39 protein-coding genes and 2 pseudogenes (1 of these 41 cut by a window edge) are annotated in these 42,318 nt (G+C 54.2%); 18 read left to right on the top strand and 23 right to left on the bottom strand.

Going from position 1 to position 42,318, the window contains the following annotated elements:
• Positions 1-467: 467 nt before the first annotated feature.
• The 6 genes from IB234_RS11935 (at position 468) to IB234_RS11910 (ending at position 14,832) form a co-directional block, all read left to right on the top strand.
• Positions 468-821, top strand: coding sequence for a restriction endonuclease (locus IB234_RS11935; RefSeq protein ID WP_192317736.1), 354 nt, complete (start codon positions 468-470; stop codon positions 819-821).
• 442 nt (positions 822-1,263) lie between these two features.
• Positions 1,264-2,652 carry a tyrosine-type recombinase/integrase gene (locus IB234_RS11930; RefSeq protein ID WP_192317734.1) on the top strand — a complete coding sequence of 463 codons (1,389 nt, stop codon included), beginning with the start codon at positions 1,264-1,266 and terminating at the stop codon, positions 2,650-2,652.
• A gap of 378 nt (positions 2,653-3,030) precedes the next feature.
• The gene (locus IB234_RS11925) at positions 3,031-4,224 is read left to right on the top strand and encodes a DNA cytosine methyltransferase (protein ID WP_192317732.1); all 1,194 of its coding nucleotides are present in this window, start codon (positions 3,031-3,033) and stop codon (positions 4,222-4,224) included.
• A gap of 79 nt (positions 4,225-4,303) precedes the next feature.
• A complete protein-coding gene (locus IB234_RS11920; protein ID WP_192317730.1) occupies positions 4,304-6,844 on the top strand; it encodes a hypothetical protein in 2,541 nt (846 codons plus the stop codon).
• Positions 6,845-6,924: 80 nt separating this feature from the next.
• The gene (locus IB234_RS11915) at positions 6,925-8,949 is read left to right on the top strand and encodes a hypothetical protein (RefSeq protein WP_225580476.1); all 2,025 of its coding nucleotides are present in this window, start codon (positions 6,925-6,927) and stop codon (positions 8,947-8,949) included.
• Between the two features lie 12 nt (positions 8,950-8,961).
• Positions 8,962-14,832 (top strand): DEAD/DEAH box helicase, encoded by a 5,871-nt coding sequence (locus IB234_RS11910; protein WP_192317726.1) that lies wholly within the window; start codon positions 8,962-8,964, stop codon positions 14,830-14,832.
• A gap of 811 nt (positions 14,833-15,643) precedes the next feature.
• Here IB234_RS11910 and IB234_RS11905 read toward each other — a convergent pair.
• The gene (locus IB234_RS11905; protein ID WP_192317724.1) at positions 15,644-16,747 is read right to left on the bottom strand and encodes an XRE family transcriptional regulator; all 1,104 of its coding nucleotides are present in this window, start codon (positions 16,745-16,747) and stop codon (positions 15,644-15,646) included.
• Between the two features lie 266 nt (positions 16,748-17,013).
• On the opposite strand from IB234_RS11905, the gene IB234_RS11900 reads away from it, so the two are divergent.
• Positions 17,014-17,274, top strand: a complete 261-nt coding sequence (locus IB234_RS11900; protein ID WP_192317722.1) for a hypothetical protein — start codon at positions 17,014-17,016, stop codon at positions 17,272-17,274.
• 72 nt (positions 17,275-17,346) lie between these two features.
• Here the strand turns inward: IB234_RS11900 and IB234_RS24145 are convergent, their stop codons facing one another.
• Together IB234_RS24145 and IB234_RS24140 are read right to left on the bottom strand one after the other, a co-directional pair.
• Positions 17,347-17,646 carry a phage late control D family protein gene (locus IB234_RS24145; protein ID WP_318652004.1) on the bottom strand — a complete coding sequence of 100 codons (300 nt, stop codon included), beginning with the start codon at positions 17,644-17,646 and terminating at the stop codon, positions 17,347-17,349.
• Positions 17,613-18,080, bottom strand: coding sequence for a contractile injection system protein, VgrG/Pvc8 family (locus tag IB234_RS24140; protein ID WP_192317717.1), 468 nt, complete (start codon positions 18,078-18,080; stop codon positions 17,613-17,615). Before IB234_RS24140 ends, IB234_RS24145 begins: the two co-directional genes overlap by 34 nt.
• A 332-nt stretch (positions 18,081-18,412) precedes the next feature.
• On the opposite strand from IB234_RS24140, the gene IB234_RS23950 reads away from it, so the two are divergent.
• Together IB234_RS23950 and IB234_RS11885 are read left to right on the top strand one after the other, a co-directional pair.
• Complete coding sequence (locus IB234_RS23950; RefSeq protein WP_225580475.1) at positions 18,413-18,685, top strand: hypothetical protein; 273 nt, start codon at positions 18,413-18,415, stop codon at positions 18,683-18,685.
• A gap of 108 nt (positions 18,686-18,793) precedes the next feature.
• Positions 18,794-19,762, top strand: coding sequence for a DUF932 domain-containing protein (locus IB234_RS11885; RefSeq protein WP_192317715.1), 969 nt, complete (start codon positions 18,794-18,796; stop codon positions 19,760-19,762).
• Between the two features lie 70 nt (positions 19,763-19,832).
• Here IB234_RS11885 and vapC read toward each other — a convergent pair whose 3' ends face one another.
• Together vapC and vapB are read right to left on the bottom strand one after the other, a co-directional pair.
• Positions 19,833-20,237 (bottom strand): type II toxin-antitoxin system tRNA(fMet)-specific endonuclease VapC, encoded by a 405-nt coding sequence (gene vapC, locus IB234_RS11880; RefSeq protein WP_192317713.1) that lies wholly within the window; start codon positions 20,235-20,237, stop codon positions 19,833-19,835.
• Positions 20,237-20,467, bottom strand: coding sequence for a type II toxin-antitoxin system VapB family antitoxin (vapB, locus tag IB234_RS11875; protein WP_192317711.1), 231 nt, complete (start codon positions 20,465-20,467; stop codon positions 20,237-20,239). Before vapB ends, vapC begins: the two co-directional genes overlap by 1 nt.
• A 156-nt stretch (positions 20,468-20,623) precedes the next feature.
• Between vapB and IB234_RS11870 the strand changes: the two genes are divergently transcribed.
• The 4 genes from IB234_RS11870 (at position 20,624) to IB234_RS11855 (ending at position 23,487) form a co-directional block, all read left to right on the top strand.
• Positions 20,624-21,628 carry a YqaJ viral recombinase family protein gene (locus IB234_RS11870; protein ID WP_192317710.1) on the top strand — a complete coding sequence of 335 codons (1,005 nt, stop codon included), beginning with the start codon at positions 20,624-20,626 and terminating at the stop codon, positions 21,626-21,628.
• 117 nt (positions 21,629-21,745) lie between these two features.
• On the top strand, positions 21,746-22,681 hold the full coding sequence (locus IB234_RS11865) for a hydrolase or metal-binding protein (protein WP_192317708.1): 936 nt from the start codon (positions 21,746-21,748) through the stop codon (positions 22,679-22,681).
• Positions 22,653-23,150, top strand: coding sequence for a RadC family protein (gene radC, locus IB234_RS11860; protein ID WP_192317706.1), 498 nt, complete (start codon positions 22,653-22,655; stop codon positions 23,148-23,150). The genes IB234_RS11865 and radC overlap by 29 nt, the downstream gene beginning before the upstream one ends.
• 40 nt (positions 23,151-23,190) lie before the next feature.
• Complete coding sequence (locus IB234_RS11855; protein ID WP_192317705.1) at positions 23,191-23,487, top strand: hypothetical protein; 297 nt, start codon at positions 23,191-23,193, stop codon at positions 23,485-23,487.
• Between the two features lie 5 nt (positions 23,488-23,492).
• Here the strand turns inward: IB234_RS11855 and IB234_RS11850 are convergent, their stop codons facing one another.
• On the bottom strand, positions 23,493-23,840 hold the full coding sequence (locus IB234_RS11850; RefSeq protein WP_192317703.1) for a helix-turn-helix domain-containing protein: 348 nt from the start codon (positions 23,838-23,840) through the stop codon (positions 23,493-23,495).
• Between the two features lie 235 nt (positions 23,841-24,075).
• Here IB234_RS11850 and IB234_RS11845 point away from each other — a divergent pair, with 235 nt between their 5' ends.
• The 4 genes from IB234_RS11845 to IB234_RS11830 all read left to right on the top strand — a co-directional run bounded on the left by IB234_RS11845 (position 24,076) and on the right by IB234_RS11830 (position 26,133).
• The gene (locus IB234_RS11845) at positions 24,076-24,438 is read left to right on the top strand and encodes a hypothetical protein (protein WP_225580474.1); all 363 of its coding nucleotides are present in this window, start codon (positions 24,076-24,078) and stop codon (positions 24,436-24,438) included.
• A gap of 10 nt (positions 24,439-24,448) precedes the next feature.
• Positions 24,449-24,712, top strand: coding sequence for a hypothetical protein (locus IB234_RS11840; protein WP_192317702.1), 264 nt, complete (start codon positions 24,449-24,451; stop codon positions 24,710-24,712).
• A gap of 125 nt (positions 24,713-24,837) precedes the next feature.
• The gene (locus tag IB234_RS11835; RefSeq protein ID WP_192317700.1) at positions 24,838-25,488 is read left to right on the top strand and encodes a DUF4339 domain-containing protein; all 651 of its coding nucleotides are present in this window, start codon (positions 24,838-24,840) and stop codon (positions 25,486-25,488) included.
• Between the two features lie 132 nt (positions 25,489-25,620).
• Complete coding sequence (locus IB234_RS11830; RefSeq protein WP_192317698.1) at positions 25,621-26,133, top strand: hypothetical protein; 513 nt, start codon at positions 25,621-25,623, stop codon at positions 26,131-26,133.
• 313 nt (positions 26,134-26,446) lie between these two features.
• On the opposite strand, the gene IB234_RS11825 is transcribed toward IB234_RS11830, so the two are convergent.
• The 5 genes and pseudogenes from IB234_RS11825 to IB234_RS23945 form a co-directional block, all read right to left on the bottom strand.
• Complete coding sequence (locus tag IB234_RS11825; protein WP_225580473.1) at positions 26,447-28,864, bottom strand: TonB-dependent siderophore receptor; 2,418 nt, start codon at positions 28,862-28,864, stop codon at positions 26,447-26,449.
• An 81-nt stretch (positions 28,865-28,945) separates the two neighbouring features.
• Positions 28,946-29,908: a FecR domain-containing protein gene (locus IB234_RS11820; protein WP_192317696.1), complete on the bottom strand. Its 963-nt coding sequence runs from the start codon at positions 29,906-29,908 to the stop codon at positions 28,946-28,948.
• Positions 29,908-30,411, bottom strand: coding sequence for a sigma-70 family RNA polymerase sigma factor (locus tag IB234_RS11815; protein WP_412547909.1), 504 nt, complete (start codon positions 30,409-30,411; stop codon positions 29,908-29,910). Before IB234_RS11815 ends, IB234_RS11820 begins: the two co-directional genes overlap by 1 nt.
• 570 nt (positions 30,412-30,981) lie before the next feature.
• Positions 30,982-31,329, bottom strand: coding sequence for a hypothetical protein (locus tag IB234_RS11810; protein WP_192317693.1), 348 nt, complete (start codon positions 31,327-31,329; stop codon positions 30,982-30,984).
• 407 nt (positions 31,330-31,736) lie between these two features.
• Positions 31,737-32,090 (bottom strand): annotated as a pseudogene (locus IB234_RS23945) (RHS repeat-associated core domain-containing protein); the annotation flags it as partial.
• 225 nt (positions 32,091-32,315) lie between these two features.
• Here IB234_RS23945 and IB234_RS11800 point away from each other — a divergent pair.
• A complete protein-coding gene (locus IB234_RS11800) occupies positions 32,316-32,531 on the top strand; it encodes a hypothetical protein (RefSeq protein WP_192317689.1) in 216 nt (71 codons plus the stop codon).
• A gap of 325 nt (positions 32,532-32,856) precedes the next feature.
• Here IB234_RS11800 and IB234_RS11795 read toward each other — a convergent pair.
• From IB234_RS11795 to IB234_RS11740, 12 genes and pseudogenes are all read right to left on the bottom strand, one after another.
• A pseudogene (locus tag IB234_RS11795) lies at positions 32,857-34,213 on the bottom strand (transposase).
• A 220-nt stretch (positions 34,214-34,433) separates the two neighbouring features.
• Positions 34,434-35,951, bottom strand: coding sequence for a WD40/YVTN/BNR-like repeat-containing protein (locus IB234_RS11790; protein WP_192317687.1), 1,518 nt, complete (start codon positions 35,949-35,951; stop codon positions 34,434-34,436).
• 808 nt (positions 35,952-36,759) lie between these two features.
• Positions 36,760-37,077: an SMI1/KNR4 family protein gene (locus IB234_RS11785; protein WP_192317685.1), complete on the bottom strand. Its 318-nt coding sequence runs from the start codon at positions 37,075-37,077 to the stop codon at positions 36,760-36,762.
• 71 nt (positions 37,078-37,148) lie between these two features.
• Complete coding sequence (locus IB234_RS11780) at positions 37,149-37,658, bottom strand: hypothetical protein (protein WP_192317683.1); 510 nt, start codon at positions 37,656-37,658, stop codon at positions 37,149-37,151.
• 87 nt (positions 37,659-37,745) lie between these two features.
• Positions 37,746-38,093 carry a ribonuclease E inhibitor RraB gene (locus IB234_RS11775; protein WP_192317681.1) on the bottom strand — a complete coding sequence of 116 codons (348 nt, stop codon included), beginning with the start codon at positions 38,091-38,093 and terminating at the stop codon, positions 37,746-37,748.
• Between the two features lie 59 nt (positions 38,094-38,152).
• On the bottom strand, positions 38,153-38,644 hold the full coding sequence (locus IB234_RS11770) for a hypothetical protein (protein WP_192317679.1): 492 nt from the start codon (positions 38,642-38,644) through the stop codon (positions 38,153-38,155).
• A 330-nt stretch (positions 38,645-38,974) separates the two neighbouring features.
• A complete protein-coding gene (locus IB234_RS11765; protein WP_192317677.1) occupies positions 38,975-39,301 on the bottom strand; it encodes a hypothetical protein in 327 nt (108 codons plus the stop codon).
• A 97-nt stretch (positions 39,302-39,398) separates the two neighbouring features.
• A complete protein-coding gene (locus tag IB234_RS11760; protein ID WP_192317675.1) occupies positions 39,399-40,256 on the bottom strand; it encodes a hypothetical protein in 858 nt (285 codons plus the stop codon).
• A gap of 118 nt (positions 40,257-40,374) precedes the next feature.
• The gene (locus IB234_RS11755; RefSeq protein WP_192317673.1) at positions 40,375-40,764 is read right to left on the bottom strand and encodes a hypothetical protein; all 390 of its coding nucleotides are present in this window, start codon (positions 40,762-40,764) and stop codon (positions 40,375-40,377) included.
• A 427-nt stretch (positions 40,765-41,191) separates the two neighbouring features.
• Entirely contained in the window at positions 41,192-41,461 is a 270-nt protein-coding gene (locus tag IB234_RS11750) for a hypothetical protein (RefSeq protein WP_192317670.1), read from the bottom strand.
• Positions 41,462-41,539: 78 nt separating this feature from the next.
• Positions 41,540-41,947 (bottom strand): hypothetical protein, encoded by a 408-nt coding sequence (locus tag IB234_RS11745; protein ID WP_192317668.1) that lies wholly within the window; start codon positions 41,945-41,947, stop codon positions 41,540-41,542.
• Positions 41,948-42,027: 80 nt separating this feature from the next.
• Positions 42,028-42,318, bottom strand: partial view of a hypothetical protein gene (locus tag IB234_RS11740; protein ID WP_192317666.1) — the 3' portion only. The gene runs 78 nt beyond the window's last position; the window shows 291 of its 369 coding nt (coding positions 79-369); its start codon lies off the right edge, out of view — the gene reads right to left on this strand; its stop codon occupies positions 42,028-42,030.

Below are 42,318 nucleotides of genomic sequence, written 5' to 3'. Positions count from 1 at the left end.
CATTCTACTCGAATTCGCCGCCAACGCAACCCTTAATTTCGTATAACTTCTTGTTTATAAAGGAGTTTTCAGATCAGGCCGCGCCGGAACAGGTGCGCATTATAGGGAGACAAATCTAACCGTCAACACCTTTCTGAAAAGACTCTGAAGCTATCTGCCCCTTCAATATTATAGAAGGGGTTACGCCTGCATGGGCACACGACCGACTCAAGTGCGCAGGGCTATCCAGCAGCGCCAAACGAGGACGATGGAGGCTCACCGACTTTTGCTCAGGGGTACCCAGCCGAGCAAATCGAATATCTTGCTCTAGCGCTTATTGACGTGAAGCTGAAACTGCCAGCGATGCCGTAGCGCTAGACTCCGAGTCTCGACACGCCCCCGCCAACGAGCGCCGCCAGCACTAGCCCCGAAGAACGTCTGGAGCAGGCTCAGAAGGAGCTGAGCGCCACAGTGTCGCCGACGACCTAATGGACAGTCTGCTACAGGTCAGCCCAGCACACTTCGAAGTCATCGCACTGGATGTACTGCACCGTCTCGGCTACGGCGCCAGGCGCGAAGACCTACAGCAGGTCGGTGGTAGCGGAGATGGCCTGATCTCGCTGGATGCTCTGGGCCTGGAAAAGGTCTATGTGCAGAACACTGTCGGCCACCCGGAACTACAAGCCTTCTGCCGGTCAGAAGGCCAAGCGCGGCGTATTCATCACCACCTCTGGCTTTCCGCCCAGGCCGTGGATTTCGCCCGCTCGGTCGAAGGCATGGTTCTTGTTGATGGCCGACGCCCGGTCAACCTGATGATGGACCACGAAGTCGACGTGACCTAGCGCCTGCTCAAGCTGCCACGTTTGGACAGCGTGGTGTGGGTACATGATCGGCGGCCGCTGCTTTTGGTGCGGGGTACATGAAGGGCACAAGAAAATGAACCCTCAAAGGCGTTGTGCCCTATGTGCGCCCTAAATAAGAGGGCACATAAAATCAACGCCCATAAAAAAATCCAGTGACCGCTAAGTTACTGGATTTTCTAGATTTTTTTGTCAGGACGGAGTGATTCGGACACTCTACCCCTTGCACCCCATGCGATTATTTTATAAATGTACCTGGACGCTCATAGACGCTGACGGAACGCATAAAACCTAGAAAATACGGGGAATACAGGCTAGATTAGCGTCCATCACGCTCCACGACGATCCACCGAAAGCCAAGCAATTCGGTGGGGCAAAAGTGGGGCAAAATTCCAAGGCGACCGAGTCGAGCAAGGGGTAGAGAGTGGCGAAACTGACGGCAAAGCAATTGGAAGCGCTCAGCTCGGCCGATGACGGCAAGACGCTTCGTGAAGACGGCGGACTGGTCGCCAAGGTTCGCGCGGGTGTGCGCGGCGTTACTGTCCTGTTTCGCTATGAATTCAAACTGGATGGAGCCAAACGCGATCATCGCCTAGGCAGTTGGCCCAAGAAGTCGCTTGCACAGATCAGAGCCGAGCGCGACGAAGTGAAAGCGACAGTTACCAAAGGGGTCGACCCCACTGCCGCTCGCAAGGCCGCCAAGATCGAAGCCCAGGCCGCCATCGCCGCCACCATTGCCGAAGCCGAACGCCAGGCCGCAGAGAACAAGACAGTCGCCGACCTCTTCGAGGAGTGGATGCACGATGGCGTATCACGCCAGGACGGCAACACCGAACTGCGTCGCAGCTTCACCAAGGACGTGCTGCCGCTCATTGGCAAGAAGCCTTTGCGCACCCTAACGGAGAAGGATCTGCTCAACGTCTTACGCTCGATAAGAGCCCGCGGCTTGAACCGCACCGTCGTGATCCGCAGCAAGGACATCGGCCAAATGCTGCGCTGGGCCGAGAAACGCAAGCCATGGCGCGCCCTGATGGCCGACGGGAACCCGGCTGACCTAATAGACGTCAACAAACTGCTCGATCACGACTACCAGGAACAACGCGACCGCCTCCTCGCCCCTGACGAAGTCCGCGAGCTACGAGATATCTTCGCCCGCCTGGAGCACGACTACGACGCCCTCCCCGCCGGCCAAAAATACTCGGGCATCCGCCCGGTCAATCCGCGCGTGCAATGCGCCGTCTGGATCTGCTTGAGCACTCTCTGCCGCATCGGCGAGCTGCTCAAGTCCGAATGGCGCCATGTCGATCTGGAGAAAGGCACCTGGTTCATCCCCGCCGAGGCCACCAAAGGGCACAAGGGCAAGCGTCAGGATCACCATGTGTTTCTGTCGGCCTTTGCCTTGGAACAGTTCAAGCGCCTCAAAAATGATACTGGGCATACGCCGTTTTGCTTTCCCAGCAAGGGCGAGGAAAGCCACGTCGACACCAAAACAGTCAGCAAACTAATCGGCGACCGTCAGTGTCGGTTCAAAAACCGCAGTAAACCACTGAAAGGCCGTCATCACGACGATTCACTGGTGTTGAATAAAGGCACTAAAGGGGAATGGACGCCGCACGACTTACGCCGAACCGGCGCCACCATGATGCAAGAGCTCGGGGTAGCATTGGAGATAATCGACCGCTGCCAGAACCACCTACTGGGTGGATCCAAGGTGCGCCGACATTACCTCCATCACGACTATGCGAAGGAAAAAACCGAGGCCTGGCGACGCCTGGGAGAGAAGCTTGAAACGCTTACGACACGACCTGATTAACCTCATCATAAGCCCCAGGGACATCTACGAAACTAGGGGCGATTCGAGTATTCTGTCGACGGACTCGACTGACAAGCTTCTCGCACGACATCATGCCAACAAAAAGACTCATAGATGAGTATTGACGTGCAGCGCACATGAATTCTGGGCTAGGCTCCCCCATAAAATCTCAACCGATAATTGAGAACGCAAGAGAGCCTTCACACTATAAACTTAGGGACAGCCCCTAGCCTTGACGCTCGCTATCTCTACGCCCCACACTCCTGAGATCAAGATCAAAATTTAGATAAATATAAATCTTACGCAGTGCATACTTACCCTGACACAAATTAAAAGGCACGCTGAATCTCGCTTTTTATCGTTGGATTGCAAGCATAGATGGAAAATAACTATAGCTTTTTTGAGTTTTTCGCTGGCGGGGGCATGGCCAGGGCTGGATTGGGTGAGCAATGGCAATGTTTATTTGCCAATGACATGGACACCATTAAAGCTTCTACATATATCAAAAATTGGGGTCCAGGCCATTTTGATGGACGCGATATCAGAGAAGTAAAAACCGCAGACCTTAAAGGTATTGGTGACTTAGCCTGGGCATCATTCCCATGCCAAGATTTGTCAGTTGCTGGAAATGGCTTAGGAATAGGCGGCAGCAGTTGCGAAGAATTTACAAGATCAGGGGCCCTTTGGCCTTTTCTTGACTTGATCGACGAGCTGCGCCAAGAGTCGAAGCAGCCACCTCTTTTAGTTTTGGAAAATGTAGTTGGATTGCTCACTCTTGAGCAAGGTCGTGACTTTGCAGCAATATGTTCAAGACTTGGAGAGATGAAGTATCGTTACGGCGCCGTCATTATCGACACTAAGATATTTCTGCCTCAATCTCGCCCACGGGTATTTATTATAGCCATACGGAACGATATCGAAGTCCCCCACAGGCTTTCGTGTGGAATGGCAACAGAACTGTGGCACACCCCAACTCTGCTTCGCGCATACAAGTCTTTACCCCGAAATTTGCATGATGATTGGATTTGGTGGAACTTGGGGGAAGCACCTGTACTTAAAAAAAATGCTTTAGAGGACCTGATTCAACTTGATGGCGTTGAATGGCACACCCCCGAAGAAACTCAACGACTCATCAATATGATGACACCTCTCCACTTAGCTCGCCTTGAAGAGGCGAAAACTGCAGAAAGCACCACTTATGGCAGTCTTTATTTACGAATGCGCCGACAGGATGGCACCAACAAACAACGTGCGGAAGTAACTTTTTCCTCTATTCTGGGTTGTTTGAGAACACCAAGAGGGGGGGCTTCCCGCCCTAGAATCATAGCCGCGGGAAAAGGCCAAGTCAGAACTCGCTTGCTTTCTGTGCAAGAAGCAGCGGCACTGATGGGACTGGCAGAAACTTACAAACTACCTGAAATCTATCAGCATGCCTTCAAGGTAATAGGAGACGGTGTAGCAATTCCTCCTGTACGCTTCCTTGCTGACCGTATTCTTGAGCCACTCATTATCACTGCTCGGGAGCAAATAGCAGCTGCTAGTAGTGAGAGGAAATTTATCGCGCTAGCTTGATCGATTCCTTTGCCCATTTTAGCTGATTTTGGATATAAACGACTAACAGGCATTGCATTACCATCAAGGATCGATAACTGTGAATTATCCGCAAACTTTTGATGCATGGGAAAGACGACTCGTCGACTATTTCCTGCTCATCGGCCCGGATGGAGACGCCAGCCCAATTCGAGCCTTCGAAGTCACCCCTCGCACCTTAGCGCTTACTTGTAACGCTCCCCCCGAAAGTGAGCCCAACGTCGAAGAAGCCTTCCGCCTCATGCTATCGCGCGACCCACTCCTAGCGGATTCGCTGCGGTTGGGCTCTCAGCGTTATGAGAAACCTGATGCTCCCAACTGCTTTTCCTATCTCGTATTTACCTTGCTGATCGATAGCCTGCTAGAGGGTAATACAACGCAAAGTGGTGAATTTCGCAATAAACTAATGAAGTGGCTAAAGATTAAGACCCCTTTCTCCGACCTCAGCGGAGTTGCGCTGATGTGGGAGAGTTTGGTGCGGTGGCTCGACAAGCGCATTCAGGCGGGCGAGCCATTTCGACACCTAATTTTGCCAGATCCTGGCCATTGGTCGCAGATCGGATATACACGCCGCCTGTCATTTCCTAGCAAACCTGACCTGCGGCTATTGGCTAACTTCTGCCAGGAGTGCCCAGATGCTCTACGTAATCCGCGTGTCACCATTGCAGCGTTTGAACGAGAGCTGACGGACAGCCGCGCTTCCTGGGGCCTTCACCGCGCGTTTGAAGAGTTTCGAAGCGCTTACTACATGCAGCGCCGTGCGCTGGGCAGCCTCCCTTTCTGGCGCCTGCTGGAGCAGGCCTCAACACTAACAGGGCGCCCAATACGCCAAAACGCTACCGTCGAAATGCTGTTCGATGCAGACAAGCGCGCTCTCTTCTTCGCCAGTCGTCATGAAGGCGAAGAAGCTGAGCCGTTCGCATCACTCAGTGAGGCTCTGGTGTCCGCGGGAGCGGATCGCAGTGAGAATCTGTCTACTGCCGCAGCGTTAGGCATCATATTCTTCCGTTTGGCCAGTGCAGGCCGATGGCGGGCCGAGCCTGACGCCAATGACTCCGCTTTTGGCATACATGTGGCCGTGGCAGAACGGCACAGGCGGAGAATTGGCGATAAGCTCGGTGAGCTAACTGACGGCAATGCCTGGGCAATCACAACTCGGCCTTTGCCCTTTGAAGCTATCAATTGTGCGCTCAAATCCGCCAACATGCTTAGCCCCAAACAGGAAAGAATCGTGCGCCCTTGCCTGTCCAGCGGCGTGCGTAGCAATGGGGTTTGGTTGGGCCGTCCGAGCTTCCTGCCAACTCTCGAATCTGACACCTCTGACTATGTCATCCGCAGTGCATTGCCGTGCGTAACGGATGTTCCGCTGAAGATCGATCATGGACAACTCAAAGCCTCCCGACCAGTAGAGGGCTGCTTCATCATTCATCCAGCGCTATTACGTGATGAGGAGCACGCGCCTTGGAGCATTCGCCTACAGCTCGTCAGTAACGCCTTCGTATACACAACGTTTGAAGGCGCACGCTATAAGCTGCCGCCACTGCACGATTGGACGCCAGGCACGTCTGCCCCAATTGAGGTCAGCACGCAAGCCGCGCTGGTATGGGAGCCAGACGAACCCGCCTGCACGGATCTTCTCGAAGCGGTTTACGCGAGCGGTCGAAGCGGATGGGAGGAAGCACAGATTATCGCCCTTTTGGAGTGTGCCGACGTAACCATGAACCCCTGGCACCTGCTGCGCGGCCTGAGAGATGCAGGCATCGTCGAGCCGCGGCTGCGCGCTGGCTGGAAAGGCCGAGTTTGGACCCTAAAGGAGCCAAGCATTGTCGAAGCCCACCAGGGAGGGCAAACCCTAGCGGTGGTCGAAGGCGCGCTCTGCGCGCGAATGATCGATACTTTTAAGCTGGCTACTGAAGGCTTGGGTGGGATCCCTTTCCGGCGTTTGGGAGTTACACCTTGGGCCGCCCCCCTGCTCGGGGCGAAGGGTGTTCCAGCCAAAGTACTCGCCGAAGCTCTGGGCTGGCGTTTCGTAGCCGAACCTGCAACGCCAAACGAGAAGCCTTTGGCATTTGCCGAAACCCGACATCAAGCCCTGCACTATAAGCCAGCAGATTCTTGGTCCTGGCCCGCAGGACGCTTTCTGCCTGGGGGGGGTATCAAAGAGGGCGTTCGACTGGTGCGCCTGACCCATATTGGAGAACGCGACCACGATGTCTACAGCGTAGAGCACAACAATTGCGTACACCGCTATCTTTCGCGTACCGCTGCCATCACCTCGGCCCACTCGCTGGCCCGATCGCCGCTGTTTGAATGGCATCCTGAGGAGGGGGAAATTGCCGTTCGGGGGCACGAAGGCGGACTTCCTGATGCCCTGGCCACAGAAACGCGCCGACGCATGTTGCGCAACGGCGGACCACGTGGAGCGGAATATTTCTATCCTGCGAACAATGACGTAGTGCGTTGGCTAGCCGGGCGGTTGCCCGGCTGTATCGTCGGCCTGGCTCAAAACGAGCCGCAGGATGCGCCAATGCTGGTCAGCCGCTCCCGCCGCTCTACTGGTCGGCTACGCCTGCAATGGCGCAACGGGGCACCCATTCTTTAGTTTTTATTCATACGGAATTAACTATGGCGGCAAATTTGGCGTGGTATGCCGGGCAATGCGTGAGAAAGCACGACCTCATTATGACAGTCAAAGTCATTGCCATTCGGTCGCAAGACGGATGGTCGCCGCTCGAGAAACCACAGAAGCTCTTTCCTAAGGCAGGGGAGGTAGAAGTCCATTTACAGAAAGCTTCTGGATATCACCAGAACGATTGGTTCATTATCCAGATTGCTCGTAAAGAGTTCCGGGGAAAATGGAAAGCTTCCACCCATCGTAACCTCACGCCCTTCCTGGATCTTCAGGACATAGGAAGTCTTGATGCACTGCGCAGTCTCTTAACTGAAGAGGGCGTAGACGGACCGAGTTATAACGCCACTTGGGTGATCCGGTATAGCAAAGATCACATCATCCTACTCGACTTAATCCTTTCACCGGACAACCGATATCGGTTGGCTACTGGGGGAAACTTTTATGTGTATGCATACGAGTCTGAGTTCTTGCATCTCATACCATCGGACGCGGGCGAGGTGCTCCTTTACGAGTGCAAACGAGCTGGCGAACATTTGCAAGTGCTCGACTGGTCACCAGATGATGGGTACGTCAAGCGGATCGTGCGCGCCATGGCAGGGGCTCACGACCCAAGCGTTGAATCTGTCATCGATTGGTTGAAACGCCACGCGGACGAGGCCACGGGCCAAGTTGGCACCAGCCCTGAAGATAGGTTAGCGGTGCAGCAATCAGCGCGCTCAGGGGAATTGATTAAACGCTTGCTGGCTGACAAGGGGCTCCTCGGGGAGTTAACCGAGTTGCTGCTAGACGACCCAAAGCTGCACTCCCATCTTCAAAGTAAAACCCAAGCGATAGCTGAGCAAGAGCGCGAGGCCATCCGCGCCTCGCTCATGGATGAGCTGGAGCTTGAGGTCGTAGCGCTACGTGAGGAGCGATTGCTAGCTTTCGACGCCCAGCTGCGCTCGCTGAAAACTGAACGGAATGAAGCGTTGAAAAAGCAGTTTGAGCAGGATACCAAGTCCAATATCCTGGCCATGGAAGAGCGTGTGGCAGCTCGCCAAACGGAATTGGAAACCCAGCTTGAAACTCGACGTACCGAGCTACAGCAAGGTGTCGATGTGCTCACCGCACAGCGTGAAGCGCTACGGGGAACGCTGGAGACGATCAATGGACAGATTAAAGCAGGTGAGCAATCCCTGGCAGAGCTCAAGGCATGTGAAACCCTGACCGTCAAGGAAATCGAGCGACTCAAAGAGGATGCCGCCTCGATCCACGTGCCGAAGAGCGTCAAGCTTGAGTCGGTACTCCGCTTCAGTCTACCGCAGCACGCCCCTACCCTTGGCGTCAGGGACATGCACCAAGCAATCAAGACTTGCATCTTACTAACGTCCGAGGGCAAAGAGCGGATGACACTGTTTTTCGCGCTGCTGCTGGCAGGTGAAACGCCTGTGCTACACGGCTCGGAAGCGCAGGACTTCCTTCTGGCAGCCGAGGCGCTGTTGTCATCTGGGCGATCGGTGCGCCTGGAGGCTGACCCAACTGTCATTACCTTCGAAGATCTCTGGTTGCGTGCAGGTACCCAATTGCCGACCACGTTAACCCATGGACTAGAGCTCTCCAGCGGACAAACGCCGACCACAGTGCTGGCGGTTATCGAGCGAGCCGAGCGATCAGGCGCCAGGTTCTGGCTTCCAGCGCTTGTGGACCGCACGCGCCGCGGCGAGTTTCCGAGGCGTTTCTTAGTCTGTGCGACGGTCGAAGACGAAGATTGTGATGAGGCTCAGTCGATTTGCAGCCAAGTCCCATGGCTTCAGGTTAGCGGGACTATAGCTCCGTCGGCACCCGCCTTAGCCCCCATGGCCCTCGCTCCGACCAATGTTCGACAACTTGATCCGGGCGAGCGCCCGCAGGACATCACGCCAGCCATGACGGCTGTGGCACCACTGGTGAGTCAACTCACGCTGATGAATGCGCTGCGACTGGCCCGCGTAGCGACTGAATGGATCCGCTTGAATCAGGGAACTAGTTACGAGCAAATCCCAACGGTGCTCACCGAATTTTTCTTAACTCAGCGCAGCACGCAATCACAGTCATAAGGAGATGAGTCCGTGCTAGACCCAATAGGCGGTTTCCGCCGCATCCAAGATTTCGTCATCAACTATGTTGAGACCAGTTTTCGCATTTCGGATGCGGTAGCTGCCGAGGCACGACGCAACCTCCTGCAGGCAGTCGGAGTGTTTGCCACCGAGCCGTTTATTGAGCCTGTGCTGCGCTACGAATCTCATAAAGAAAACCTCGAGCAACTAGCCCAACGCAATGACGGTCCGCTCGCGCCTATGTCCTGGGAGGGAAAGCGCTCCTTTGTCGAATTGGCGCTTTCTGGGCTATTCGATGGCGAGCGCTGCGAGGGCGATATTCGTCGACAATCCCGCTATGCCCCCTATAACCATCAGGTTGAAATGCTCAAGCGCGGCCTGCTGCCAGGTATGCCTGGCATCGTCACGTCGCGTACCGGCAGCGGTAAAACCGAAAGCTTCATGTTGCCCGTGCTGGCTGCAATCTCCAATGAAGCAGTGACGTGGACTGCACCTGACAGTGACTACCTGAAGAAAGATTGGTGGCGGGAGGATAAGGCGCGATGGGTGGCGCAGCGGAAGGGTGAAAACCGGCCAAGCGCGGTCAGGACTTTAGTAATTTACCCGATGAACGCCCTAGTCGAAGATCAGATGCAGCGCCTGCGCAAATCACTTGACTCCGAAGATGCACGTGACGTGATGCAAGAGCGCTTCAAAGGAAACCGAATTTTCTTCGGTCAGTACACCAGCACCACCCCTGTCACCGGATTCGAGCGACACCCGCGCATTGCCGAGAACAAAGACGAAAAGCAGCGTCGTTCCCGGCGTATCGCACGTCTCCGCGAAGCAATGCGGAGGTTTAAGCGCGACCAGGATGCGGCGCTCGCCTTCGACAGCCAAACAGAGGCTTCCGCTCGCCCCGAAGGACAGAAAACACCGGACAAGACCCGCTACATCTTCCCTACTGTAGATGGCGGCGAAATGGTTTCTCGCTGGGACATGCAGGAGAGCCCACCGGACATTCTGGTTACTAACGCCTCGATGCTTGGGACCATGCTCTCGCGGGAGGTCGAGGAGCCAATCTTTACGCAGACGCGTGATTGGTTGTTAAGCAACGATGATGCTTATTTTTATCTGGTCTTTGACGAGCTGCATCTAATTCGAGGATCGGCTGGTACGGAAACAGCCTTCTTAGTAAAAACACTCATACAGCGACTCGGACTCGACCAGCCAGAGCACCGTTACAAACTACGCTTGTTAGCTTCTTCAGCTTCGTTACCGATCGATGGAGAACAAGGCTTACAGTCATTGGCATACCTGCGCGATCTGTTTGCCCCTTATGGCACGAGCCGCCATGCTACCGATCCAGGAGTGGACGACCCCAGTTTCTGGTATGACTGCATTGTGGCAGGTAGCCCACATATCCCAACCTATTGCACGAAGTTGATCGAACCGCAGCCCTTTATCGACCTGCTCGAAACGGCGCTGGAATACAAAGAAGGTTTTGTTTCTAGGATCTCGAGCCCCGAGGCGATGAATCCGGCGATAGAGCAAGCAGCCAATGCTCTAGGCGTCTCCGCAGAAAATGCTGGGGATCGGGTCAAAGCGCTAGCTGAAGCAGCTGCGGCTGTGCTGACTAAGGCCTGCTTCGATGGAGACGAAGTGCGCGCTACGTCCATGTCGGATATGGCTGCGAGCATCTTTCGGGCTGGTGGCGGCGATTTGGATAAGGCTCTACGCGGCCTGCTGCTGTCGCGCGCACTACCTGAGTCGGGGGAGTGGCCAGCGAGCGTTTCACTTATCACGCCTGCCTTTCGTGTCCATACCTTCATCCGCAATATCGAGGGACTATTTGCCTCGGTTACTGCCGATGGAGGTATCCCAGTATTCGGTGATTTCACAGTAGAGCGTGGCGTGACCTACGCGATGCCAAAAGTTGCAGGCGGGCGAGGCCGTCGACTTTTTGAATTGCTCTATTGCGAGGCTTGCGGCGACCTGCTGATTGGAGGCCAGCGCGGGCAGAATATTGCGGAAAGTAGCGTAACCGAACTGTTGCCATCGGTAGCCGATCTCGAGAATCTGCCCGAAAAAACCGGCTCCGAATACTACGACAAGATGACTCTAGACGAGTTTGCAGTCTTCTGGCCGCGGCGAACACAACCCTCTCTGTCCGAACGGGACTACGACGCCTGGGACGCTGCTAGCTTAAACCCTGAAACAGGTCTGGTGTCGGCTGGCTCTGTTGTGCCGCCAGGACATATCGACGGTTACCTTTATCGTCAGACAGAGGCAGCGGTAAAAGGTCGCAATGGTAAGGCGACAGGCCCCTTGATGGCGCAGCCCTTCTGTTGCCCAAAGTGCGGTACAGACTACTCGAATAGACCGGTTTCCAGTCGTTCGCGTTCACCAATTCGTGCATTTCGTACCGGTGTTACCAAGACTTCGCAGCTAGTAGCAACGGAACTATTCGAACTGCTGCATGCGATCGGGGCCGAGCGGAAGGGGATTGTCTTCTCGGACAGTCGGCAGGACGCTGCTAATCAGGCGCTAGAGATCGAAACGCTGCATCTGAGAGATCTCAGACGTGAAGTACTAGTAATTGCCGCACGCGAATTAGTCAAACAGGCAAATGCGGACTGGATTGATCCGGCACAATTCCCGTCGCTAGTAGCCGCAGCAGCTGGCAACAATGTGGAGATGGAGAAGCTTGTAGAAAGATACAACAAGCAAATGACGTCGGGCGGACAGAAGAACAGCGGAAAAATTCCGCTTGGCAAATTACTGCAATGTGCTGGTATGGACATTAGTGCACTCACAGCAGAGTTCGCCTCGTTGGGTGTACATCCATTCGATCGCGTTGGCAAGAAAACCTATGAAGGAAGACGCTGGCACGATCTCTTCGCCGAGCAAGGGAATCATATCGTTTACTCTCCAAAGCTTAATGACGTACAGAAAGCAGGCCTCAATAAGGAAATTCTCGACGGTCAGTATGAGCTGATCGATGACGTCCTTTTCGCCAATACATTTTTTGCGTTGGAAGAGACTGGCCTAGCCTATCCGTCCATTATGGATGGGGATGAAGCAAAAGCAGATCGTTTAGACGCCTGGCTCCGTGTGTTCGCTGGCGCCTATCGCGTCCTGGATAACAAATATGTCAATGGCGATAGTTTGAATGAATGGGTTACGGGATCGGACGTCAAGCACAAACGAGTACTGCGCTTTGCCCAAGCAGTGTTCGGAGCGAGCTCTGCAGCCGATAGTCTAAGCGGTATTTTGGACGAGCTCTCAGCGCTGGCGCATCCGAGTGGCATGATTCATATCGGTAAACTGTACCTCAAGATCGCAGAGGAGAATGATCCCTACTGGCGTTGCAGCAACTGTGAACGAGTGCATCTGCATTGGGGACCAGGCAAGTGCACTCGCTGTGGGGAAGTCCTGGCCGAACAACCAACAGGCCGAGCGGTAGAGTTGTGGCGCAACAACTTCCTAGGCAGCCGCATCGTGCGCGGACAAGATGAAGGCGTTGGCCGATTCCGGTTACGCGTAGAAGAGTTGACTGGACAGACAGATGATTTTTCGGATCGACTGCGCAAGTTCAAGGGTATTTTCGTCGACGGCGAGAACAAAATTCAGAAGAGTGCCCAGGAAATTGACATGTTGTCGGTCACTACCACTATGGAAGTGGGGATTGACATCGGAGCTTTGCAAACTGTTTACCAGGCCAACATGCCGCCACAGCGATTCAACTACCAACAGCGAGTGGGACGCGCTGGTCGCCGAGGTCAAGCCTTCTCAATGGTTGTAACCTTTTGCCGGGGGCGTAGTCACGACGCCTACTACTTCGCGCATCCGCACGCAATTACCGGCGACCCACCTCCCCCCCCCTTCTTAGCCATTAATCATGACCCCATTCCTTTGCGACTGGTGCGTAAGAACTGGCTGCGCGCTGCGTTCAAGCATTTGCGAGACGAGTGTGTTACGGCCGGCTACGAGTATCCAGGGGATCTACTAATCCCGCCCGACGTGCACGGTGAGTATGTCTCTACCCATGACTACTATCATAATGCACAAGCGAACTGGCCGAAGCGTTTGCGCGAAGCGCTGAACAAAACAATTTGTGAACGCGACAACTTTATTGATGCGGCCTCCCTCGCTCCGGATCAGTGTGTCCGGCTTGCCGAGCAGGTGGGTACTGATCTTCTGATACAAGAGATCGAAGATCTTAGGCCTTACGCGCCCGATTCGGAGATGGGGCTCGCCCGCTTCTTTGCAGAATGGGGCTTATTGCCAATGTATGGCATGCCCACTCGCGTTCGAAATCTATATCTTGGCCTTCGCTCGGTGGAGGTTGGCAAAGAGGAGAATTATGAATGGTCCATCATGGACCGTGACTTAGATTTAGCTGTTTTCGAGTACGCGCCAGGCGCGGTTCTAGTGAAAGACAAGCAAAAGCATCGTGTAGTCGGATTTACCGGCAGCCTTTCGACCCCGCAAGTTTTCAAAAAGGATGATCTTTCAATCAAGGCATTGTCTCGCTGGTACGAATCAGAAATGCACGTGGCGCTTTGCCCAGCCTGTGGCTCGGCGACTCGCAGAGATGCCTTACCGCAGGAGGCCGTTCCATGCGACGACTGCCATGAGGTAATCCAGCTAAGTGACTTCAAGCCCTATATCGTGCCAGCAGGTTTCCGAACCGATTTCAATCCAAAGAGTGACGAAGAAGACGTTGGTCGTATGTCCGTACGCAGCATGGCGACTTTGGTGCATGAAGGCGAGCGCCTGAAACACGGAAACGTAACGGTGCTACACGGTGCCAACATCACCATCATGCAAATGAACGATGGTGTCGCAAACATAGAGGGCGAAGGCGAAGGTTTCCTTGTTGAAGAGGCCCTCGATCTAAGAGTTCCAATACCATCAGGCTCCAAGAAGCACCCGCAAATAGAAGGGATGCCTCAAGCATTCGAGGCTGGCTGGCTCAAAAGTGCGCGCAGCGGCAGCTGGGGGCAGACGCGCTGGGGTAAAGTCGGAGATCCGCAGCCACGGTTTGGCCTGATTTCCTGCAAGCAAACGGAATCGGTTCATCTGGAACTTAGCCAGATTTATCCACAGCTAGATCTGGCGCACGTGGCGCGACGCGGTAAGTACAATCGCTTGTCGGTACGCGCCGCCGCAATCAGTGCGACACAAATCTTGGTACAGAGGGCAGCCCTTGAGCTGGACGTGTCTGCCGATGAGTTCGAGGCGCTTGAACCGAGGGTGCGCTCTGGTAAGCCCATGCTCCAGATCGCCGATGCATTGATCAACGGATCTGGCCTTTGCCGACGCTTGGGAGAAACCGTTCCTGGAGGCACCCGGCCGCAAATTCTAGAGACCTTAGATGCCATTCTGGCAAATTACGATCAGTGGCCCCTGATCGATTTTCTCAGTGCATCGGCAGAGGGGGAGCACGCCACGCAATGCCATACCTCCTGTTACCGCTGCATTCAGCGCTATGGCAACCGTCGCTATCACGGCCTTCTAGACTGGCGCCTCGGCTTGGCTTATCTGCGATCTATGACCACACCTGACTATGCGTGTGGATTGAATCCGAACGATGCGTCTTATCCTGAAATCAGCGATTGGCATACACGGGCCGAATGGTTGGCGGAAAATGTCTCTCAGATGCGCCCTGGTACCTTGAGCACTGAGCGCTTGCCGCATTCAGGATTGTCTTGCCTGGTCGAGCGAGTGGGCGGGAACGAAACACGCTATGTGATCATTCACCCGCTCTGGAGTCTTGAATCGAACGTGCTTTCCGACATTCTGGGAGCCGACTGGTCATCTGAATTGCGTTTCCTGGACACATTCAACTTGGAGCGTCGCCCACTCAAGTCGATGACGTCTCCCTTGTCGGCTCGCTAAGTCGCACAGGTGGCCCTGGTTTGATAACCAGGCCACCTGGGAACTGGACAGCTTATCCACCGGATCAGTGAGCTAAATACGCCATGTTCAATACACCAACTAGGATGAGCGCATGAGCGTAGCCCCTGGGCTACTTGAGTACTTGAATAAATAATCAAGCAGCGGAATAACCTATCCGACCCTGCAAAAAACCCCACAGATAAATTTAGATGCGCGAATCATGCGCAGGAAAAAATTGAACCACAAATAGCCCGCACCTTAATCGATCTTTAGTAGACAGATGAAACAAACTTCATACCCTCCCCATCCGATAATCTAACTTTGCATTATTTAGCCAAGACTTTGTGTAATTTTTGCCATATCCGCAATTAGCTCTATAACCGACAAAGTCAGCCATCTCCTGGAGGGAAACCACTCTATCAAGCCAATTTTGACTGCTAGCAAAATTTATAGATGCTCGGTCTGGGCTATTGAGATACCAGACAGGTACAACTGGAAGCCTGAGTGCATAGATGACCAAATCTCGCTCTCCATCATCTAAATGGACCCCCCTGTAGCTCAAGATGAAACCAGCGCGTTCGAGCTCTGTTATAGGCTCAATGTGGTGAAAAGACGCCCTCAATTTTGAGAGATCGATAGTCCGCTCGGGAGAGCGATTTTGGTAGCCCGTTTGTGTTTCCTCGATGACTTTCTCGACGGTAACCAATTTGAATCGACCAGCCAGAGTATTCCAGCAGCCAACTCGGTGTGCTTCCAAAATCACGTTAGTATCAATCAGGACAATATCGTCTCTTCCAAACATCGCCCTGCCTCAAAGATCGTACGGAACACGCAACCCATTGCCCTCGAAAATAGTTGATAGCTCATCAACCGTTATATCGAGAAGCTTCGCCGCGCGGCGCACTGAAACCTGACCATTATCAATAGCCCAGCCAATCACCTCCATGAATTGCTTGCCAAATTTCGGTGGCACAGCATCCTTTGGGCTCGATCCATTGTGACGTAGGAGCTCATCTGCCACTCGATCTTTCATCGAAATAGCTTTTATATTTACAAGCCGCCACTGCAAAGCTACAGCGCTCACTCCCAGCCGTTGAGCGGTAGTATTAAGCCAGGAAACTAATTCCCCACCTCTAGGGAGCCCCCCAGCCTCTTGAATGTAGCGCTCCATCACATCGCCAGGCATTAAAAGTCCAGCTGCGAAGTTCTCTGCCAGTTGCTCGACCCGTTTATTTTCCCTGGCTGGTACAATATCGTCGAATCGCGGTGGCGGCATAGTCGACCAAGTCATAAGATGAAATAGCTCATGAGCAAGATCGTAGTTTCGACGTGACTGTGGCTCATTGCGATTAACAACTATCGCATTCATTTGAGTGAGCTGGCAGGCAGCCCCCGATATACCTGGAGCCGTATCCACCTCTAGAACTAAAGTGTCCAGCTCTTTTTGCAGCGACTCTGCAAGCCTTTCACTTGGCACTTCACCAAGGCCAAGAAGCCTGCCTATCGCTTCACCCTCCTCAACAGCCTCTTCGAAAGAAGATCTTCGGTCGAGAGCTAAACGGCGGATGCTTGAATTAATAGCTTTACCTTTGAGCTTTGAAAGGTGCCGGTAGGTCGCGATCCAGCGACCTGCTTTCAGCTCGAATGCATCTAGAATCTCGGGAGGCGTGCCACTCTGGCGCCAAGAGAACCTTCCCTCTCCTGCCAGCTCGAAGGGGTCTGTAAAAAAGTCGAGCTCGACAGAGAAAATATGGGCAGCTAGCACCAACTCACTTGAGCTCAGCTTTCGTTCGCCATTCTCGATCTGGGAGAGTGTTTGACGATCCTTAAAGCCCAATTTTTGAGCCAGCTCTTCCTGAGTGAAGTGGTGCGCCTCACGTAGGTAGTGAAGACGATGTTTAATGAGGTTGTGCATGTTCCCTCCGTTCGGTGGCGGAGCATAGTTATCAGCATGAGCTGACGCAAGAAAATCTTGCAATCCTTTACTTCGCAAGATTTGAATGAAGCAGCCATACCATGGGGGCTCTACTGCTACGCGCAGCAGAGCCCCCATGTTGCGATGCTGATTGTCGAGTGCATCTCTACCAAGTCCGAATAAAAAACTCAGACCTGAATCATCAAAGGAAGACGGGCAGGCATCGCCCTCTTCAGCCCCCTTCCCTTGGTACAGGAGCCTGAACCATGTCGATCTGTTGTCCTGCGTGTAACTCCAAGCACATCACCACCCGCAATCTCGCTCGCAAGCTGGGCGGAACCGTCGGCACCGTCGGTGGCGCTGCTACAGGAGCGGCCGGTGCCGTAAGTGGTGCACAAAGTGGCGCCGCGTTAGGCGCCGTCGCTGGCCCCTTGGGAGCCGCCCTAGGTGGTCAAATCGATGCTCGCGTGCTCGACAACTTCGAGTGCCAAGCCTGCGGCCACGTGTTTTCGGCTATCGACAGCTAGATCTCTCTGGTCTGTCCCGGAACTGGTGGGCAGGTAGTTAAGATCTACTGCTCGTATTTTGCCGCTCAAACTCTATCGGACTGAGATAGCCCAGCGTCGAGTGGCGACGGCGAAGTTGTAGTCGTGAGACATGTACTGCCCGGGCTTGACGGCTCCGCCCGATGACCAGGTATCGAGGTGGTCCTCGTCCGGGTAGGTCACGTCCGGGTCGAAGTAGGGAATGCTGGCGTAGCCCGGATAGGAATTGCACAGCCCGATATCGTCGCAGATGACCATTACGTGCTCGCCGGCGCTGTGCTCGAACCAGAACCAGATGCCCTCGTTCTCCAGCATGCGCATCACGAACTGGGTGTCGCTCTCGCGGTACTGCACGCAGTATTCCCACACGCGGTAGCTGCGGGTGAGCATGAAACGGGTCGGGAACGGGTCGGGAACGGGTAGTTGCCCAGTACCTGCTTGACCATGTCCGGTGCGGTCATGTTCTGGAAGATGCGGTAGTCGCTGCGGCGCGTGCCGTACCACAGCCAGGGCTTGAGGCGGGCCTGGTAGAGGTAGTGGCGGCCCTCCTTGCCGACCAGGGCGAATTGCTCGCACTGGCCCTTCAGATGACGCCGCGCGCCACCGGGCAACTCGATCTCCACCGTCACCGGGGTGCCCAGAATGGCCTGGGGGTCCAGGCCCTTCTGTTCACTCTTCATGACCAGTGCCATGTCGAACAGCCGGGAAATCTCCTCGCGGCCATCGAGTGTCGAGAAGCGCAGCGCATCGCCACCAAACACCGTGGTGACGTTAAGTACTCGGTTCATCAGCCCGCCTCCATGCAAGCTTCAAACAGAACGCCGCACTCCAGCGACGATCAGTGCGCGGATTTCACCCGAACCGACCCTCCACAACAATTCGAGACTGTCGTAAACGACGAACAGGTCTCAATTTGCTCCTCTGTGGCAGAGGATCGGACGGGATTGATAAACCATCCACAAGAACAACAATAACTAGCCCGTTGAATCGTCCAAACTCATTCGAACCAAAAAAAAATCAATCACACATTACTGCGATGACATCACCATCACGGAGCCTCTCCATGTCATTGCAGTGCCCTCGCTGTAGCTCTTCCAAGATCCAATCGACCCATTGCGCCATGACGATCGGAGCCACCATCGGCACTGTCGGCGGTGTCGCTCGCGGCGTTAGCTCAGCCCTCGCAGGCAGCCAGACTGGCGCGACCATTGGCTCGATGGCTGGCCCTGTCGGTACTACCCTCGGCGCAGTCTCGGGAGCAATCCTAGGTGGCCTCGTTGGCGGTGCTGGTGGCTGTGTCCTGGGCGCTCAGCTCGGTGACCAGTTGGATCGTCACGTCCTCGCCCACAATCTCTGCTCGACCTGCGGCCACCGCTTCAACCTACCAGCCTGATCCGATCCTCTAGATCCGCTTCTCCCCGCCCGTCACTCACTTATCCACTTTGCCGGTGCTGCGCCTTGCGCAGCGCTTTATGCCGGCTCGCACCCAAAGGAAATCCACATGGCACATCTCGTCGAAGCCATGGCCTATGCCGGCGCCGCTCCTTGGCATGGTCTGGGCAATCAGCTCACTCAGAAACAGCCCATCGAGGTCTGGCAAAACGAAGCCGGTATGAACTGGCAGATCCAGGAAAGCCCCGTTCACTTCAAGTCGGAGTCGCTGGGTCATCTGGGCAGCATCCACTCCTTCCCCGAGCAGAAGGTGCTCTTCCGCTCCGACACAAAAGCACCGCTATCGGTAGTCTCTAACCGCTACCAGGTCGTGCAACCTCGGGAGGTTTTGGAGTTCTACCGGGATCTCACCGAGGTCTCTGGCTACGAGCTGGAAACCGCTGGCGTACTCAAGGGCGGTCGTAAGTTCTGGGCGCTGGCCCGTACTGGTCAGGGCACTGCGATCAAGGGCAACGACCAGGTGAATGGTTACCTGCTGCTCGCCACTTCCTGCGACGGCACCCTGGCCACCACTGCCACACCGACCACGGTGCGTGTGGTCTGCAACAACACCCTGACCATCGCCCTCGATGGCACCAGTCGCGCGATCAAGGTGCCGCACAGCACTCGCTTCGATCATGCCGCCGTGAAGAAGAATCTGGGCATCGCCGTCTCGCAATGGGACGAGTTCATGTACCGCATGCGCATGCTGGCCGACCGCAAAGTCTCCCCTCGAAAAGCCACCAGCTTCTTCATGAGTGTGCTCTGCGATGTGCAGGCCAATCAGGAGATCCCGGAGAAGCTCGTCAACGAGCGCGCGCTGCGCAAGGTACATGAGCTGTATGAAGGCGGAGGACGTGGCGCAAAGCTGGTGTCGGCCAACGGCACTGCCTGGGGGCTGCTCAATGCTGTCACCGAGTACGTTGATCACGAACGCCGAGCACGCAGCAACGAGTACCGCATGGACTCGGCGTGGTTCGGCCAGGGAGCGCTGATCAAACAGCGCGCCCTGGATGCGGCGTTACTGCTCGTTGCTTGATATCGGTTAAGGATAAACGCCCAGTCAGTTGCTGCTGGCTGGACGTCATCCAGCAAGATGTACATCTCGCTTAGGGGCTAACCCAATCCTCAAGCCGTAAACCTGGTACCCGCTCAAACTCCCGAAGATTGTTGGTCACCATAATCAGCCCCTGGGAACGTGCATGCCCTGCAATCATCTGATCGTACGGGCCGATCGGCTTACCGAGCCTTGCAAGCTCGGCACGCAACTGCCCCGAATGAGCGGCTGCATGCCCGTCATAGGGAAGTACCTCCAACCGCGCGGCAAAGCCTTCCACATCGGCCAGGTTGCGCTCTGGATTCGAGGACTTCTCCGCTCCGTAGATGAGCTCCATCAGCGTGATCGTGCTGATGCTCAGTTGACCGTGGTGGCGCTTGAACGCTGCTCGGACCTGTTCGGGTCGATTCTTGATGGTGAAGATGCAGATGTTGGTATCGAGCATGAACTTCAGCATCAGAAGGCTTCTCGCTCCTGATCGGCTGGCTGCTCACGGTCCGCCATGTAATCAGCTGTCACCCCTTCTCCATCGAACCAGCTATCCCACGACTCGCCAGCGGGCGTGATGATTCTGGTCCGACCAACCGCAACCACATCCACGCGCTTCACATCCTCAGGCAGCGCCACGGCCTTGGGCAAACGCACCGCTTGACTGCGGTTGCTCTGAAAAACAGCACCTTGCTCCATGGAACACCTCAACGGGATATGTCTTACGTATATCCCACGATAACAACCGCCCGTGATATGTCAATGGCATATCTCCGTGCCCTTTACTCCCATCAATCAAACACCCGGACAGCCCTTGTGCTGCCCGGGTGTTTTGCTATCTGGAAGGAACAGAACATGGCCACGCCATCGACCGAACTACCGCACCCTAAACCGCGCCCTGCCCTGCGTCTGGTCGCCACCAAATCCATGCCACGCGAGGAGTGGCTCGATGTCCGCAAGCGTGGCATCGGCAGCTCCGATGCTGCAGCTGCAGTAGGGCTCAATCAGTACAAATCTCAGCTGGAGCTGTGGCTGGAAAAGACCGGTCGTGACGCGGGTCTGTCCAAGCCAGATCCGAATAGCGAGGAAGAGGCTAGCTACTGGGGCAATGTACTGGAGCCCATCGTGGCCTCGCACTACAGCAAGCGCACGGGGCGGCGAGTACGCCGACTCAATGCCGTGCTGCAGCATCCGGATCCTGGCTTGCCCTGGATGTTGGCCAACATCGACCGTGAGGTGATCGGCGCCGAGGATGTACAGATTCTCGAGTGCAAGACTGCCGGCATAAACGGCGCACGCCTCTGGAGAGAAGGCGTGCCGGAGTACGTGCAGTTGCAGGTCATGCATCAGCTAGCCGTCACCGGTAAACAGGCTGCCGATGTGGCGGTACTGATCGGTGGCCAGGAGCTGGAGATCCACCGCATCGAGCGCGATGAGCTGCTGATCAGTCGGCTGATCGAGCTGGAGCGGCGTTTTTGGCAATACGTGATCACAGACACCCCGCCACCCGCCGATGGTTCGGACTCGGCCGACCAGGCTCTACGTTGTCTCTACCCGCAGGACACCGGCAAGACCGTGGACTTCAGCCACAACCCGGTACTGACCCTGGCCTATGTGGAGCTCAAGGCATTGCGCAACAGCATCGCCCAGCAGGAGAAGCGCGAGTCGCTGCTCAAGCAAACCCTGCAGCAAGCGATGGGTGATGCGAGCAAGGCCAAGTTCGGCAGCGGCCAGATCACCTGGAAGAAGGCCAAGGACAGCGTGGTGTTCGATCAGGAGCGTCTGCTCCAGGAAAAACCCTACCTGCAAGCCAAGTATCCGCTGACCAAACCGGGTAGCCGGCGCTTCCTGATCACTTGATCGGTAGGCGTTGGCGAGTCACTCGCTTCTCTCTCGTTTCCCCCTTCGACATTTCCCCCTTGGCCATCCGGGCAGTCCTGCTGCCTGGGTGGCCCTTTTTCATTCAGGAGAACCACCATGCTGAGAGGCCTGGCGATCACACCGCCCGTGCTCGGGCGGATTTCCATCGGCAAGGTTGTCGAGAAGCAAGGCCGGCGTCTGCCGGAGAAGGATGACCAGTTCACCATCACCTCCCAGGTTCAGGGTAAGGATGGCTGGTTGCTGCACCCACTCAATGAAGAGTTGCGTAAAGCACCTGAGGACAAGCTGCGCTGTATCCCGATTCGGTTGCTGTTCAACGAGCCGGAGCTCAACTTCCGGGCCGAGTACAGTTTGTTCGATCGCCAGACCGGACGTCCTGTCTGTGTCGGTAATGGCGAGACCTGCAAGCGCCGCAGTAGCGATGGCATTGAGTCACTGCCCTGCCCTTCGCCGGATGGCTGCTCGCTCGCCCAAGGTGGTGCCTGCAAGCCCTATGGGCGACTGAATGTCGTCATCGGCGATGAGGATGCCCTGGGCAGCTTCGTGTTCCGCACCACGGGTTTTAACAGCATCCGCACCCTCACCGCTCGGCTGCATTACCTGCAGGCTATCTCGGGTAACCGGTTGGCCTGTCTGCCCCTGGAACTGCGCCTGCGTGGCAAGTCCACTCGCCAGAGCCATGGCACGCCCATCTTCTACGTCGATATCACGCTGCGTGGGGGTGTGGAGGAAGCGCTGTTGGCAGCCAGGCAGTTGGACGAACTCCGGCAGGCGGCCGGCTTCGATCAAGCGTCACTGGATGAGGCAGCACGTCTGGGGTTTGCCAATGGCGCCTTCGAAGACAGTGAGGAGGAAGGTCGCGCCGTCGTCGAGGAGTTCTTTCCCAATGACAGCACCACCACCCCATCGTCGCCCAAGCCAACCCGAATCCCGGTGAGCCACAAGCTCGCCGAGAAGCTGGAGGCTCAATCCAATACTCAACCACCGGCCTCTGGAGGCGATCATGAGACTGCACAAGCTGAAAGCCGGTGAAGCCACCGGTACGTACCTCGTCGACTCCCCTGTCACCGAAGCCGACATCCTGCTGATGGCCAAACAGTTAGCGAATCTGCGTCTGCGCAAAGGTCGAGCACTCACCTCACCGGCTGAAGTCTTCACGCATCTGCAGACGCTGCTGGAGCACTACGAGCACGAGGTGTTTGCCCTGCTCATGCTCGACAGCAAGCACCGCGTCATCGCCTTTCACGAGCTGTTTCGCGGCACGCTGGATGGGGCAAGCGTGTATCCCCGGGAAGTGGTGAAGGTCTGCCTGGAGCACAACGCTGCTGCCCTGATCCTGGTGCACAACCACCCTTCCGGTGATCCGGAGCCGAGCCAGGCGGACAGAAACCTCACCACCAAGCTCAAGGCTGCGCTGGATCTGGTTGGGGTAAGAACGCTGGACCACGTCGTGGTGGGGCGTGATGGCTGCGTGTCGCTGGCTGAGCAGGGGCACCTATAGCCCCTGCTCCCCCTCTACCAAACCTCTAGGAGTTACCACCATGAGCAAGCAATGCTTGATCTGCGATTCCCCTGTCATCCTGAACCGGCAGGCTGCCGTTGGCATTTTTCTGCTGATTGGGCTGGCCAACAGCGCGCTGAAAGCCGCACAGAACACTAACGAAACAAGACGAGGCCTGATCTGGCTTCTGGGTGCGGCGGCAGGTATCGCACCTGCCTATCCCGAGGCGCTTCGAAACGCGGAGCGGGTGACGAAAGCTCACCTCTCCAGGTTCGGGTACGTGTGCTTGGAGTGTGGGGCGCTATTCGGCAGCGCCGAGGAAAAGCCACCGTCGTAAATCGATCAGGCGCGTCCGAGCCTTTCGACCAGACGCTCCATCATATCGACTACGAGTGCGCGATCTTCGGTACTGAGCGTGGAGAGCAAATCGTACAGCCTGCGTGCCTGGTCCTCAGGGCGGGAGCTGCCTCCCGTCAGCAGGTCCGCGGTCTCGCAATCGAAGATCTCGGCCAACTGCACCAGGCGCTCGATGTTGGGCATGACGACGCCACGCTCGATGCGGGACACCGCCTCATTACCCACACCGAGGCGAGCAGCCACCTCCTCCTGAGTCAGCTTGCTGCGCTGGCGCTGTCTGGCGATCGCTCGCCCTACTGCCTCCGACAAAGTCTTCTGGTTTGCAACGGACATGATGTCTCCAACCGATCAACCCAGATGGTTGAGCATCGACCTGTTGACATGAAGTGCGTCACAAGATGAATATCAACCTTAAAGGTTGTTTTTCAGAAGAAAACTCAACCTCCCAAGTAGTTCGGATAAGGAATCGTCCAGTGCCCCGCTGCCTCCCTCCCAGTACCACCTCCTCTTAAGCACAAGACCCCGGCATCTATCCGGGGCCTTCAACACGTCTCGACAGGTATTCCACATGGAAGAAAACAACGACACGGTTAACGCCACATCCCCAGTTCCACCCTTCGCCCCAGCAGTTGTTGGCTGGGGTATTGCCGCGATTGTCATGTCGATCCTGATGGTCACCTTCAACCACTCTGCCATGGTGCTCGGCGCGGGAATCTTCCTGAAGGTGATCGCAGCAGTGGCTGGAGCCGTACTGGGTTTAGTCGGCGCGCTGATAGGCGATGCCATACGCCGGTTCGCCCAACCTGATGCGGTCTACACCACTGGCGGCGCCTTGCACCTCATCTGGCTAAAGCTCTTTTGGCTGTTAGGCCCACAAGTTATCGGCCTGATCATTGGCGTCGCCTTGGGCTGCTCTTTGGTTCTTCGTTAAGGGAATTACAGTGAAATCAAAATCTGCCTTTCTCGTCATCTCTCTATCGCTCGTTCTTGCAGCTTGCTCCGATGAAAACTCTAAAGTGCGCGGCGAGTTTCTTGCCGGATGCGTACAAGGAGGAGCGCCTAAATCAACATGCTCTTGCGTCTTTGAAAAGCTGCAAGATGTTTATACCACTGCAGAACTGCAACAAATGAACCGGGCATACCCGCCCGATCAGCGCGTCATTAAAGACGCCTTGAAGTTCGCACTCGAATGCAGGAGTGAATAGTCCTGCGGACAATCAATCTGCCGAGCTGCGAACACTCCACTTTAAACCATCCGACAATTGCTCAAAAAACAGCAGATAGCCAATTAGGTTTGGCTGGCTCCTGACTGACACTGGAATCTAAAGACATGTCCGAAACATCCACAGAGAACAAATGGTTCTACGAGGAAAAAGGAGAGCGCTTAGGCGGCATCGATGAAGCTACGATAATTTCGATGATTCAGTCAAAGAGACTCGGGTATGGCAGTCTTGTTTGGCAGAAGGGATTTAGCGGCTGGGTGAAATTGGAGGAAACCTCGCTCCGGAATCACCTTGAGTCGATATCGCCACCCCCACTCACCGGCAAGCACATCAGCAACGCTGTTATCTGGGTACTGGCCTTTGCTCCAATACTTGGTTATTTCCTGGAATGTTTCGTGGCAGGGTTCGTCTACAACGGTAACGAGAACCGCGTGCTCAGAGCGGTTGACAGCGGACACTTCATCTACATAACCATCGGACTTCACATTCTCTTGTCCGTCTGGGATGAGAATCGCCTACAAAAAGCCGGAATCAACACTGACCGATTCAAAGTGTGGATTTGGCTCGCACCCGTCTACATTTATCAAAGAACGCGGATCCTGCAGCACAATCTAGCCTATTTCATAACCTGGATGATCTGCTTCGCTTTCATGATCATCACCAACATAGGAACGGATAGCGCTACTGTAGTAGACAGCCCCAATAGAGAATGGTCACCACAAAGCGTTGAGGAAGCGCTAGGGGGCCCTTCCAACTAAATAAATAATTATCACACTGGAGCTTCGAAGCCCGACTTTTTGCCGACCGCCAAAATATAAACGAGCGCCATATCCAAACAGAGAAGCTCCTGCCTTACAGCATCGCCAACCAATAAACCAGAGCCATCCCCAATGAAAAAGCTACTATCCATTACCGCCTGCATATTAATATTACTAGCGGGTTGCAACCAAGAAAACACACCCAAAGAGCCTGGCAAGATCGAGGCCCCAGCCGCGCCAATGACTTCATATGTACCGATATTCGTCTCGGGCAACGAGGCAGGACCATTCTCTATTATTCGCCTGGATACAACGAACCTTCTTGGCTATCAGGCACGCAGTGGAACAATGAATCTCATGGAGGCTGTGACCGACCACCCTGATCTGATGGGGTACATTGTAATAAACAAGGTTTACTCGTTTGGACCGGATAGATACGTGCTTATCGTATCTACTGGCGAAAACGGCCGAAGCTGCCCAGCGACTACCTACGCCATTAGTTTCGATACGAAGAATGAGTATGTCGATGGGGCAACCGGAATCGATGGCTGTGCAGAGGCCCTAGATAGCCTTGCAGAAGGGAACAAGCTAACGATCAAGAAAGATGGCGCGGCTACAGTAATCTACAACGGCGTGATCAAGTAGCCACCACCAAAGAGGCTCAGTATTCTGAGCTTCTTTTTTTGCTCATATCTCAACACTCTATGGCAGCGAAGGTTTGTACGTAAGCTGTCGTGCAGAATCCCCATGGTAGTGGAGCAACTACCGCATATGCTTATTCAACTATTGCACATCCGGTTTCTCTTCTAACCGGTGGCTATTGTCCACGAGAGGCAGCTGCCGGCCAGAAGCGGCCCCTAGAGGCATCCTCTTTCGAGCAAGAGCAAGCGGTTGTGCAAGGTGTGCTCTTAGCCCAAAAGAGGCTAGCTCTGCTCGGCGGCTAACGATTCATAGTTTGTTAGAACTTTGCACGTAGCGTCAGTGATACCGCCCGCGGATCGCCGTAGATGTTGCCATCCTGGAATGTATTGATGCGCTGGAAGTACTTTTTGTTACCTAGGTTGGTACCCAGCAGATCGGCTGACAGCTCTTCGGTAATTTGATAGCCAACACCCACGTCGTACAAGGCATATCCGCTTTGGCGCAACTTGGTACCGTTCATGTCAATCGAAGGTACGTTGAGCTTGTTGTAGTTCTCGCTGACGGCGCTCACCCCTGCTTGAACGTTCCAGTTTTCCAGTACTCCCGGCAACTTGTAGAGCGTCCACACGCGCAGCATGTTCTTCGGCAAATAGGTTTGCACTTGCTCGTTCGGGCTGTCGTAGCGCTTGTAAGTATGAGTGAAATTGGCGCTGAGGAACCAATCCTCGGTCATCTGACCGCTTACTTCAGCTTCGAACCCTCTGCTGCGTGCTTTACCGCCCGCAGTCACAGCCCGCGAGTTCGGATCGTTCAAATCAGGGATTGCCCGATTCTCCTCTTCGATTTGGAACGCAGCCAGCGTAGCGTTTACCGCGCCGTCGAGGAATTCGCCCTTGATACCCAGCTCGTGCTGCTTACCCTCCAAGGGCTTGATAATACGATTGTCGATGTCTAGGTTGCTGACGGCCTGTGGCTGGAACACGCCGGCATAGTTGCCATACAAGGACCAAGTATCGTCAACCTCATAGATCAGGCCATAGAACGGCGTGAACTTTCGGTTGACCGTATCACTGGCTTTCTCAGAAGGTGAGCCGGCTTCTGGCTGGTGCTGGCTTCGGTGCATGTCCAGCCAAGTGACTCGCCCCCCCAGAACCAGGGTCAATGGGTCGGCCAGGCTCAGGCGTAAATTGCCGTAAATAGCTTTAGCCCGGCTGTTGGCGACATTGGTAGGTAGCCGGTCGGCCTCAGGGAATGAGGGGTACGGGAAGTCCGGCCGCGGATCGTGAAGATCGACATCACCCAGAAAGCTGGAGAAATAGCCGCCGTTGGAGGAGAACTCGGAATGTGAGTAGTTGGTGCCAACCAACAGTTTGTGTTCGCGGTCGAGCAAGCGGAACGGACCATCGACATAGGCGTCGACTTCGTCCTGCCTCTCTCGATAGTCGAACATGATCGAGTTCATAGAAACTAGGTTGTCTGCAGGATCAATGCCGCCACCATTGCGGGCGTAGGCTTGGGTCAGATCATAATTATTGTCTGCATGACGCACTGCCAGTTTGCTCGTCCAGCCATCACCAAAGTGATGTTCCAGTTCGGTGAATACACTGGTACTCCAGAAGTAGTCGCGATTCCAATCTTCGCCGTAGAAGTTCTTGCGCGAGACATTTGGCAACGACATCGCCGCCTCACCTTCGGCATTGACATAACGAAACGCCGGTAGCGAGCGTTGTGCACCGCGGATATGGGTGTCTTGGTGGGCCGCTCCGATTGTCCAGACGGTATCAGGAGTCAGGTCGATATCGACGATGCCGTAGACCTGTGAAGACTCGCGTTTTCCGCTGCCATCGTAATAGAAGCCCTGCTGACGCTCGCTCAGTACCATGCGCCCGCGAATGTTGCCGTTAGCGTTGAGCGGCCCAGTGACATCGACCATGCCGCGATAGGTGTCTTCGCTACCAGCACTGACCTCTGCCGATACTGCAGCTGTGGACATAGGGCGTTTGCGGATCAGGTTGATACTACCCCCAGGGCCGCCAGCGCCATTCAAACTTCCGGCCGGGCCTTTAACAACCTCGGCACTTTCATACATAGACATGTCAGGCGAAAGGAAGACGCGGTTGTCCATGGTGGTTGGGGTGCCGTCGAGTTGCAGCGAGGTAATCTCGAATCCGCGAGAGAAGAAGCTCAATCGGCTCGCATCGATGCGTTGCACGGTCACGCCGCCTACTTTCCCGAGTGCGTCCTCAAGGGTGTAGAGATTTTGCTTCTGGATTCGCTCCTGGCCGATGACGTTGATCGTCTGCGGTACCTCACGTAGACGCAGAGGAACCTTAGTGCCCACGGAAAATGTTGGCGCACTGGTCTGCATACCCACGATCGACGTAGTTGGCAGCTCTAGTTGCCCGCTCTCCGTGCTTGCTGTCACTAGATTCCAGTTACCACTCGCGGAAACTTCGAGGCGTAGCCCAGTTCCCCGCAGCGCTTGCTCCATGGCTTGTTGTGCGGTCATGTGCCCAGACACCGGTTGGGCGCTCTTGCCTTCGATCAAGGCTGGGGAGATCGACAGCACGTTACCGGTTTCCCGGGCAATACGGCTCAGGGTTTCACCCAGTGGTGCCGCAGGAATGTCGAATGACTGGCTGGCATGGACGTTCTGTGCAGCGGCGTACGGGGTAAGACTGCTAAGCGCAATTGCAGCAGCCAATAGACCAAGGCGGATCGATGGGAGTGGCATAGAAGGGGCTCGTTAGGGTTGTCTTTCATAGTCAGGACACCCGAGACGCCGAACCCCCTCACTGTCAGGCCAAAATCGTCCCTACCTCACATCGATCTGGGTTAACCAAGGACCGTGAGAATTGATCCGGATGGGGAGTGTTTCGCTGAGCAAAGACAGAGTTCGCTCAATATCGTCCACCAGGAAAGTGCCGAAAACACGAATTTCCGAGGCTTTCGGGCTGATACGCAGCAGGCCACTGCGGTAGGGACGCAGCGCGTCTATGAGGTGACCCAGTGGCTCGTTACGCACTTCAATGCGTCCATGCATCCAGTCCGTACGTGTGGCCAGAGACGGTGCTACTTCCATGCTGTGGCTCATGTCAAAGCGGAATGCTTCGCCCGCATCTATCCGCTGAGTTGTACCCTTTCTCGTGGTCAAGAATACGCTGTGCTGTTGGACCGAGACCAAGCTTCGGCCGTCTTCCTGTCGGACCATGAATTGCGTGCCAAGCGATCGTACGAGCCCTTCGGTCGTGGCGACGATTAACGGGCGAGTTGGGTCATCAGCCACCTCCACCTGCAACTCGCCTAACCGAAGTTCGATTAGGCGGTATTGCGCATCGAAGTGGATATCGGCTGCGCTGCGGGCATTCAGGCTCAATCGGCTCCCATCTGCCAGCACCAGGGTTTTACGCTCGCCCGTGGCGGTATGTACATCAGCACGCATCCCTGACAGTGGAGTCATTCGGTTGATTAGGCTCGCTGCTCCGGTGCCAACCAACAATACCGCCATGCCTTTGCCAAGCAACTGTCGGCGCGAGGGGTTTGGCAAAGAGCGCAATGCACGGCTAGCAATCTGAACTTGACCGGGCACAGCCTGGAGGTTGGTGAGTGCGGAGTCGACCAGGGTGCTCACTCGAACCCAGGCAGCCTGGTGTTCGGCAGAGCGTTGCCACCATTGCTCAAACTCATGATGGGCCGGATCGGTAGTGGGCACCTGCTCCAGTCGCAGCAGCCAGTCGATAGCCTCCTGGGTTACCTGATCGGGAACGCCGCTATTCATTACGTAGAAACACTTAAGCAGTGCATGAAAGCACGGCGCAGGTCTCGTTCCACGGTGGCGAGAGAAACACCCATATGTTTCGCGATCTGGGGCTGCGGTAGGCCGTCGAGGCGACTGAGGATGAAAACGTGGCGGACACGTTGCGGCAGCCCGTGGAGCATGAGATCGATCTGCACCAGCGCCTCATGCACGAGTGCGATTTCCTCTTCTGAAGGCGCGCAGATATTTGTCATCTGCGCCAGCTCCTCCAGGTATGCCCTTTCCAGCACTCGCCTACGGAAAAGATTACTAAGCAAGCGTCTGGCGATGGTGGCGAGAAACGCCCGAGGCTCATCTACCACCACCTGTTGCGGCGCCCTCATTACACGGACGAATGTATCCTGCGCCAAATCAGCAGCATCATGCGGGCACTGCAGCCGGCGATAGAGCCAAGCCCTGAGCCATCGATAATTGGCACCGTAGAGCTGGGTGAAAGAAGCGTTGATGGGATGATGATCTGACACGGAACACCGCGCTAATGATAGTCCATCTCATTATCGTCTTGGGCGCCATGTAGTTCAATGGCCTCTCGCCACTGTGAGACTAGCCGTTGGGCACAACACCTCTACCAAATCAGCCGAGTGTCGAGCTACGGATGGACGATCTAGGGCCGAGAGGAATGACAGATATTAGTTAGACAATGCCCGTTACCGGCCGATTCCGTTGAAAAAGCCTTGTCGGTTTTTTTGCTAATGAAAGAGCGTTAGCGACGTTGAAATCTGGTTCGTTCAGAAGACGGAGTTGTCTTGGATTTTACGTAGCAACGCCGAAATCGGGCGATTTCTGAGCTACCGAAAAGCAGCTCTCTCAGAAACCGACTTTTCAACAGAATCGGCCAGAAGCGGTCACTCATGAGGGGCCTATACTGGACAAAGTCACTCCATAGACACGCTGTTATCACATCAGTAATTTGGATGCTTCACCGCTATGGCCATTCGGTGCACATAAGCTATGCTGTTATGCCGTATAAAATTTCTGACTCACACTGGCACCTCACCCTACTGAGTACAATTACGAGAAGCTCGCACTTATTCTCACAGCGCTCTCGGTAGCCTCCACTGAAGAGCAGTGATGTTATTCGTAATATTTTGCCCCGCCTTTTTTATTAATTCAATTTGACGTTGAAGGCCAGAATAATCAAAGACGTTCTCCAAGAAGTCCTCTTTCATGCAGAGAATCTTGAATTCCAGAGTATCCAGACCTGGCAGCCACTTACCATTATCGTGGTAGGTTTCTGCATCCTGAAAGTAGTACGAGCCATCGACTTGAAGTATATCCATTCCCAGATACATGCATGTATCTATCTTTGGCACTAGTAATTCCCTATCAAGATATGTGACCAAGAAATATACGCCCTCAATTGATAGATCTTGTTTGTTCATGCTCTAAGAACCCTTGCCCACTGGACAGTAATCTTTATTGTCTACACAGGAGCAGCTAACGTTACCCCCGGCTAATGCACCTATTTCGGTTATCGCCTGTTCGCCTTTAACTCCAGCCCCCTCTTGGATACTCTTTGGCACGACTCCATCTCTCTTCCTGTACTGGCGCTGTACTCTCTACATTGGTTTGTTTCTTCCAATGTGCAGCGTTGATATCTATACGATTTTTTTGGCTAGCTCAACAGTGGGATAGTTGTTGTCGACTCTGGGGGATTAGAGTACCAAGGAGGTATGACCCCGTGGCTATCTGGGCCATTTTCAGAGTTGGGCTGATTTAGGCTGTTTACGATGGCAATTACTGTTATCGCAATCAGCCAAACCGTTACCACTTCCGCGAGTGCGGTCTCGCCCGTAGGGTCTATGTATACCATCGGGCTCCCCTCGACGTAACCGAATGTGTTCAGTCCGCCCGCCAACCCAATAGGATCACTCTCAACGTAGCGCCCGGTCTGCGGGTCGTAATCGCGGAAGTAGTTGTAGTGCAGGCCGCTCTCAAAGTCGTAGTACTGCCCGGGGAAGCGCAGGCTGATGACATCGAGGCCGCTGCCGGCAACAACTGTTGCGACCCCATCACCGAAGGCATCAGACTTCCAGCACCACACTTCCTGGCCACTTTGGTTGGTGGCAAGTCGAGGACTGTTCAGGTGATCCGCGTGCAGATAGAAGGTGGTGCGACCACTCAGGTTGCCATTTGCGCCGTAGGTCAAGGACCGAACATACTCCCAACTGGTCCAACCGGCCATGGGGACCCTTCCCAAATCCTGATGCAGATAGAGACCCGATTGCCGACCTGGGCGCCTCCGGGAACTCTCGAACGGCACAGAACTGCAGAAAGGTATGCTCGGAGAAGGCACTGCCCGGCACAGACCGCTACAGGGGGGGCGCCACTGCATGCGCAATCCTGACGACTACGGATGCAAAATCTGATGAAAATCGAAACAGCCACACTAATAAATGATCTGATGCTGACCTTTTTAAAGGAGCTGTCGAAAACCTGCGCCATCGTGAGAGATGAATGCTCTCCAGAAGAAACTAGTAATTACTTTAAGCCGGCAGCGCACATATCTGCGCTGACCTTCGATATACTTGATCAGATACATGCCCAGTATCCTGAGTTGAAACCTCCGGAATTTATGGATTGAAGATTTAATCCGTGTTAACACAAAAGGCCCGCCTTGTGCGGGCTTTCAGCATTAGAGCATTACCTCTTCCTCTATCGCACCATCTTCAACACGTTTGGCCAAGAGCAGTTTCGCTTGATCGCCAATCGTGATAAGCGGCTATTTCTCAGTTTAGAGCAACGTCTCTTCAGCTTTTTAGTTGCTCGATTACCGCTTTTGGCCTATTCCGTTGAAAAACTCGCCTCGTAACTGATTGGTGGTCGGTCAGGCACCAGGCCGCTCCGGGCGAGCAGTGATCTTTCGGAATATCGACCTGGGTTTCTGACGGCGAAAGCCCCTGTTTCGATCAAACCGCCAGGCCATTTACCCCTTTTGGCATCTTCGGCATCAGCCACAGGGCCATTCGCCTCAAATTCTGGGCAGTGGCGGCCAGCAAAAACTCATCCTGCGCACCACTCAGGCCACGAAGTCGAAGCCGGTCTAGGCGCAGGATGCGCTTGAGGTGGGCGAACAGCATTTCCACTTTCTTGCGATCCTTGCGCGACTGAAGATACTCCGGCGTTGTAGCGACCTGGCGTGCCGCATCTCGGGCTGCCTCGTTGAGATGGCGGGTGATTTTCCTAGTCGGTGTATTTGGGGCAGCAACGGGACTTCAGCTCACAACCCTGGCAGTCGTAAAGGCTACTGCGATAAATCAGCGTGCCAGCGGCAGTAGCTCGCCCGGTTGTGCAGAGAGACTTTCCGTTGGGGCAGCGGTACTCGTTGGCTTGCGCATCCCACTCGAAGTCCCAGCGACTCAGCGTGTCGTCCTGGCGCTGGCTCTTATCCCAAACCGGCACATGCGGCTCGATGGCCTTTTCCTCAACCATCCAGCCAAGCATCTCGCCGGTGCCGTAGGCGGTATCGCCAATCGGTCGCTCGGGCTTGAGACCAAAGCGCTTTTCGACACGCTCGATCATGGTCTTGGTCGAGTTAACTTCCTCGATCCGGATCGCTCGGGTGGCCTCCACATCGACGATGACGCCGGCTTCGATATCGATCAGATAGTTGGTCGAGTAGGCGTAGAACGCTGGGCCTCCAGGAGCTGCTGTCCACTGGGAACCTGGATCGGTCAGAGAAATATTCTTCGGGGCTTTGCGCTCTGGGTCCGCGTCATCGAGAGCATCCAGATATTCACGAACTGGATGACTGATCGAAGTGCGCGACCAGTCTGCCTCGGAGCCCGGAACTCCACGCTGCCGATTGGCATCGGCCTTGATCACACTGCATCGACGGCGAAGCCTTCTCCGCCGACCAGACGTTCGCTGATGCAGCGCGCCAGCACCTTCTCGAATACGAAGCGCAACGTATCGTTGTCACGGAAGCGTCCATGACGGTTCTTCGAGAAGGTTGAGTGATCGGGCACTGGATCTTCCAGGCCAAGGCGGCAGAACCAGCGATAAGCCAGATTCAAATGCACCTCTTCACACAGGCGTCGCTCCGAGCTAATGCCAAAGCAGTAGCCCACGATCAGCATGCGAATGATCAGGGCTGGATCAATCGAGGGCCGGCCTGTGTGGCTGTAATGTGGAGCCAGGTGCTGATGCAATTCGCTCAGGTCGGAACTGATCGATGCCACATAACAGATGATTGGCGGGGACGTGATCGTCCAGATTGAACGTGTAGAACAGAGGGGCCTGAGCGGCTTGCTGACGTCCCATCATCGTGGAGAACTCCACTGTGCTGATGGAGGTTTAGTGAACCAGCTCCGGCCAGCTCACTCAACCGAGTTTTTCAACGGAATAGGCCGATAGTTGCCTATCGTGAACATCGTCAATCAGTCAGAGGTAGCAATAGACCGGCAACGTTTCGTTGCGCACAGGACACTGTAATCGCGGCGCGGCCGCGATTTGTGTATTACGTCTGCCCACCTCTGGAGCACATTCAATTGGCCGGATCTGGAGTCTTCCTAGTCACCCGGTGCCAACTTCTACCATCGTCAGTAGACGTCCAGAACGCGCCCTCAGCCGAGCCGGCGTACGCTGTTTTACCGTCTCGGCTATAGAACAACTGGTTGAAAAATATCGGCGCTTCGGTGGTTTCGATCCAGGTGTTGCCCCCGTCGGCGGTGTAGGCCATGCGGCTGGGGGAGAAGAAACCGCCCTGGAAGGCGATGCCGTTTTTCTCGTCGCGAAAGGTGGGCATCAGCATGAAGCGCGAGTTGGTGGAGTCTTGCCAGGTTTTACCCATGTCATGACTCTCGTAGGGGTTGACCGCAATGCTCGCGGCACACCGGCAGCGCAACACGCGGTCTTTTGATACGGAGAACATCTGGATGGAGCCGGGAAGCTCGCGGATGTCTGATTTGCCGCTGAGCAAATCCATTACGGCCACCTTGCGGCCGGGCAAGGTGGTAACGAGCGTGTTCTGAACGAGATAGGACTGCGCACGTACGCCGGGGATGTCCCAGAACAACGAGATGTCCATCTTGTAATGGGCCAGCGGGTTCCAGCTGTCGCTGCCTTCAGGCGCTGCGGACACCTGCACGTCGTTGCCATGTAGCGTGGTGGCAATCACCTGTTTGTTCCAATAGCTGAGGTCCACCACAACGCCGAATGGCAGGTTGCCGCGGATAGACCGCCATGTCGCTCCGAAATCGTCAGATTGCCGGATCACCCCCAATTCACCTCCAGCCAACCAGCTTCCCGATGGCGTAACCAGCACAGACTCCACCGACACCCGACTGTTGATGTCATGAGCGATCGGCTTCAAACCGGGATACCAGCTGAACACCACGCCGTTCGCACTGCCGTACACGAAGTCGCCTTGATCTGTATCTTTTACCGATACAAATCCATAGCTCATTTCTTTCGCCAATTCGAAGGCTGAGTCCATTTTTTCCGGCACGCTCTCGCTGGTCCACGACAAGACTGGCTCGGCAAGCAGCGGTTTTAAACTGGGCAAGGCATGTTCGATGAGTTCGGCGGAAATGCCTGCGTCCGGTTCACGCTGGTGGGCAAACAGCACCTTGTTGCCAAAGCCTAACTGAATGAGTTCACCGAGATCTGTCAGCTGCCTGCTCTGTACTTCAAAGCGACTGAAGTTTGGATTCACGGTTACCAGCGAGCTAATACACATGTACCCGCACTGCTGCGCGGAAAACTCTACGAATCGATAGGTGCCTGGTGGCAGGGAAGCGGCGTAGATAGCGGTTCTGGAGGTGGAGTCCAAGGTAGGCGTAAGGGCAAACTGTTTGCTCGACTCGGCGCCTCTGGGCAGGCGCTCGACAACGATACTGTTCCAGTTTTTGAAGAACTGGCTGGCGCTGGCCATGTTGGGCAACACCCGAACAATTACCGCGCCATCGGTGGGCGACTCGATTTCGGCGGTGCGCATTTCCACATGAGCGCAACCCGACAACAGCATCAGCAGAACAGCAGACATCACCAACGGTAAACGCATGGCATCCCTCCCAATAAACGAATTCCCTGCGCGCGCGATAGTAGCTGGGCGGATATAAAATGTCTGCGCATGAAGTCATTGAATATTCAACAGGGAGCAAGCGTTCGAGCGCTATGTTGGGAATGATGGCGAGGACGCATATCGATGAGTTGCTGCCCCATCCGGTAGGCTGGTTTCAGTGAGCATTGCTTCGACCTTTTCGCCACAGACAGCTTCCGGCTGTAGATTCAACCGGTCCACGCAATCAGGGACAACCCATGCCATTCGGAGTGAAGCCAGCATCCCCGCTCACTGACCTGAAAACACCTTGAAAGCCATTCGCACCTGGAGTACTAGCTGGACACTAAATCACGCAAATTACTGATGATCTGGGTAGCTGCTTTCTCTGGCGATTGCTCTCGAAGTATTGCCAAAGCTTGTACAGTTTTCGGAATGTCTGTGGCAGGCCTGGTTGACCGTCCCTCGCTCTGCACAAACGGGCCATCGGTGTTCAGGAAGCCGATCGCAACCCCGCGACTTTCACCAAGTGCAACCTCATACCAAGGAAGTAACTGAATCTGGCCTACGTAGAAGGCATGATCGTTAGGCGAACCAAGGTTGTGATTAGGGCGGTACTTAGTGCCACTGGGCATGTCTTGCCACCCTCAGCACTGGAGAGAAACCGAGCATCAGCGACCACGTCGATTGGCGGGCCATCATCCCAAAGGTCAATAAACCACGTCGCATTCATGTAAAGCCTCTAGCGTTTGGTTAAGGGGCCGGTTCTATCCGGTCCCAAGTGAGCGAAGCGAGCCACTTGAACTACTAGCTAGCTGGGTAACTCGATGGACTCGGAAAACTCACTCCAGTTGTTCGCAATTTTTTGTGCGTACCGAGCTTCCATGCCTATGAGCGGTAGCATGAACACCTCGCCCTTTGAGTTGAAAGCCAGTATTTCTCCGCCTCCGTCACCTGCAAAAGCAAGGTAACCGGGAGCAAGCTCTGCAATCTGTATGTCCTTATTATTTCCAGCAACATCCTGCGGAAGCCAGAGCGCAACATAGCCGGGCTCGCCCTCTGTAAAGGATTCTACGGCGCCGTGTAGGGCAATAAACTCCAGGTACTCAGGCGGAATGCTAATTTCCATATTCACCTAACGTCAGAATTAAGCCGAACTGCAAAACGGCCTCGGCTTGAATGAATTATTAGGCCCCCACTCTACTGCTCCGAGAGCCACTGCAGAAACTCTCCCGCGTTCTCAGGGGTGAGCTCCATGGCCGCCTCAGCAACTTTGGCGCTCCCTTTTGCGGCAGCAATCGCCGACAGAGCACAGGCTAAGAAATCGGCATCCCAGGGGCGTGCCGCAGCAGCAGAAACCAGGCCGGGTAATTCGGCCAATGCCGAAAAGTAGGCCGACTCTAGGTCTGGAGGAATAACGGTACCCTGATTCTGCCGGCAGATCTCGACCCATGCTGGAAATTGAAAATATGTGGAATGAGCCGACACCGGCGCAGCGGTCAAAGCCCGAACAACATGAGGCACAGCGGCAAAGGTAGCCGGGTAAACGTCTCCCTGATGTGCCAAGGAGCTCCAGAGAGTGAACCAAGGCTCGCTCTGGCCAATAGCATCAGGTAGCGATTGAAGTTGCCGCAAGAGGTCGGGGGTATCCGAAGCGGTGCCGTATGCATGCTGCAACTCGCTCCAACGTGGACTATCTAGACTCAGCATATGTGATTTTCTCTTTGGGGCCTAAACGCTTGGTTAAGTGACCGGCTTGAGTCGATCCCAAGTGAGTGAAGTGAACGACTTGAACCACTAGTTAGGCGCCGTTTGCGCAATACAACCCCAGCCGTCGTACTCCAAGCCATATAGCTCGGCAATGCACTGCATAAAGCCGGAAACGGAGAGGATCACGTTTTGCTCTACCGGCATATTTATGATGACCTGTACGCTATGGCCACTTTCGTCCTCATTGGCCTTTGCAGCGCCAAACTGATAGTCATTGATGAACCCTGCTACCAAAGCTGCTTTCTCTTGCGATTCAGATCTAAGAAGAAAGTCCACCGGTCTGGCGATAGAAAATCTATCTCCTTGCCTGTCTAGGGCATGGAGAGCGTCTATATCAGCTTCTGCTGAATTCATAATCTTATCGATAACAGACATAAGCTCTCCTAACATCGGACATAAGCGGCCCGTTTTGTCAGATTCGTTTGATGAAATTGCTAAGAGGCTCGACGTAGAGCACTTCTAAGCCTCCGAAGACACTTTGAAACCTGGGGCCAATCCCAAGCACTAACCGGTCCAAGATCAGGGTATTTTGACTCCCATGCTAATGCTCTTTTTTCTGAGTTTGCAGAAACAAATGAAGCCATGCTTGCAGGAGCTCCAACAGAAAGACTAACGTGAATTAAGCCCCATCCCTCACTACTGAAACGAAATGTTGCGCCGCCGCATTTCTCTGGAACCAAATCGATTTTTCGTATTTTTAGCTCGCCGCCGAATTCAGGAAAGTAAATGGCTAAGCTAACAATTCCATTTTTCTTTGCCAATTCTTCGCGGGCATAGTTAATGACATCTTCTTGCCCTTGGAAGTATCGAATATCCTTATCAAAAGCAGAGTATGCCTCTACAACAATCGGATTTCCCTTTTCAAAAATAGCGCCAACTATTTTTTCGACAGAAGAGAGAGATATTTGATTCGGAGAAACCGCCATCACAGCCTCCTAACGTTTTGCCAAAGGGCCGACTCTAGCCGGCCCCGAGTGATGAAGCACAGGGCGTGTCGGCTTTGGCCCCGTAGGTTATTTGTGATGTGCACATTCTTTGAAAGCAACTCCTTTGCTGAACACCACTAACGGTATTTACTGCTAGGGGACCACTCGATTCAAGAGCGCCGTGATGCGGTAGCTTTGCTTCCTTGCACGGACATCGACCGTGACTTTTGCTCTTAGCGCCTAACGCAGCGTACAGGGACCGTCAAAAAGCTACGCTTTGGGCAGCCCCTGGAGCCGAAGTCTGCGTTTGCTGTGGATTGTTATGTGTTTTCACTGCGTTACAACCGCGACAAATTTCCCAGCAGCATCAAACTTAAGTCCCAGTTCGCCAACCCAGAGATAGCCCTCTTTTTCAAAAGGCTCAATGTCGAGTTCTGAGGCGGTTTTAGCCGCATTGACAATTTCTTGCTGGCTTGCCTGCTGTGCAACAAGTGGAATAATTGCAATTGCTTGGTTAAAACCGCGCGCTGTGTGTTCCAAAGAGTCTTCGATGTATGTGAGTGTGACGCCATTGTCAAGCGTCCGGTACGCCCACCAAAGGTTGGAACCGACAAGCATCGTAATGAGTGCAAGAATTTTTGTCTTTGACGTGTTCATGCAGATTTACACATAATATTTGGTTAAGGGGCGGGCCTTAGCCCGCCCCAGTGAGCGAAGCGAACGATTTAAACCAGTTGTTAGGTATCACCGCGCTCTACTTGTGTAGCTGGCGATCAATCCAGCAGTCCCAATTTGTATGTCCGTCATCAAAGCCAATAGCCTTCATAATTGCAAGCGACACCAGCATTGAAAGACTAAACAGATATTCAGTGCAGTTTAAAGTTACCGTGTCATTGTTTATTTGAACTGTTTTCGAAAAATCACCTTGATGGAACAGAGCATTCCGAATGTGTAGATAGGTTGAAACTGAACGAGCCAGATCTTTCGGGTTGTCTTGATGAATGGCAAAGCCATAATTTTGAAGCGTTTTAGTTATTGGTACGGCTGCATTTTTACTCTGATAATCGTTCTGGGTTGCCCGTGCGAATGCCTCAAGCCCGGAAATCAAGAGAAAATATGAGATCTCTAGAAATGGCTGTCGTTGCCTAAATGTTTCGACGCACTTAAATAGGAGGGATTTGAAGCGCGTACTCTGGCAGAACTGCTCGTCAGCCAAATGATTCAATGCGAGCTCTATAAATAGCTGGCGTGAGTTTCGCCATGGATTGAAGGCATCTGAACCAAGTACGGCTCCTCCACCGTTGTTGCGTGGCCTCACGATGAGCTCTGATTCAAAGTAGTTCCTTGGGTTATCAGCGGCATCTTCAGCGTTTTCAGGCTCAGATGCTAGAACATCAAGATGCTCGATAAACGACAACACACATTCAAGTTGAAATAGCATTTCCTTGGTAAGTTCTGGCCCCGACACAGTTCCAGTGAGCTTGTGCGCGTTAAGGGTGCGTGCTAGTTTCTTCGCAGCGGTGTGGTCAGATTCGACTGGCTGAAATAGAAGGCCTGCCGCTGAAAAACATCTGGTAAATTCGAAACCATACAGTGCGGATGTCTGGGGCATTTAGTGTCAGAGCCTAACGTTTGGTTAAGGGGCCGGCTTTAGCCGGTTCAGAATGAGCGAAGCGAACGACTTGAGACAATTGTTAGGCTTTTGTCATTTGTGCATGTTTGAGTGCATGCTAAATGACCCCGTTCTTTTTTAGAATTTCTATTGCTGCTATTTCTTTCTCCGACAGGCCTTTTGCTTCTTTAAGGTAGAGTTGAATCATTTCTTCTGCTTTGGCTTTAATTTCTTGCTCTGTAGCCTCTGGCCCGAGCTCTCTTTTGGCTGATGAGGTGAGTAGCTCTTTCGAGGGAATTATTGCAAGAGGTGCCACAAACTCATTTTCCATTTCGTTCAGAAAAAAGCCTCTGACGCCAAATACTCTGTGGAAGTGAGTATGTTCCTTGATATTTAATCGAATGAAGTCGGCGTACTCTGCAATCAGATTTTTGCGTGCCATTGATGAGCCGGTATAAAAACCGGCGGCCATTCCTGCGACAAATATTATTACTGTCAGTATGTCCATGGTTCCTCGCCTAACGTTTGGTTAAAGGGCCGGCTTTAGCCGGTCCCGAGTTAGCAAAGTGAACGGCCTTGAACCAGTTGTTAGGCAGAGATGCCTGAGCCGACACGTTGCTGATTGCGGCACCATGACCGAGCCGCTGCGGAGATTCAAGTGCGAACAACCAAGCAGGAAAACACCTGTGCACGGCGATTGAGCGCCAGCCAGGGCGGCAACTAGGCGGGAGCCTGCACGATGATCACGGCGAGTTTGCAAGCCGCGAAGAAGTTGCGAAGAAAATGCTGAATGTGCGGCGGCTAAACAAACTTCCATGTGTTGCACCGAGTTTAAAAATTAATAATACCTAACGATTAAGCTAAGGGGCGGCGGAACGCCGTCCCAGCGAACGAAGTGAGCGCTTTGTTAGGCAGCGAAACAGTATGTGGAGAAATCATTTCTTTTTCCCTCCTCCAAATGAACCAGCCACGCAATATGTCATTAAGTCATTTGCTTTGTTTTTACCATGTGCTGGCAGCGGATCGTTCTTTCCCTCACTGATACCAACAGCCATGCAGCCACTACAGATGTGTAGATAGCCTTGGTTCGTGATTGCACCATATAGCTCGCCCAGGCGGCTGCAGCGTCGGCAGCTTCCTTGAGCGTTTAGCTTTTCTGGCTTTCCTTCGATTCGAAAGAGCTTCTGACGTTTACGCTTGGCCATTTTTAGCTGCCTAACGTTTGGTTAAGGGGCGGGCTTTAGCCCGTCCCAGTGAGCGTAGCGAACGATTTGAGCCATTTGTTAGGCTTCTGACGTGGTAGTAGGCAAAGGGTCGAATGACATTTTACTAAATGAAGGTGAACCATTTTTCAATTTGCTACGCCATTGAGTAACGAGCTCTTCTGTAGTCGAGACATCTGCGCCACCATTAACGCTGTTTTTGCAAGTTACTATGCCTTTGGATGTAAGCCTTACAAGTTGTACTTTCCCGACCTTACGGGTCTTCTCTAACCAGCCTTGGCTATTAAGCCAATAACTAACGGCTGATGGGCTCATTAATTTATTGAGTATGTCACGGCGCATTTCCCCTTTGGACAAAGTGTCGGCATCTCCTTGTGCTAGGTAAAAAGCTGCGATGGTTCGCCCACGACCACTGGGTGTTAACGGGTTTTCATAGGTTCCTGGAAGGTAAAACTCAATAGGCGACATATGTTCTCCGTGATGCCTAACGCTTGAGTTAAGCCGTGCCGCGAAGCGGCGTCGGCTTGAATGAATTGTTAGGGGGCAGACTATAGCCAATCATGGGCGATCGCCATGCCAGCCAAAAAGAAAGTAAGAGCTGCACTGGCCATTGTTACGATATGAACGACGGCGAACCATTTGCGCCGAAGCGCAAGTACCGAAGGAACCAGTAGGACCGTAGTCAAAGTCAAACCTACAATAGGTACGTAATCAGCTAGCTGCCACTTCTCAACGCCTGGAGTGGCCGACAAACAGCAAGCGAGGCTGAACGCCACAAGAGCGAAGAGATTTGGTAAGCAAGCCATCAGCCTGCGACCAGGCAGAGCATTGAATGCTAG

This window comes from Pseudomonas sp. PDM16 (assembly GCF_014851865.1).
Taxonomy (GTDB): domain Bacteria; phylum Pseudomonadota; class Gammaproteobacteria; order Pseudomonadales; family Pseudomonadaceae; genus Aquipseudomonas.
Note: the sequence above shows the minus strand (reverse complement) of the source record. Positions and strands in the feature narration are given on the sequence as shown.

Bases quoted from the DNA above. Each gene is read 5' to 3' on its own strand.
- IB234_RS11935 (WP_192317736.1), top strand. From the start codon at position 468: ATGGACAGTCTGCTACAGGTCAGCCCAGCACACTTCGAAGTCATCGCA.
- IB234_RS11925 (WP_192317732.1), top strand. From the start codon at position 3,031: ATGGAAAATAACTATAGCTTTTTTGAGTTTTTCGCTGGCGGGGGCATG.
- IB234_RS11915 (WP_225580476.1), top strand. From the start codon at position 6,925: ATGACAGTCAAAGTCATTGCCATTCGGTCGCAAGACGGATGGTCGCCG.
- IB234_RS11905 (WP_192317724.1), bottom strand. From the start codon at position 16,747: ATGCACAACCTCATTAAACATCGTCTTCACTACCTACGTGAGGCGCAC.
- IB234_RS11900 (WP_192317722.1), top strand. From the start codon at position 17,014: ATGTCGATCTGTTGTCCTGCGTGTAACTCCAAGCACATCACCACCCGC.
- IB234_RS24140 (WP_192317717.1), bottom strand. From the start codon at position 18,080: ATGAACCGAGTACTTAACGTCACCACGGTGTTTGGTGGCGATGCGCTG.
- IB234_RS23950 (WP_225580475.1), top strand. From the start codon at position 18,413: ATGACGATCGGAGCCACCATCGGCACTGTCGGCGGTGTCGCTCGCGGC.
- IB234_RS11885 (WP_192317715.1), top strand. From the start codon at position 18,794: ATGGCACATCTCGTCGAAGCCATGGCCTATGCCGGCGCCGCTCCTTGG.
- vapC (WP_192317713.1), bottom strand. From the start codon at position 20,237: ATGCTGAAGTTCATGCTCGATACCAACATCTGCATCTTCACCATCAAG.
- vapB (WP_192317711.1), bottom strand. From the start codon at position 20,467: ATGGAGCAAGGTGCTGTTTTTCAGAGCAACCGCAGTCAAGCGGTGCGT.
- IB234_RS11870 (WP_192317710.1), top strand. From the start codon at position 20,624: ATGGCCACGCCATCGACCGAACTACCGCACCCTAAACCGCGCCCTGCC.
- IB234_RS11865 (WP_192317708.1), top strand. From the start codon at position 21,746: ATGCTGAGAGGCCTGGCGATCACACCGCCCGTGCTCGGGCGGATTTCC.
- radC (WP_192317706.1), top strand. From the start codon at position 22,653: ATGAGACTGCACAAGCTGAAAGCCGGTGAAGCCACCGGTACGTACCTC.
- IB234_RS11855 (WP_192317705.1), top strand. From the start codon at position 23,191: ATGAGCAAGCAATGCTTGATCTGCGATTCCCCTGTCATCCTGAACCGG.
- IB234_RS11850 (WP_192317703.1), bottom strand. From the start codon at position 23,840: ATGTCCGTTGCAAACCAGAAGACTTTGTCGGAGGCAGTAGGGCGAGCG.
- IB234_RS11845 (WP_225580474.1), top strand. From the start codon at position 24,076: ATGGAAGAAAACAACGACACGGTTAACGCCACATCCCCAGTTCCACCC.
- IB234_RS11835 (WP_192317700.1), top strand. From the start codon at position 24,838: ATGTCCGAAACATCCACAGAGAACAAATGGTTCTACGAGGAAAAAGGA.
- IB234_RS11830 (WP_192317698.1), top strand. From the start codon at position 25,621: ATGAAAAAGCTACTATCCATTACCGCCTGCATATTAATATTACTAGCG.
- IB234_RS11825 (WP_225580473.1), bottom strand. From the start codon at position 28,864: ATGCCACTCCCATCGATCCGCCTTGGTCTATTGGCTGCTGCAATTGCG.
- IB234_RS11820 (WP_192317696.1), bottom strand. From the start codon at position 29,908: ATGAATAGCGGCGTTCCCGATCAGGTAACCCAGGAGGCTATCGACTGG.
- IB234_RS11810 (WP_192317693.1), bottom strand. From the start codon at position 31,329: ATGAACAAACAAGATCTATCAATTGAGGGCGTATATTTCTTGGTCACA.
- IB234_RS11800 (WP_192317689.1), top strand. From the start codon at position 32,316: ATGAAAATCGAAACAGCCACACTAATAAATGATCTGATGCTGACCTTT.
- IB234_RS11790 (WP_192317687.1), bottom strand. From the start codon at position 35,951: ATGCGTTTACCGTTGGTGATGTCTGCTGTTCTGCTGATGCTGTTGTCG.
- IB234_RS11785 (WP_192317685.1), bottom strand. From the start codon at position 37,077: ATGGAAATTAGCATTCCGCCTGAGTACCTGGAGTTTATTGCCCTACAC.
- IB234_RS11780 (WP_192317683.1), bottom strand. From the start codon at position 37,658: ATGCTGAGTCTAGATAGTCCACGTTGGAGCGAGTTGCAGCATGCATAC.
- IB234_RS11775 (WP_192317681.1), bottom strand. From the start codon at position 38,093: ATGTCTGTTATCGATAAGATTATGAATTCAGCAGAAGCTGATATAGAC.
- IB234_RS11770 (WP_192317679.1), bottom strand. From the start codon at position 38,644: ATGGCGGTTTCTCCGAATCAAATATCTCTCTCTTCTGTCGAAAAAATA.
- IB234_RS11765 (WP_192317677.1), bottom strand. From the start codon at position 39,301: ATGAACACGTCAAAGACAAAAATTCTTGCACTCATTACGATGCTTGTC.
- IB234_RS11760 (WP_192317675.1), bottom strand. From the start codon at position 40,256: ATGCCCCAGACATCCGCACTGTATGGTTTCGAATTTACCAGATGTTTT.
- IB234_RS11755 (WP_192317673.1), bottom strand. From the start codon at position 40,764: ATGGACATACTGACAGTAATAATATTTGTCGCAGGAATGGCCGCCGGT.
- IB234_RS11750 (WP_192317670.1), bottom strand. From the start codon at position 41,461: ATGGCCAAGCGTAAACGTCAGAAGCTCTTTCGAATCGAAGGAAAGCCA.
- IB234_RS11745 (WP_192317668.1), bottom strand. From the start codon at position 41,947: ATGTCGCCTATTGAGTTTTACCTTCCAGGAACCTATGAAAACCCGTTA.